Source organism: Kitasatospora sp. NPDC001527 (assembly GCF_040298605.1).
GTDB lineage: Bacteria > Actinomycetota > Actinomycetes > Streptomycetales > Streptomycetaceae > Kitasatospora.
This window is the reverse complement of record NZ_JBEPAM010000006.1, coordinates 109,278-165,471: the sequence shown is the minus strand read 5'-3', so window position 1 is coordinate 165,471 and position 56,194 is coordinate 109,278. Positions and strand designations below refer to the sequence as shown.

The following is a 56,194-nucleotide window of genomic DNA, read 5'->3' as shown; positions in this document are numbered from 1 at the left end:
CGCCGTACCAGAACACGTGCAGCCGGGAGGCCAGCGGGTTGGGCTCGTGGGCCTCCTCCTCCCCGGCCGGGTCGCTGCCGCGCGCCCAGACCGCCAGGGCGACCAGGCCGGCCGTGAGGGCCAGCCCGCAGAGGACGAAGAGCGGCATCATCGGGCGCCACCGCCGATCCGGAGCTGCAGCGGTGCGGCCCAGCTGCCGTACCGGGAGCCGAGCAGCGCGGCGTCGAAGCCGGCCCGGCGCAGGTCGTCCAGGCACTGCGGCGGGGTGTGCGGGACGGCGCGCGGCTCGCCGAGGTCGGGTCGCGGCCCGAACACGGTGTTCAGCGCGGGCCGGCCGCTCTCCCCGAGACCGGCGACCTCCAGGACGTGCGAGACGAAGCGGTGCCGGCGTCCGCCGACGTGCGTCTCGTCGACCATCGCCACGTGCACGATGAGGTCGACCGCGTTGGCGGTGAGCCGGTAGGCGAGCGCGTCGGTCATGTGCGAGCCGTACTCCAGGCAGAGTTCGGCGATGCGGTCGACGACCATGTGCGGGCCGCGCGCGTGCAGGGTGCACATCGAGCCGCCCTCGCCGTTGGTCATGACGCGCAGCATCGGGACGACCTCGCCGGAGCGGACCTCGCCGACGATGATGCGCGAGAGCGTCATCCGCAGCGCGGCCGGGATGAGGTCGCCGATGGTCAGCTCGCCCGCCGAACGGCCGTCCACCCGTTCGCCGTTGCCCTCGCGGGCCTCCATCGGGACGACCTGGCGCAGGTGGCCGAGGGTGTGCAGCCAGAGCTCGAACTCCGACTCCAGGGTGCCGATCCGCTCGTCCGGCGGGATCTCGGCGGCCATCGCGCGCAGCAGGCTGGTCTTGCCGACGCCCTGGGTGCCGGTGATCATCACGTTCTTCCGGGCCCGGATGGCCGAGGCCAGGAAGGCGGCGAGGGTGGTGTCCAGGGTGCCGAGGCGGACCATCTCGGGCAGCGTCGCCGAGGCCACCCGGTGCCGGCGGATCGCCACGTACGGGCGCGGGGTGACCTCGGTGAGCGCCTGGAGGCGCATGCCGCCCTCCAGGCGCAGGGCGAGGGTCGGGCTGGCGGTGGACAGGGTGCGCTCGCCGCCGCCGTGCTGGCGGGCCAGGTCCTGGAGCAGTTCGACGAGTTCGGCGTCGCTGTCGGCGACCGGCGGGACCTGGCGCAGCGGCTGGTGGACCCGGGAGACCCAGACGTCGTCGCAGCCGTTGATCAGGATGTTCTCGATCTCCGGGTCGTCGAGGTAGGGCTGCAGCCGACCGGCCCGGAACAGCAGGTCGAAGACGGCCTCGGCGAGCGCGCGGTCCTGCTCCCTGGTCGGCGGGATGCCGTGGGTCTGGGCGTAGGCGTCGGACCAGCGGGCCACGGCCTCCTCGATCAGCGCGCGGCCGCGCTGGCGACGGGTGGCGCGGTCCGGCTCGGTGCCGGAGCCGGCGGTCAGCCGGGTGATCTGCTGGTGCAGTTCGGCGGCGACCTGGCGCTTGATCTCGCGCGCGACCTGCGGGTCGACGGCCGGGCGGGTGCCGGCGCCGCGCAGGTCGAGCGAGGGCAGCGCGGAGGGGACGGCGGTGGGCGCGACGGTCGGCACGGCGTGGCCGGCCGGGGCCTGGGGCTGGGCGTAGACCTGGGCGGCCTGCGGCTGCGGCTGGTCGGCCGGGGCGACCCGGCCGGGTGCCACCGGATGGACCGGACCGGGCAGCGGCGTCGCCCAGGGCAGCGCCGCCGGGTCGGTCGCGGGCTGCTGGTGCAGCGGGCTACCGCGCACGGAGCACCTCCCCGTCGACGGGCTCGTGGTGGGCTTGGGCCCCCGGGTACGGCTGCCCGGGGTGGGGCGGTCCGGCCTGGGGCTGTCCGGCCTGGGGCTGTCCTGTGTGGGGCTGCCCGGCGTGGGGCTGTCCCGGGTACGGCTGGGCGGCGGTCGCCTCGGCGCCCGGGTAGGGCTGCCCCGGGTACGGCGCCGCCGGCTGCGGCGGGCCGCCGTGCCCGGGGAACGGCGCGGGCGCGGCGGGCTGCGGCGCCAGCCCGGCGAGCGGCGCCACCGGACCGGTGGTGATCACCGGCGGCACCGGGCCGTACGGCTGCTGGTGCTGCTGGTGCTGCGGGTAGTGCGGCTGGGGCTGGTGGTACGCCTGGGACGACCCGTACGGCTGGGCCGACTGCGGCGGCGGGACCTGCTGACCCGGCTGGACCGGCTGGCCCTGCTGCCCCGGCGGCGCGGGCTGCGGGACGGCGCCCGGCGCGGGGCGGGCGTAGTCGTACCCCGCCGCGTCCGGCTGCGGCGCGGACGCGGCGACCGGCCCCGGGGCCGGCACCGGGGTCGGCGGCGTCGGCGCCCCCGCCGCGAGCTGCGCCGGCTGGACCGGGGCGGGCGCGAGCCGCTGGCGCCGCCGGCGGACCGCCAACTGGATCTCGTCCGCAGCCGAGCGCGCGGTGCGCATCAGCTCCGAGCGGACGAACCGCCGGTCGGTGACGTCCCCGCCGTCCGACAGCACCCGGGCGGTGCGCTGCGCGTGCGGCAGCAGCCCGAGCACCGGCAGCCCGAACTCCCGGGACACCTCGGCCCCCGAGTACGGCCCCTCGGCGATCAGCAGCAGGCCCAGCGCGTCCGCGCCGGTGCCGGCCGTGGCGAGGTCCTCGGCCAGCAGGGTCAGCCGGGGCCGCACGGCGCTCAGCCCGCGCAGGGTGGTGCGCACCGTGGCGGCCACCACGTCGGCCCGGCGGGCCAGCACCGCGCTGGTACCGGTCGCGCCGGAGCGGCCGAGGTCGAGGATCACGTCGTAGCCGTGCGGCTCCAGCCCGTGCAGCACCTCCATCAGCGGCTCCCAGGTGTAGGCGAGGCCGGGCGCCTGGGTGGAGTCGGTGAGGCCGGGCAGCAGCAGGCGTTCGCCGTTGCCCTCCGGCGAGATGTCGATCAGCTGCTCCCAGATGGCCTGGGCGAGCAGCCCGCGCCGGTCGGCGACGGCGAGGTTGCGCAGCCCGTAAACCGCCTCCACCCGGCCCTCCAGGGCGCCGGCCAGCACGGCGCCGCCGTCCGGGTCGCACTCGACGAGCAGGATGCGGCGGCCGGGCCGCAGCGGCCAGGCCAGCAGCAGCGCCAGCGCCGTCGTGGTCGCGCCGGGTGCCCCCGGAGCGCCGACCACCGCGATGACGGCCATGTCAGTTCCCACCCGCCCCGGCCGGGGCGCCGGACGCGGCGGGGGCCGCGGGCGCGCCGGACGCGGCGGGGCGCGCGGTGGTGGACTGCGCACCGGAGGCAGGGGCGCCGGCCACCGGGGCGCCGGACGCCGCCGCCCCGGTGGCCGGGGCGCCCGGGGCGGAGGCCCCGGCGGCGGGCGTGCCGGCCGCCGCGCGCGGGGCCACCACCACCTGGATCCGCCCGGTGGACACCCAGGCGGCGAGCTTGCCCGCCTCCGCCTGGTCGACGACGGCGTCGAAGACCTGGCTGCCGTCGGGGTCCACCCGGCCGACCGCGTAGACGGTGGCGGCGAGCGACTCGGACCGCGCGCCGTCCGGGGTGTAGACGACGATCACCGGCTGCCCGGGCTGCAGCCGGGTGGCCGGCAGCTGGGTGCGCCGGGCCGAGACGCCGACCAGCAGCTGACCGGGCTTCAGGACGAGCGACTGCGCGAGGTCCGCCTTGGTCAGCAGCCCGCCCCGGTGGAGGTCGGTGGTGGCCCGCATCCCGACCGCGCTCGCCCGGTCGGCGGCGTCCAGCGGCTTGAGCGCCGGGTCGCTGGCGATCCGGACGACCACCAGGTCGGCCTCGGTCAGCGCCTGGCCCCACGGCACGTCCCGGGCCAGCGCCAGCACCGCGACCCGCTGGCCGGTGCTGTTGTACAGCACCGCGCCGCCCAGCCCGCCGGCGGCTATCAGGGCCACCGCCATCGCCAGCACGGCGGGGCGCCGGCGCCGCGCGCCGAGCGTCCGCCCGGGGGTGCGGGGCGCCCCGCGCCGCTGCTCCGGCACGGCCGCGGGGGCGGACGCGGCGGCGCCCGCGCTCGCCGTGGCGGTCGCGCCGGGGCCGGGCGTGGCAACTGTACGGTTCTCCACCGGGCTTCGGCCTTCCTGCATCGTTCGTCGGGGTTTGCTGTGCGTGCCGCCGTGGTCGGCGGGCGGGCTAGTTGAGGACCTGGACCTCGGCGACCCGGAAGCTGACCTGGTCCACGTGGACCCGGATCTCGATCGGGTCGACCTTCGTGCCGTCGGACACCTTCACGTCGTTCATCCACACGACCTCGACATTGCCGGTGAACAGGCCGTTCTTCTTCGTACCGGAGCCGGTCTTGAAGACGTGGCCGCAGGTGGGCGACGGGGCTGCGCCGTACTTGACGTCATACGGGGTGCCGACCGCGGCCTCTCCCTTGCAGGTCACCTTGGTGCCGTCGCCGAGGTCCCACTTCACCGAGGCCACCCGGGGGGTGACCGTCACCTTGAGAGTGCCCAGGTCCAGCACGTCCGTGGCCGGCTTCTTCGGGTCCTCCAGCCAGAGCCAGACGTTCCCTCCCACCACCGGGTCCTTCTTGGGCGCGAACCCGAGCACCGGGGGCTGGAAGTACATCTTCTGGTGGACGTACCGGTCGGCCTCGGCCCGCGGGTCCGGCGGTGCGGGAACGGGCGCCTGGGCGAGGAACTTCGACTCGGTCGGAGTGATCGAACCGTCCGAGGAACGGCAGGTCACGTTGTAGACCGTCCCGTCCTTGGGGTCATGTCCCTCCCAGCTCCGATCCCCGGCCGGGGGCTGCGGGTTGAGGGCCCGGTAGTAGCAGCCGCTGCTGGCGCTGAACCAGCCCAGCTCCGGGTCGTTGCAGGCGAGGACCTGACCGTTCCAAACACAGAGCTGCGGCCCCGAGGTGCCCCCACCCCCTCCTCCGCCACCGCCGCCGGAAGGAGGTGGCGTGCTCCCGTGCTGGCCCCCGTCGTTGCAGATGACGGTGATCTCGCAGTGCGTCGCGCCCCCCGTGGGGTTGGGAGGATCGGCCGCCGCGGTGCCCGTCGGAGCCAGGAGTAATCCGGCGAACAGCGGCGTGCCGATCACCAATCGCCGTACCGGTTTCAGCATGTGCGTCCCACCTCCCGCTTGAACTCGTTGATCAGCCAGCGCGTCTGGAACAGTCGCAGGGAAACGGTCGCCACGTACCGGTTGAGCCGGTCAGGCGGATCCTTCACCGCGAGCGTGGCGGCGTCCGCCTGGTGCCACCCGGACACGTCCAGGCAGTCCTCGATCACGGCGGTGTGCGGATCGGCGGTCAGGTCGAGGGACTTCACCACCGCGGAATTCCGCGGCTCACCCGTCATCACCAGTTTCGCCTCGTGCAGCTGACGGAGATTCACCAGGGCTTCGGTCAGCGCCTTGCCCGAGGCGAAGATCTCGAATCTGGAACCGTCCGAATCGGCCCTCCCGAACGCCTCCGTCTGCGCCTGCCACCAGTCCTGATAGGCGCTCAGGGCCGCTCTCGCGGCGGCCCCTTCGGGCCCGTCGGTCGGCGCGTTCCCGACGTTTGCGGAACCACCCGAAGGAGGGACCGCCGTCACCCCCGCAACCGTGGGCGCATTCGTCCCCAACCGATCGGTGGAACCACCGGACCCGCTGCCCGCGCAGCCGCCCAGCAGCAACGCCAGAACCAGCCCACCGGCCCCAACGGCCCCAGGGCGCAACACAATTCCGCGCTGCCGCATCGCCCCACCTCGTCGCAGCCGACCCCGGGTGTGGTCCGGGGTCGCCAGAAGAATTCCGCCGTCCCGCCGGCGCTCTCCCGCGAACATCGATTCTTCGCCAAACCGGGCCTTCACGGCAACACCTCGGGCTTCCTGACCTTACGCGGAAGGCGGATCCGTCGGTGTGTTTTCCCGCCACAGAAGGGCCAACAGTTCCTCGGAAAGCGACAATCCGGCCAATGCGCCCCGAACCGCCGCCCGATTGCGCATCAGAAGGCGCCCGCCCTCCGGCGGAACGAGCAGGCGCACACCCGGCGCGTCGTGCTGGTTCGACGGCGCACCGGCGCCGGTGCCGTCGTGCGGGGCGCCGCCGTCGAGCAGGGCGCCGACGGCCGGCTGCAGCTCGTGCGGTCCGACGGCTGCGGGCGCGCCCGGGACGCCCTGACGGAGCACGGTGGTGAGCGCCTGGCTGAACGAGCCGGGGCCGCCCGGCAGGACGGCGTCCCGGCCGCGTCTGCCCGGGGTGTAGCGGCCCGGCGCGTGGCGGCCGATCCGCCCCCAGAGCGGGACCCGCGGGTAGCTGAGCAGTTCGCCCGCGCCGTCCTCGCCGCCGCCGCGCTCCAGCGCCGCCCAGGTGTCCTTGTCGGCCACCGCGTCGACCAGCAGCAGCGCCTCCTCCTGGTCGCCGTGCACCATCGCACTGACCACCCAGTCCCAGGCCAGACCGCGCCGGTAGGCGTTGTCGGCGGTGGAGCCCGCCGTCACCAGGGCGAGCCGGCGCCCGCGCGGGTCGGCCACCAACTGGCCCACCAGGCAGACCAGCAGCCAGCGCCCCGGACGGGCGGCCGCCTCCCGGACGGCGGTGAGCATGGTGTTGGCGTCCGCGCGCGGGTCCACCACGGCGACCCGGCTGCCGGCCGCGCCCGCGTCGAAGCACATCCCCGGCAGCACCTCGGCCAGTAACCGGGCGCCCCCGGCCGCCTGCGCGGACGCCCCGAAGGCGCGGTCCGGCCCGCCGTCCGCCCCGATGACCACCAGATCGACCCCGCTTGCCACCCGCACCGCCCCCTCCTGCCCGGCCCCGGCCTCCCGGAGCCGCCGAACCGTTCCGCCGTCCGCTGCGCCGTCCGCCCCGGCCCTGCCGCGCGCCGTCCGCCTGCTGCGGCGGCGCCGTACGGCCCCCGGCACGCCCGGCGTGCCCCGGTGCCACCGCCGGGCAGGCTACCGTCCCGCCCCGCCGCCACCGGGACTCCGGGTCGGCGTTCCGGGGCCGGATCCCACGTCCGGCCGACCACCCGGGCGCCGTCGGGCACCGTCCGGGCACCGTCGCGGCCTTCCGGCGGGCGCCGGGAGGCGTGCCGCAAGGCCCTGCCGCACCGGGACCATGGGCCCTGTCGGTCCGCTCCCGGGAGGGGGACCATCGGACCCATGGACCGTGACGACCAACTGGAGGAACTCGGCGCGGACACGTGCCTGCGCCTGCTCAGCACCGTGCCCGTCGGACGGGTGGTGTACACCGAGCACGCGCTGCCGGCCGTGTTGCCGGTCTCCTTCGAGGTGGCGCCGGACGGGCGCCTGCTGCTGGCCGTGCGCCGGGGCAGCGCCACCGCGCGCGGGTTGGACGGCACCGTGGTCGCCTTCCAGGCCGACCAGCTGGACCCGGTCACCCGGACCGGCTGGAGCGTGCTGGTGCACGGCCGGGCGGACGTGCTGCGCGATCCGGAGCAGGTCCGCCGCGCGCTGCGCTCCGGCCTGCGGCCCTGGGTCGGCGAGCCGGACCCGATGTTCGTCTCGCTGGTGCCCGAACTGATCAGCGGCCGCCGGCTGAGCCCCTCCGGACGCCCGGTCCCGCACTCCTGACGGCCGCCGCCCGAGCGCGGGCGGGCGGCCTTCCGGGGAACCCCTGACAGGTGACCGGCGAGTAGGCATACTCTGCGGAGTTCGCAGCACCAGCAGCACCCGCACCGCCGACCCTCCCGCCTGCCCCAGGAGCGCCCTGTGACGACCTTCGCCTCCCTCGCCGAGCTGACCGCCGCCGTCGGCACCGAGCTGGGGACCAGCCGGTGGCACACCGTCGAGCAGGCCCGGATCGACCTGTTCGCCGAGGCGACCGGCGACCACCAGTGGATCCACGTCGACCCGCAGCGGGCGAAGGAGAGCCAGTTCGGCTCGACCATCGCGCACGGCTACCTCACGATGTCGATGATCCCGGTGCTGGCCAAGGAGTGCTACGGCGTCGAGGGCGTGCGGATGGCCCTCAACTACGGCTCGGAGAAGGTCCGCTTCCCCGCCCCGCTGCCGGTCGGCACGGCGATCCGGGCCAAGGCCGAGCTGGTCTCCGCCACCGAGGTGCCGGGCGGCGTGCAGGCGGTGGTCCGCTTCACCATCACCAGCGCGGAGAGCGCCAAGCCGCACTGCGTCGCCGAGACGATCACCCGTTTCTACGCCTGATCACGGGGGAAGGCCCCTGGTCGGCGGACGGCGGCCGCCGCTCGCCGGGTCCGGAGAGCCGAGCACGAGTAATCTCCGACGAGATGGTTGTCGTACCGAACCGGCGCGCCGGTCGGCGGTACGCGCCCCGGCATGCCAGGTATCCGTTGCCGTCCTTGGAGGTGCCGTGCCCCGCCCAGCCGCCCCGTGGTACTCCCGCGCCCTCGGCCTGTCCTCGGCCCTGTCCGCCGCCCTCGGCGCGTCCCCCGGCCTGGCGGGACTGCCCCGGGCGGCCTGGCACCGGGTCCGCACGGACGCCTTCGGCGCCGAGCCGCGCGGCGAACGGCTGGCCCGGATCCGCCGCTCGCCGCAGTTCACCGACGGCGCCTTCCGCAACCCCGTTCCGACCCGCCGGCTGGTCTCCGCGCGCAGCCCGCTGGAGATCACCCGGGCCCAGCTGGCGGCCGACCGCGCCCGCCGGCTGCCGGCCGCCGCCGTGCCGCTGCACCGGCTGCTCCCCGCCGACCTCGCCGAGCCGCCCGCCTCCGGCCTGCGGCTCACCTGGCTCGGCCACGCCACGGTGCTCGCCGAGATCGGCGGCCGCCGGGTGCTGTTCGACCCGGTCTGGGGCGAGCGCTGCTCCCCGTTCTCGTGGACCGGACCCAAGCGGCTCCACCCGGTGCCGCTGCCGCTCGCCGAACTCGGCCCCGTCGACCTGGTCGTCGTCTCCCACGACCACTACGACCACCTCGACATGGACACCGTCCGGGCGCTGATCGGCACCGGCGCGGCCTTCGCCGTCCCGCTCGGCGTCGGGGCGCACCTGGAGCACTGGGGGGTGCCGCCCGGCCGGATCGTCGAACTCGACTGGTGGGAGTCGGCCGAGGTGGCCGGCCTCACCCTGACCGCCACCCCCGCCCGGCACTACTGCAGCCGCGGTCCGCGCACCAGCCCGCTGTTCCTCTGGGCGTCCTGGGTGGTGGCCGGCGGCGGGCGCACCGTCTTCCACAGCGGGGACACCGGGTACTTCGCCGGCTTCGCCGAGATCGGCCGCCGGCTCGGCCCGTTCGACGCGACGATGATGCAGGTCGGCGCGTACAGCGACTTCTGGCCCGATGTGCACATGACGCCCGAGGAGGGCGTGCGGGCCCACCTCGACCTGCGCGGCGAGCTGCTGCTGCCGATCCACTGGGCCACCTTCAACCTCGCGCCGCACCCGTGGGAGGAGCCCGCCGAGCGGGTGGTCGCCGCCGCGCGGGCGCAGGGTGCCCGGGTGGCGGTGCCGCGGCCCGGCAAGCCCTTCGAGCCGGCCGCGCCGCCCGCGCTGCGGCGCTGGTGGCGGGCGGTGGCCGCGCCACCCCGGGACGGCGCGGCGCTGGTGGTGCCGGACGGGCCGCCGGCCGCGGCGGACGGCTCGCGGTCCCGGGCGGCGGCCGGGGGCGACGGCGTTCCGGTCTGACCAGGCGGACAGGCGGATCCGGCCGTTCAGGCGGACCGGCGACTCGCGGCGGACCGGCGGCTCTCGGCGGCCCGGGCGCGGATGCGCCGCCAGGCGCCCTGCTGCACCAGCAGGGTGAGCACCCCGGCCAGCACGATCCCCGCCATGTTCAGCAGCAGTTGCAGGCTGGAGCCCCAGAACTGCCGGAAGTCCCCGTAGCCGAGGGCGACCGCCGCGTTGGCGGCGGCGGGCACCGTGGTCACCGAGATCGCCACGCCGACCAGCATGCCGGCCTTGGCCGAGGTCAGCGAGAGCAGCCCGGCGATGCCCGCGAGGAACGCCACCACGAAGGAGGTGGCGTCCGGCTGCCAGATGAACGAGGTGTTCGGCCGGGCCGCGTCGAACCGCTCGTGGCTGAACAGCCCGAGACCGTCCATCAGCAGCGAGAACGCGACGGTCAGCGCCATCGCCACCGCGAAACCGGCGACCAGCGCGTTCAGGGAGCGCAGCGCGGGCCGCGCGCGCCGCTGCACCAGGGCCACGCAGAGACCGGCGAGCGGCCCGAACTCCGGCCCCACCGCCATCGCCCCGACCACCAGGATCGCGCTGTCCAGCACCGCGCCGCAGGCGGCCAGCATGGTCGCCACGGTGAGGAAGGCCAGGTAGACGCCGGTGAGGGTGGACTCCTCGTGGGTGATCTCGGAGACCGACTCCCACACCAGCGCGTCCGCGCCCTCGCCCGGGGCGAGCCGCTCGGCCTCGTCGGCGGCGGCCGAGATCGTCAGTTCGACCTCCTGGACGTCGATCGCGCCGCGGTCGGGCAGCCCCGTCGCGCGCAGCCCGGCCAGCACCTCGTCCGCCGACTCGCGGGCCACGTCGCACAGGACGACGTCCCCGGCGGGCCGGACGGCCGCGTCGGGCAGCAGGACCACGTGGGTCACGCCGACGCAGTCGTCCAGGCAGGTCAGCACGGTGTCGCGCAGGTCGACGGGGACGATCAGACGAAGGTGCAGCACGGGTGCTCCGGTCGGGGGGCGCGGCGGTGGGTCCCGTTCACCCTAGGGGCCGCCCGACGTCCCGGCGCGCCGTCAGGCGGCGGGCCGCTTGGCGTGCTCGACGAGGTCGACGGTGGCACGCGGGTCCTCGACCTCCACGATCAGCCGGCTGTAGCGCTCGTCGGCGAGTTCGATCACCACGGCCTTGGCCGGGTTCTTGACGTCCCAGAAGACCCACTCGCCGCCCGAGCGGAAGGTGCCGGCGGTGATCACCCCCGGGAAGTGCGTGCCACCGACCTTGATCCCCTTGGGCTCGCGGAAGATCCCGGGGTCGACGGTCGCGCCCCGGACGTTGCCGAGCGGTATCTCGATCCGGCTGCGGATCGCCCAGAGCCGGTCGAGGCCGTCGATCTCGACGACGAGGGTGTGCTCGGTGATGCTGACACGGGCCATGGAACTGTTTCCTCCCACTGACTGATGGACTGTGTGAACCGGCAGGTGTCCGGGCCGGCCGGGGGTCAGCCGACGCGGCCGGCGAAGGCGAGGACGGCGTCGGCGGACGGACCGCCGAGACCGGCCCGGGCCCGCAGCCGCAGGCCGAGGACGGTCGCGGCGAGGACTCCGGAGGTCCCGCTCCCGGCGCCGCCGACCGCCTCGACCGCGCCGTCGAGCGCCGCCATCCCCTCGCCGACCAGCGCGCCGACCTCCGGATCGCTCCCGGCCCGCTCCACGGCGGCCGACAGCAGCAACCCGGCGGCCGGTCCGCCGTCGAACGCGGCGACCGCCTGCGCCAGCAGCGTGCCGAGCCCGTCCGCCTCCCGCAGCGCCGCCGCGAGCGGCAGCACCTCCTCGTCGAGGTGCCGGCGCAGCGCGGCGAGGTACAGCCCGCGCTTGCTCCCGAACACCTTGTAGAGGCTCCCCCGGTGCACACCGAGCCCGGTGACGAGATCGTCCACCGAGGTCCCCTCGTACCCGCGCACGGCGAACAACTCCGCCGCCGCCCGAACAGCCTGCTCCTCGTCGAAGGCGCGTGGTCTTCCCATGGCCAGGACTCTACGAGTTAAGGAACGCTCGGTCAAGAACGACCGTTCTCAAACATCGGTCCGCGGGAGCGCGCCCCCGGGGCAGTCCGCCCCGGCGGCCGAGGCGCCGGGGCGGAACACACGAGGCCACCGGGCCGGCCGGTGAGCGCGCCGCGCAGGCCCGCCCGAGGGGGGAGTGTGCGGGGGTGGGTCAGGGGGTGGCGAGGAGGTCCCGGAGGGTGCGGGCTTCCTTCAGGAGGCGGCTGGTGCCGGGGCGGGCGGCGGTGTCGGTGACTTCGGGGATCGGGCCGCGGGCGGCGCTGCGGCGGGCGGCGTCGGCGGCGAGGGCGACGAGGTCGGTGGTGCCGCGCGGGGCCTCGCCGCCGAGGAGGGACGGCAGGGCGGCGGCCAGCACGGACCAGACGGTGGTGTGGGCGCCGGTGTCGGCGGCAGCGGTCAGGGCCTGGGCGAGGCGGGTGGGCTTCACCGCGCCGAGCGCCACCAGCTCCCCCAGCTCGCGGCCGAGCATGGCGCCGTCCAGGTCACCACGGGCGGCGAGCACGAGCAGGGCGTCGACGGCGGCGGCGCGGTCCTCCGGGTAGCGGGCGCCCAGGCCGTAGCCGAGGGCGAGGTGCAGGGCGAGCCCGGCCGGGCCGCCGGCCTCGGCGAGCACCACCAGCATCGGCGCGCCACCGCGCCGCTCACGGTCGGCGCAGTCGGCGATCCGGTCCAGCCAGCGGGCGGCCAGCTCCTCGCGGTGGTGCGGCAGCATCGCGGCCCAGTGCGCGGTGGGCTCCCAGAGCCACTCGTTCACCCGGCGGGCCCGGGCCACGCTCGGCTCGGTGCCCTCCAGCAGCGCCCGGAACTCGGCGGGGAGCCGCTCGCGCGCCGGACCGGCCGGCCCGGCGCTGCCCGGCTGGGCGACCGCGACCCGCTTGACCTCCTCCCACCAGCGCTCCGCGTAGCGGTCGGCGTGCGAGGAGCCGGCGCCGGGCGCGAAGAGCACCCGCTCCGAGGGCTGGTCCGGCAGACCGCCGTCGCGCAGCCAGGCGGCCGCCCACCGCCCGGCCGCAGAGGTCAGCCGCCCGGCCGCCGCCCGCACCGCCGGGTCCGCCGTCGGGGCGACCCTCAGCAGCGCGGCGCCCAGGTCGGCCGGCCCGGCCGTGACACCGGCGGCCTCGTACCCCGCGAGCCGCTCGACCAGCGCGGTCGCGGTGATCGCGCCGGTGGCGTCGGTCGGCGTGGCGAGCAGATACGGCGGGCGGTCGGCGGCGACCCGCTCCGCGGCCTCGAGGATCCGGGCGGCCAGCACCTTGCCGTACTCGGTGTTGTGCGTGCCGTGCAGCGGGTTGCGGCCCTTCCTGCGGAAGAGGCCGCCGCCCCGGTGCGGGTCGGCCCGGCCGGCGATCACCGTGGCGAGGTACAGCGCGTCACCGGGACGGCAGTCCCGCCAGCGGCCGACGTCCTGCCACGGGTTCACCCGCAGCACCGGCTCCAGCGCCACGGCGAGCGCCGCCCGGTCGCGGTGGGCGTGCCGGACCAGGCCGTCCAGGACGCGCTCGAAGACGGCGACGTCCGGCTGTTCGGCGGCCAGCAGCACGGCCAGTTCCTCGGCGACCTCGACCGGCGTGGCGAGCGGTGCGCCGAGCGGGGCGGGCACCGGGACGGGCGGCAGCAGTTCGTCCCACGCGGTGTCGTCGTCCCCCGAGCCGCCCACCGGCGCGCCGAAGAGCTCGCTCGCCCGGGCGTGGTGGGCGGGGTTGAGCGCCTCGGCGGCGAGCAGCAGCTCCGGCAGGACGGCCCCGCCGGCGGCCTTGAGCCGCCGGGCGACCACGTTGAGCGCCCGCTCCTGGACGGCGCTGTCGGGGTGGCCGAAGGCCTCGGCGGCCGCCAGCACCACCGGGCCGGACCGCTCGGGCGAGCGCTTGGCGACCTGCTCCAGCCAGGCCAGCTGGGCACGAACCAGCTTCTTCTCGGTGCGGAACAGCACCACCGCCGAGGCCTCGCCGGCCACCTCCGGCTCGATGAGCCCGGCCTCGTCCAGACCGGCGAGCACCTGCTGGGCGTGGCCGGCCAGCACCGAGGGCCCGTCGAGCAGCGCCAGCAGGTCGCGGACCCGGGCCGCGTACTCCTGCGGGGTGGGCGCCAGCGCGGTCAGCACGGCGAGGAACGCGCGCTGGTCGGCGATCTTGCCGCCGCGCACCAGGCGGCCGAGGCAGAGGTCGATCAGCTCCTCGCGCCCGAAGTGCCCGGACTCGGCGAGTCCGGCGATCGCGTCCGGCCAGTTGTCACCCGAACGGGTGGTGTAGGCGCGGTCCAGTGGCCACGCGACATCGTCGAGTTCGAACACCCGGGGCAGCAGGGCGCGGGTGAAGGTGTCCGTCCGCAGCCGCTCCAGCAGGGTGGTGAAGGTGCCGCGCGGGCCGTTCTCCGCCCCGGCCGCCGAGCGCAGCCACTCGGCGGTGAAGTCGTCGGAGGCCGGCACCGCGCAGCCGGTGCGCCGCACCACCCGCTCGATCAGCGGGTAGAGGTCCCAGCTCCAGCCGCTGCCGCGCTTGGCCGCGAGCCGGCCGACCACCTCGATCTGCCACTCCACCGGCTGCGCCTCGACGACGTCGGCGAGGGCCGGGTGACGGGCCCAGGAGCGGCCGCTGAAGTCCCGGGCGCCGATCCAGGTGGCGGCGCCGGCCGCGCCGGGGTGGCAGCCCGCGCCGGCCACCAGCAGCGCGCCCATCCGCTGCTTGGCCTCCCCGGACCAGTCGCCGCGGTTGGTGCGGCGCAGCTCCTTGAGCGCGGGGACGCAGGAGCGCCGCTCGGCCGGCCCGAGCGCGGCGAGCAGCCCCGGCACCTCCCCGGTCCGGCCCTCGCGGACGGCCGCCAGCAGGGCCTCCACCGCCTCGGCCGGCTCCGCGGTCCCCGCCGGCCCCGTGGTCTTCGTGGTCTTCACCGTTCCGGTGCTCATCGCGCCGCTCCCTCCCGCACTTCGCCGACCGTCCCGTCCTGCGTCCGCGCCTCGCGGACCATGCCGACCGCCAGCACGTGCTTGCACGGCCCGCGCCCGCCCCGGTACTTCGCCCACCACAGGCAGGTGCAGCCGACCGCGCCGGCCGCGTCCGTACGCACCCGCTGGACGTGGTCGTCCACCGTGACGAGGGCCGTCGCGCCGCCCTCCTCCAGCCGGACCGCCCCGGCCCCGACCAGCGCGCGGGCTGCCTTCAGCCGCGGGTTGGCCGCCTCCGCGCGCCCCGCGTCGTACGGGAGCTGCCGGTGGAAGTACGCGGCCTCGGCGGCGTCGTAGCCGATCTGCCCGGCGGTGCCGAGCCGGGTGAGCGCGGCCCGCACCCGGGCGGCGTCGAGCCCGGACTGCTCGGCCAGCTCGGCGATCTCGATCCGCGGCTCCCAGGCGAGCAGCGCCGCGACCAGGTCGGCGTCCTGCTCGGCGGTCCCGGTGGCGAGCGCGCCGAGCACCCCGCCCTCACCGCTGAAGCCCCGGGAGGCGTCCGGCGAGAGGGTGAGGGTCAGCCGCATCCCGGGCAGCTCGACCTCCCAGGCGGAGGCCGCCGGGCCGGTGCCGGCGACCGGCGGGCCGTAGACCCGCAGCGCCCGCGCGTGCCGCAGGACCCGCTGCAGGGCGGCCAGCCGCTCGGGCCCGGGCAGGCAGACCGCGCCGGGCACCGGCCGGGTGGTGGGCCGCAGCGTCCGCCCGGCGGGGACCACCCACTGGGCGACCCGGGCGCCGGCCCGCCCGCCGCCGCGCGGCAGCGAGCGCAGGAAGCGGACCGCCTCGGCGGCGGGCAGCTCGGCGCGCAGGTCGAAGCCGGCGGCGGTGACCTGGGTCTCCGCGAAGCCGCGCAGCCAGCGCTCGGGCAGCGGGACCTTCTTCTCGACGACCGGCCCGTCGAAGGTGGTGACCTCCAGGGCGTCCGGGCCGACGGCGAGGTGCAGCGGCTCGGCGGGGCCGATCCGGGTGAGCGCCTCGCGCAGCGGGTTGTTGACGTCGACGTTGGTGGTGCCGTGGCCGATCTCGTCGCCGTCCAGGCCGGCGGCGAGCACGTCGAGGCGGGCGTAGACGCCGCAGCAGCCGGAGAAGGACTCGAAGCGCAGGCGGTCGCCGTTGGCGGTGACCACCGGGTCGAGCGAGGCGCGCAGCTGGGGCTGGTAGTAGCGGGCGGCGGCGACGTCGGCGACGGCGAGCAGCGCGGCGGCGGCCGGCGCGGGCTCGGCCAGGAAGCCCGCGAAGAAGCGCGGGTGGGCGGCCGCGCCCAGGGGCGTGGTGCCACCGGAGGTCTCCAGGGCGAGGCGCCGGCCGGCCTCGCCGTCGAGGACGGCGGACGGGCGCAGATAGGCGTACGCGTGTGCGGATTGCGACATGCCGAGCACGTTAGGTCGGGGCACTGACAATCACCCCCGGGCCACTCCTCGACCCCCTCCCGGTCTTCGAATTATGGAACACGTTCTAGCAAGAATGTTCGCCTTCCGGGTTACCCAGGTCACACCGGCGTACCGCCCGGGTCTGCCACTATGGGCTTGTGACAGAGCTGACCGAACAGGACAGGCGGGCCACCGGCACGGTCGGCCCGTTCGCCGAGCTGCTGTGGATCGAGCGCCTCGACGAGAACACGTTCCGCGGCCACTGCCACGCCGGTGCGCCGATGCGCGCGTTCGGCGGGCACGTCGCCGCGCAGGCGCTGGTGGCGGCCGGGCGGACGATCGGCGCGGACCGCTCGGTGCACTCGCTGCACGGCTACTTCCTGACGCCGGGCGACCCGACCCGCCCCATCGAGTACCGGGTGGACCGGGTCCGCCAGGGCACTTCCTACGCCACCCGGCGGGTGACGGCGGTCCAGCGGGGCGAGGCCGTCTTCAGCCTCTCCGCCTCCTTCAAGCGCCCCGAGCCCGCCGCCGACCGCCACCGCGAGGTGCCCGGGCTGCCCGGCCCCGAGGACCTGCCGGACGCCTTCTCGTTCTGGGACGAGGAGTCCCGGGCCGCGCTGGCCGACAGCGGCTTCGGCGCCCTGGAGCTGCGGTTCGTCCCGCCGGACGCGCCGGGCGTGCCACCGGCCGTGCCCGGCATGCCGCAGCAGTTCGTCTGGCTGCGCACCGGCTCGCCGCTGCCCGCCGACGACCCGCTGCTGCACGTCTGCGCGCTCACCTACCTCTCGGACCTCACGCTCGCCTCGACGGCCGGGCTGCACGTCCAGCCGAACTTCTTCCAGCGCACCGGGCAGCGCGCCGAGCCGCCCCGGCTGCTGATGGCGTCACTCGACCACGCGATGTGGTTCCACCGGCCGTTCCGGGCCGACGAGTGGCTGCTGTTCGCGCAGCGCAGCCCGTCCTCCTCGGACGGGCGCGGGCTGGCGCTCGGCGAGTTCTACGACCGCGAGGGCCGACTGGTGGCCTCCGCCGTCCAGGAGGCGCTGATCCGCGAACGCCTGGTCGCACCGCGCTGAGCCGCGCCCGCACCGGCCGGCCGCCCGCTCCCGCCCCCGCCACCACCCGGTGGCCGGGGGGCGAACGGCGGGCGGCCGGTCGGCGTCATATTCCTGAGCGGCCCCGGCCCGTATCATGGTGCGGGTGACCAAGGTTGACCTGTCACCACGACCGGTGGAGGCGATGTCTCCGCGTCAGCTCGAACGCCGCGAAAGCCTGATCGCGGCCGCGCTCGCCCTGGTGAACGAGATCGGCGTCGAACGGCTGCAGATGAAACAGGTCTGCGAGCGGTCCGGAGTCGCCCTGGGGACGGCGTACCGCTACTTCTCCTCCAAGGACCACCTGCTGGCGGCGGCGATCGCCGAATGGCACCGGCTCCTGCTGGCCGACCTGGTGGCGGAGCTGCGCGGACCGCGTGCGGGCCTCGGCGCCACCGACCGGGTGGCGCGGTTCGTGCGCGGCGGCATGCGGGCCTACCAGCGCCAGCCCGAGCTGGCCCGGCTGCGGGTCGCCGTCGCCGCCTCCACCGACCCCTTCGCCAGCGAGGCCCTGCAGGGCATGGCCCGGGCCGACAGCACGGCGCTCCAGGCGGTGATGGCCGACGAGGTGCCGGCCGCCGCGAGCGACCTGGTGCGGCACATCGTCGGCCACGCCTGGCAGGGCGAGCTGACCGCCTGGGTGACCGGCCGCACCACGCTCGGCGACGCCCGGCGGCGGCTGGAGGACGTGGTGCGGCTGGTGCTGACCCCCTACGAGCCCGCCTACCCGGCCCCGTACGAGGTCCCGTCCAACGTCTGACGGACGGCGGGACCGCGGGATGGCGGGACGGCGAACGGCGGGACGGCGAACGGGGCGGCCCGAGCGGTCGGGGCTCCGACGGCTCAGGCCGCCGTCACCGGGTGGACCACCACCGCGTCGAACAGGTAGCCCTCGCGGTTGAACACCGCCGTCTCGGGCTGGGTGCCGCCCAGGCGGTCGGTCGCCCGCGCCCGCAGCTCGTACCGGCCGGGCCGCTCCGGGCGCCAGTCGACGTGCCAGCGCGTCCAGTCGCCGTACCGCGGCTCGTCGCGCAGCTCGGCGCGCCGCCAGCGCCGGCCGCCGTCGACCGACACCTCGACCCGGCGCACCGGGGCCGCGCCCGACCACGACCGGCCGTGCAGCCGGTGCGTGCGGCCGGCCGGCAGGACGGCGTCGCGGGCCAGCTCGAAGGCGCTCTTCACCACCTGCGTGGTGAGCGGGGCGCTGCCGCCGGGCGGGTAGTCGGGGCCGAACAGGCGGTAGGAGTCGGTGTTCCACGGCGAGAACAGCGGCCGGTCGGCGACCTCGACGGTACCGACCCACTTGATCGAGGCGATCCCGACCCAGCCCGGCACCACCACCCGGACCGGCGCGCCGTGGTCGGGGGTCAGCGGCTCGCCGTTCATCTCGTAGGCGAGCAGCACGTCGTCGAGCGCCTTGGCGACCGGCAGCGGCCGGCGGACCCGGCCGAGTCCGACCCCGCCGACCACCGGCTCCGGGTCGAGGCCGGCGGGCATCACGTCCACCGCGTCCGCCGTCAGGCCCGCCCGGCGCAGCACCTCCGCCAGCCGCACCCCGCGCCAGCGGGCCGAGCCGATCCCGCCGAGCGTCCACGGGGTGCCGGGCACGCTCTGGTGCTGCTGGCCGGTGAAGAAGCTGCGGCCGTTGCCGGCGCACTCGATCAGCGCCGTCGTCGTGTGGGACGGCAGGGCGCGCAGCTCCGCGAGCGAGAACTCGACCGGGCGCTCGGCGGTCGGGGCGCCGCGCAGGCCACTGCCGAAGAGCCTGAGCCGCCAGGTGCCGGCGTCGATCAGCGGGGTGCTGGTGTGGTTGCGGACGAAGAACCGCTCCACCGGGACATGCCGCCCCACCGGCCGGCCGTCCGCGCCGGCGCGCAGCGCGTCGAACCGCATCTCGGCGTTGGTCCCGCGCGGCACGAACCACTCGGCGGGCAGCGGCTTGACGATCCCGGGCACCGGCCCGGCCGTCGGCCCGGCCGCCGGGGGCGGGGCGGCGGCGGGACCGGCCGGGGCGGCGGCGGCGCGCCGCGCCCCGGTCAGTACGCCCGCGGCCGGGGCGGCGGCCCCGACGGCGAGGAGTCGCAGCAGCTCACGGCGTTCCCAGCCGTCTCGGCGGCCGGCCGTCGGCTGGTGGGCGGCTTCCGAGGGGATGTCTGCGGACATCGGCACACTCCCGTTCGCGTCATGGTGATGATGGGGACGACGGTCGCTGTCGGAGCCGTGGTCACGGCCCGGGTCTGCCGCACGGGCGGCCGCGGACGCCCGGCGGCGAGCGCGGGCTCAGCGACAGCGGCGACAGCTGAGGCAACAGCCGCGACAGCGGCCGCGACGGGACCGGACGGGCGCGCCCGCGGCGCCGGCGGCGGCCGAGGGCCGCCCGGCGGGTATCACGGCGCGGCATCCCCCGGTCACGCTCGGATCATAGGCGCGCCACCGACGCCGCGTCAGGCGATCCCGGGGCTTGACCCTGACACCGGTGTGAACTCCTACCGTGCGGAGCGGGCCGACCGGCCCGAACCGCCCAACCGAACAGGAGCACCGCCATGGCCGCCTCCCCCGCCCCCGCCGCGCCCCTCGCCGCCGTCGTCCGGGGCACCGGCCCCGGACTGCTGCTCGCCCACGGCGCCGGCGGCAGCGCCCGCGACAACTGGGGCCCACTGCTCGACGACCTCGCCGCCCACCGCACCGTCGTCGCCCCCGACTACCCCGGCTCCGGCGACAGCCCCGACGAGCCGGGCACGCGGCACTCGCTCGACGAACTGGCCGACCGCCTGGTGGCCGCCGCCGACGCGGCCGGTCTCGCCGACTTCGACCTCGCCGGCTACTCCCTCGGCGCCGCCGTCGCCGTCCGGATCGCCACCCGCCACCCCGGCCGGGTCCGCTCCCTGCTGCTGCTCGCCGGCCTGGCCGGCGGCTCGCGGCGGTTCCGGCTGCTCGCCGACCAGACCGTCGCCCTGAGCGCGCACCCCGCGCTGTTCGCCGACCACTCGCTGACCGTGGGCTTCGGCCGCAGCTGGGTGGACGCGCTGCCCGCCGCCCGGCTCGCCGAGCTGCGCGCCGCCCTGACCGCCGCGCCGGTCCCGGCGGGCATCGGCTGGCAGTTCGGGCTCGGCGCGGACGCCGACGTCCGCGCCGAGCTGGCCGGCGTCGGCGTGCCGACCCTGGTCGTCTCCACCACCGAGGACGACCTGGTGGCGCCGCAGCAGCACCGCGCCCTGGCCCAGGGCATCCCCGGCGCCCGGCTGGCCGAGCTGACGTCCGGCCACCTGCCGATGGTGGAGCGGCTTCCCGAGCTGCGGAAGCTGGTGCTGGACTTCCTCACGGACACCGCCGCCCGGGGCTGACGGGCCCGCGGAGGGGAACACCCGGCGGGGGCGGCGGCGTTCACCGACCATGCGCATCGGAGAACTCGCCCGCCTGACCGGGGTGTCCACCCGTCTGCTGCGGTACTACGAGGAGCAGGGCCTGATCGAACCCACCCGTTCGGCGGCCGGCTACCGCGAGTACGGCGCGGGCGACACCGTCCGGGTCCGCCAGATCCGCAGCCTGCTCGCGGCGGGCCTGTCCACCCGGGTGATCGCGCAGATCCTCCCCTGCGCGACCGGACCGGTCCCCGCCCTGGAGGCCTGCCCCGAACTGCTCGGCACCCTCCGCGGCGAACTGGCCGAGCTCGACGCGCGCATCGACGAGCTGAGCCGCAGCCGGGACGCCCTGGCCGGGTACCTGGACGCCGCCCTGCCGCCGTCCCGCCCGTACGCGGTCGCCTGACGTCCGGCGTACGACGTCCGGCGTACGACGTCCGACATCTGACGTCCGACATCTGACGCCTGTTCAGGTCACACCTCTTCGGCGTGCCCTGCCCGCCCTCCCGGCGAGAACTGGACATAGTACGACATGTATCCCCTTTCCGATCATGTCGTCGCCGTATTGCCGTCGGCCTGCCAGTTCGCCGCGAGAGGTACCCCATGACCAGTCAGCCGCCCGAGCCGCCCGACGAACCCGCCGCCACCCTCCCCGTCGACCGGGTCGTGTTCGGGGTCGGCGCCGTCGCCGTGCTCGGGGTCGTCGCCTGGGGCGTCTTCGCCGAGGACTCCCTCGGCCGGACCTCCGGGACCGCCCTCGGCTGGGTCCTGCACAACTTCGGATGGCTCTTCGTCGTCGCCGCCGACGTCTTCCTCGCCCTGACCGTCCTGCTCGCCTTCAGCCGGTTCGGCCGGATCCGGCTCGGGCGCGACGACGACGAGCCGGAGTTCTCCACCACCGCCTGGGTCGCCATGATGTTCAGCGCGGGCATGGGCATCGGCCTGATGTTCTACGGCGTCGGCGAACCGCTCCAGCTGTTCGCCGCCCCGCAGCCCGGCTCCGGCCTCGAACCCGAGTCGGCGGCCGCCGCCCAGCAGGCACTGGAGTTCTCGCTCTTCCACTGGACCCTGCACCCCTGGGCGATCTACGCCGTCGGCGGCCTCGCGCTCGCCTACACCACCTTCCGCAAGGGCCGGGGCAACCGGATCTCCGCCGCGTTCGTCCCGCTGATCGGCGAGCGCGGCGCCAACGGCTGGAAGGGCCGGGCGATCGACCTGCTCGCCGTGTTCGCGACCGTCTTCGGCTCCGCCACCAGCCTCGGCCTCGGCGCCCTCCAGGTGGCCGACGGCCTCGGCTACATCTCCGACGTCAACAACAGCGAGCGCACCCAGCTGGTGATCATCGGCGCGCTCACCGCCGCCTTCGTGCTCTCCGCCTTCTCCGGCGTGCACCGGGGCGTCAAGTGGCTCTCCACCGCCAACGTCGTGCTGGCCTCGCTGATCATGGTCTTCGTCTTCCTCGTCGGCCCGACCGTGTTCGTGCTGGACACCGTCCCCTCGACCGTCGGCGGCTACCTCTCCGACCTGCTCGTCATGTCCTCCCAGACCGGTGCCTTCACCGACGAGGAGTGGCTCGGCACCTGGACCATCTTCTACTGGGCCTGGTGGCTGTCCTGGGCACCGTTCGTCGGCACCTTCATCGCCCGGATCTCGCGCGGCCGCACCGTGCGGCAGTTCCTGCTCGGCGTGCTGCTGGTGCCCAGCGGGGCCACCGTCTTCTGGTTCTGCGTGATGGGCGGCACCGCGATCCGGCTGGACAGCACCGGCGCCGCCGACCTCGTGGCGACCATCCCGCGCGGCGCCGAGGCCTCGCTGTTCGAGATGCTGCGGGCCCTTCCGGGAGGCGCGGTCACCAGCGTGATCGCGGTGCTGCTGGTGATGACCTTCTTCATCACCAGCGCCGACTCCGCCTCGCTGGTGCTCGGCTCGCTCTCCAGCCGCGGCTCGCTGCACCCGCGCACCTGGCTGGTGGTCGTCTGGGGCGTGCTGATGGGCGGCGTCGCGGCCGCGCTGCTGCTGGCCGGCGGGCTCACCGCGCTGCAGAACGCCACCATCCTGGTCGCGCTGCCGTTCGTCGCGGTGATGCTGCTGCTGTGCGTGGCCCTGGTGAAGGAACTGCGCGCCGATCCGTCCGCCGGCCCCTCCCGCTTCCACCCCGCGCACGGCCTGCGGGACGCCGTCCGGGTCGCGGTCGGCGAGGCCCTGGCCGATGTCCGCCGGGGCAACCGGCATCCCCCGAACGGGTGAAAAACCGCTCCCCGGGAGGATCGGCCCGTCACCTCCCGGGGGGCTTGACCTGCGACGTTGCACATGGCGCCCAAGCCGACGCCCACCTCCCATCCGGACTTCACCCGCATGTAGCGACCGTTCACACCGCCCTGGAAGCCTCCGTGTCATGAACGCCAACCCTCCGGCGACCCTCCAGGAACCGCGCTTCCCCCTGCCCAAGCGCCACCGCCGCTTCCTGGCCAGCGCCGCCGTCCTCGCCTCCGTCGCCCTCGGCACCCTCGGCGTCGGCGCCACCGTCGAAGCCGTCCAGCACGGCACCGTCGCCACGGCCACCGCCACCGTGCGGAGGTAGACGGCCGGCACCCGCCGACAGACCGGCGCGCGGGGATGCCCCCTCGCCCACGGCCTCCGGCACCCCGGCCCGCCCGGCGCGGCGGCCCCCGAGCAAGCCGCCCCACACAGCGGCGCCACCCGACCGGCCGACGCCACCACATCCGGCCCACCGGTGTGCTCCCTCGGCCCCACGTCCAAGGCATCGGCCGATCCCGGCCCCGGCGAACCCGATCCGCCAGGAACCGACTCGATCCGGTGATCCGTCAGCGAGCTCATCGGTGTCCGCCTTGATCGGGGTGTCCACCGAGTTCACGACACTCCCGCGATGGTCGTCCGATGCGAAGGCGAGCACCCGGCTCGGGGCAGCGAACCCGAGCGGGCGGCCCCCCGGGCGGCGGTGAGGTCCGGGGTGGCCAGGACAGGCGGGCAGCCGAGGTCGGGCAGGGGCGGGATTGTGAAGCCCCGGGCCGGCAAACCGGGGCTCCTCGGGCGGCCGTGGTACCCGCGACACGGCGCGCCCGTCCGGCCGGCTGACCGGCCCGGGGCGGAAGGTCCGCAGCAGGAGCGGCCACCGACGCCGAGGCGGGGCCAGTCGCCGTCGGGCAGGGTGCATCAGGGATCGGCGCCGACCGGTGGCCGGGCAGTCGTGATGCCCGGGTCGCACGGGAAAGGCGCGGGGCGGGACGCAGCCGCCGTCAGCCGGAGCAGCTTCCCCGGGGCGGGCCGGCGGCGCGGCTGCGCGCCCGGCCGGGGGAGGCGCACCGGGCCCGGGGAGGTGGTGGCAGTCAGGCCGGGAGGCCGGCGTGGGGGGTGGCGGGGGCGGGGATGGTGAGGTCGGGGTCGCGGCGGGAGTGGCGGCCGGTCCCCGGGGCGGGGAGGAGGTCGGGGGCCGGGGCGTAGCGGGCGGCGGGGGCGCGCAGGAGCCAGCCCGAGGGACGGGTGGTGATCAGGCCCATCCGGTGGAGCAGGTCGAGGGCGTCGCGGCGCAGGGCGGTGCGGTCGGCGAGGTAGTCGCGGCGCCAGCCGGACGGGAGGCCGTACTCGTCGGCGATGTCGCCGAGCACGCCGTCTATCAGCGCGTCCGGGACGGGCACGTCGGCGCCGGTGGTCTCGCCGGGCAGCGGGCGGACCTCCTCGACCAGCCGCTCGACCAGCAGCAGGGCGGCCTGGGCGGCCGTCCCGGCGCCGGACAGGGCGAGGTCGGTGAGTTCCTCCGCCGGGTCGAGGAGGGCGACGCCCTCGGCCCGCTGCTCCGCCTCCAGGCCGAGGAACTCGGCGAGCGCGGCGGGGCCGGAGTACCGGTGGTCGCGCAGCCAGGCGCGCTGGTCCTCGGGCAGGTCGGCGGTCAGGACGGCCGGGGTCTCGGCGAGGCGGCGGCGGACGGCGGTGCCGGGCTCGGCCTCGGCGGCGTGGCGGATCAGGTCGGCGGCGTCGTCGGCGAGCGCGGGCGGGCCGGCCGGGACGGCGCGGGCCAGCTCCCGGTCGACCGTCAGGACGGCGGACGCGTCGGTGAGGTCGGCCGGGACGTCGGCGAGCACCTGCCAGTCGGCGAGCACGGCGAGCGCCATGGCGAGGTCGGAGGGGTCGGAGAGGTCGCCGGTCCCCGTGGCCGGGCCGGGGTCGGCGTTGTCCATCGCGGCCAGCAGGCGGCCGAGCGGGAGCTGTTCGGGGGCGTCGACGAGCAGGGCCAGCGCGAGGGCGAGCCGGGTGTAGCCGCCGGGGGTGAACGGGGCTCCGGTGGCGGGGTGTTCGAGGCGGCGGACGGCGCCGGGGCCGGGGCCGGCCTTGTGCAGCCGGGCGTGCCAGGGGCCGACCACCAGGGGGTAGCCGAGCAGGGTGTCGAAGCGCTCGGCGAGCCAGTCGCGGTGACGGCGGATCAGCGGGAAGCCGTCCGCGTGCGGTCCGGAGGCGGTGACCAGCGGGTGGGCGAGGAGCAGCCGGGCGGCGATCCGGCGTTCGGCGGCGGTGGTCGCGGCGGAACGATCCTGCGGTACGAGGGGGACGGCGCCCCGGGAACGCTCGGGCCTTCGGTGCCGCCCGGGCTTGCCCTGCTTGACGCCCGACAGGACGACGGGCAGGGCGGCGGCGTCGCGGCGGGCGCGGCGCAGACCGGGGGCGGTGCGCGGTTCGCGGGCGCGCGGCGGCGCGGGCGTGTGCGCGGTGGGGCCGTGCCACCAGCTGACCTCGTCGCCGGACGCTCCGCCGGACGTTCCGCCGGACGGCTCGGCGGCGGCGCCGAAGTGACGGGCCGGGTAGAGGCCGAAGGCGGCGGCGCAGAGGTCGTCGGCGGTGCCGGGGGCGGCTTCGGCGAACCAGCGCGCGAGCCGCAGCAGCCCGGGGTCGGGCGACAGCTCCCCGGGCAGGAGTCCCTCGGGCGACAGCTCCCCGGGTGGCACGGCCGCGGCGTCGGCGTCCTGCGGGGCGTCAGCACCGGCCGCGCCACCCGGTACGGGGCCGGCCCCGGGACCGCGAGCGGGTTCGCGTACGACGACGACGGCGTCGGTGGTGCTCCGCCCCGCCCCGCCCGTGCGCCCGTCCGACGTGCCACCGGCCGTCCGTGCGGCGCCGGTCGCGTACTCCTGCTGCTTCATGTCGGGGACCAGACTAGACGCTGGGCGCGGCCCTCGCTGGCAGCCGCCCGGCGCGCGGCGACATCCGGCCGGACGGCGCGCCGGCCCCGACCGGGCCCCTGCCGATCCCCCACTGATCCCCTACCGATCCCCGACCGGGTCACCACCGGACGGCGGGTCGTCACCCCGGTGACCCCACCGGACCTACGCACCGGTAACAATCTCTTCCGAACCCCCGTTCCGGTCCCCTATCGTGCCCGGCACGGGCCGACCGCCCCGCAGCCCACTCCCCCACCCACCCGGAGGACACCGCCGTATGAGCATCCGTACGACCACCCGCGCCGTTCTCGGCGGCCGGCTGCGCTCGGCCTCCGGGCTGCTCGCCGGCTTCGCCACCACCTCGGCGGCCCACCTGGGGGCGCTGCTGACCGACACCCAGGTGCTGCGGCACGCCACCAAGCCGGCGCTGATGCCGCTGCTGGCCGCGCAGAGCCTCGCCAGTGCCGCCGCGGCCGGCCGGCAGGCGCCCAGGCTGCTCGCGCCGGCGCTGCTGCTGAGCGCGGGCGGCGACGTGCTGCTGCAGCTGGGCCAGGACCCGGCGTTCCTGGCCGGAATGGGCTCGTTCGCGGCGGCGCACGTCTGCTACGTGACGATGTTCGTCGGCCAGGGCGCGCTGACCGACCGGCGCCGGACGCTGGTGGTCGCGGCGGCGTACGCGACGGCCTGGGCGTCGATGGTGAGCCTGCTCTGGCCGGATCTCGGGGACCTGCGGATCCCGGTGGCCGGGTACAGCCTGCTGCTCGCCTCGACGGCGGTGACCTCGGCCGGGCTGAACCTCCGGACCGGGCTCGGCGGGGCGCTGTTCCTGCTCTCCGACACCCTGATCGCCACCAAGCTCGCCAAGTGGCGGGAGCTGCCGGGCCACGAGGTCTGGATCATGGCCACCTACATCCTGGCGCAGTACCTGCTGGCGACCGGCGCACTGCGCGCGGCCGAGGCGCAGGAGGAGCGGGAGGCCCAGGAGTTCGGCTCGGCCCTCCGGGCCCGCGGCGCGGTCTGACGGGACGGCCGCACGGCACGGCCGCACGGCACCGCCCCATCGCGCGCGGGTGCCGCCGGACGGCGTGTCCGGCGGCACCCGCGCGCTCAGGCGCGTCACTCAGGCGCGTGGCTCAGGCGCGTGGCTCAGGCGGAGCCCGCGCCGGCCCGCCGCCGCAGCAGCCAGAAGCCGCCGACGCCGCCCGCGACCAGCAGCGCGCCGCCCGCCAGCTCCGCCGGGTCGGCCGCGATCGAGCCGCCCAGGCCCGTGTTCGCCGCGCCGTGCGGGCCGACCTGCTGGCTGCCGGCTCCGGACTGCCCGAGCGAGCCCGCCCACTCGCCGGCCGCCTCGCTCCACCCGCCGATGCCGGAGGGCGCGGACCCGCCCGAGGTACCGCTGTGGGCGCCGCCGACGGCACCGCCGGAGGAGCCCCCGGAGGTGGAGACCGACACCGTGGTCACCGTGACGCTGGTGGCGAAGGCGGCGCCGTTCGGGCACGTCCCGTCGACCTTGTTGTCACCGCCGTACTTGTCGGCGAGCCGGGCGGAGCCGGTGTGCTTGCCGTCCGAGCCGAGCGTGAGGGTGGCCGGGCCGCCCTCGAAGGCGGGCGAGTTGGCGGTGATCGTCTTGGCCTCGGGCTTCTCGGACTTCTCACAGGCGACCGTGACCGTCACGGTCTGGCCCGGTGCGGCCTGGGACGGGCTGACCGAGGCCGCGCCGTCCTTGGCCGACGCGAGCGGGGCCGTCAGGCCGGTCAGCAGCGTCGCGCCGATCAGGGCGGTGGCGGCCGTACGCGTGGGGCGCATACCGGAACCTCCGGGATTCTCTCGGGCGCGGCCGGGGACTCCGACGTCCACGTGCTCGAACAACCGCACCCGGTCACTCACCGACGGTAGGCACCCGTTCCACGCCCGGCCACCGCTCTCGCCCGTTCGGGCGAGAGCCGGCCACCGCGGGTGACGGGAGGGACGCCCGTCAGAGGTCCAGGTCCACGACGACGGGCGCGTGGTCCGAGGTGCCCTTGCCCTTGCGCGCCTCGCGGTCGACGTAACTGTCCGTAACGGCGTCCACGAAGGGCTTGTTGGCGTAGGTGAGGTCGATCCGCATGCCGCGGTTCTTCGGGAAGGCCAGCTGGCGGTAGTCCCAGTAGGTGTAGGGGCGGTCGTACTTCAGCGGGCGCGGCATGACGTCGTGCAGCCCGGAGGCCTCCAGGGCGGCGAGGGCGGCCCGCTCGGCGGGGGTGACGTGGGTGAGGCCCTCGAAGGCGGCCACGTCGAAGACGTCCTCGTCGGTCGGGGCGATGTTGAAGTCGCCGAGGACGGCGAACGGGCGCTCGCCGGCCGCGTCCGCCACCGAGGCGCGGCGCAGCGCCTCCAGCCACTCCAGCTTGTAGCGGTAGTGGGCGTGGTCGACCTCGCGGCCGTTGGGCACGTAGACCGACCAGACCCGGACCGGGCCGCAGGTGGCGGCGACGGCGCGCGGCTCGACGTCGGGCAGCAGGGCGTCGTCGGCGAGGTAGCCGGGCTGCTCGGGCAGGTCGCGGACGACGTCGTCGAGGCCGATCCGGGAGACGATCGCCACGCCGTTCCAGCGGCCGGTGCCGTGCGCGGCGGTCTCGTAGCCGAGCTCGCGCACCGGCTCGTAGGGGAAGGCGTCGGCGGCGCACTTGAGCTCCTGGAGGCAGAGCACGTCGGGCTTGGCGCTCTCCAGCCATTCGAGGAGCTTGGGCAGCCGCGCGGTGACGGAGTTGATGTTCCAGGTGGCGATGCGGACGGTCACGGCGGGCGGCCTTCCCGGTGGCGGTTCGGTACGGACGGTCGGTACGGACGGTAAGGGGTGGGCGCCACGTGGACGCCCACCCCGAATCTACCGAACGGCACCGACAGCGCCGCCCGCCCGCACGCTCACGGCGCGGGCCGCACCACCGCCGCCGAGCCGCCGCCGCGGCGCACCGGTTCGGCGGCGGCGACCCAGCGGCCGTCCGGCAGCCGCTCGACGCCGGTCGCCGCGCCGATCTCCGGCGTGGCGGTGAACACGTGGCCGAGCGCCTCCAGCCGGGCCCGTTCGGGCAGCGACAGGAAGGCCGGCTCGGCCTGGGTGGCGGCGGTGTTGCGCTGGCTGGCGCGCGGCGCGGCGATCGCCTGCTCCAGGCTCAGCCCCCGGTCGAGGCGGCCGAGCAGCACCTGGAGGGTGGTGGTGATGATGGTGGCGCCGCCGGGCGAGCCGGCCGCCAGCAGGGGCTCGCCGTCGCGCAGCACGATGGTCGGCGAGAGCGAGGAGCGCGGCCGCTTGCCGGGGCCGGGCAGGTTGGGGTCGGGCACCCCGGGGAAGAGCGGGGTGAAGTTGAAGTCGGTCAGCTCGTTGTTGAGCAGGAAGCCGCGGCCGGGGACGGTGATGCCGCTGCCGCCGGTCTGCTCCAGGGTCAGGGTGTAGGAGACGACGTTGCCCCAGCGGTCGGCCACGGTGAGGTGGCTGGTGCTCAGGCCCTCGTAGGGCTCGGCGGCGGGCGCCGGGGCGGCGTCCGGGCAGCCGGCCGGGTGGCGCGGGTCACCGGGGGCGACCGGGCTGGTGAGCGCGCGGTCCGGGCTGATCAGGCAGGCGCGGGAGGCCGCGTAGCGCGCGGACAGCAGTTCCTTGACCGGGACGTCGTTGAACGCAGGGTCGCCGACCCAGCGGTTGCGGTCGGCGAAGGAGAGCCGCGAGGCCTCCAGGAAGTGGTGGTAGTACTGCGTGGCGTCGTAGTCGGCGACCTCGCCGTCCTCCAGGATGCCGAACGCCTCGCCGACGGTGGTGCCGCCGGAGCTGGAGGGGGCGATCGAGTAGACGTCGTAGTCCCGGTAGGCGACGTGGGTGGGCTGCTGGCGGCGGACCCGGTAGCCGGCCAGGTCGGCGGCGTCCACCTGGCCGGGGCGGGCGATCCGGCCGGAGGCGGGGTCGACCGGCGGGTGCTGGATGGTGCGCACGACGTCCTCGCCGATCGCGCCCCGGTACAGCGCCGCGGTGCCCTCCTTGCCGAGCTGGCGGTAGGTGGCGGCCAGGTCGGGGTTGCGGAAGGTGGAGCCGACGACCGGGAGCGCGCCGCCGGGCAGGAAGAGCTCGGCGGTGTCGGGGAAGTCCTTGAACCGGGCCTGGTTGAGCGCGGTCTGGTCCTGGAAGGTCTGGTCGACGGTGAAGCCCTGCTCGGCGATCCGCTGGGCGGGCTTCAGCACCTCGGCGAAGTCGCGCCGGCCCCAGAGCCCGACCGCGGTCTCCCAGGTGGCCGGTGAGCCCGGGACGCCGACCGACAGGCCGCTGGTGACGGCGTCGGCGAACGGCAGCGGCTTGCCGTCCTCCAGGAAGAGCGAGGTGTCGGCCTTGCGGGAGGCGGTCTCCCGGCCGTCGATGGTGTGCACCCGGCCGGTGGCGTGGTCGTAGTAGACGAAGTACCCGCCGCCGCCGATCCCGGCCGAGTAGGGCTCGGTGACACCGAGCGCCGCCGCGACCGCGACCGCCGCGTCCACGGCGTTGCCGCCCTTGCGCAGGACCTCGATGCCGGCCGCCGTGGCGTCGGCGTCCACGCTGGCCACCGCCCCGCCCCAGCCGACCGCCTCGGGCACCTTGGCCGGCGGCGGCGCCGCCCCGGCGGGTCCGGCGGTGGACCACACCAGGGCGGTGGCGAGCAGGAGCGGCGGGGCGATCCGGGCCAGTGCTCTCATCCGATACTCCTCTGAGTCGACGTCAACTCCGTTGTTTCACAGGAGCCATGACCCCGACAACAGTGCCGCGTCGCTACCAACGGGTAGTTGACGGCGGGCAACCGTTCGGCCGACGGCCGCACCGTCACGGCACGGCGCGCTCCACGCGGCGGCGCTTGATGGTGCGGAAGCGGCGGGCGACCTGGCGGGCGAGGTCGGCGGCGCCGACCAGGCCGGCCTCGTTGCCGAGGGCGGCGTGCACGATGCTCGCCTCCGGGCGGAAGCCGCGGCCGGTGAGGGTGCGGCGGAAGGTGTCGCGGGCCGGGCCGAGCAGCAGGTCGCCGGCCTCGGAGACGCCGCCGCCGACGACGAAGCGTCCCGGGTCCAGGGCGGCGGCCAGGTTGGCGATGCCGACGCCGAGCCAGGTGCCGACCTCGTAGAGCAGCTCGGTGGCGGTCGGGTCGCCGGCCCGGGCGGCCTCGGTGACCAGCGGGCCGGTGATGCCCTCGACGCTGCCGCCGGCCCGGGCCAGCAGCGGCTGGACCACCGGGGACTCCTCGGCGACCAGCTCGCGGGCGTCGCGCACCAGCGCGTTGCCGGAGGAGTACTGCTCCCAGCAGCCGCGGTTGCCGCACGGGCAGCGGTGGCCGCCGGGCACCACCTGCATGTGCCCGAACTCGCCGGCCAGCCCGTACTTGCCCCGGTCCACGAAGCCGTCGCGCACCACGGCGCCGCCGATGCCGGTGCCGAGGGTGAGCATCACCATGTGCTCCTCGCCCCGCCCGGCGCCGAAGCGCCACTCGGCCCAGGCGGCGGCGTTGGCGTCGTTCTCGACGATCACCGGGAACCGCAGCCGGGCGCTGAGCGCCTCCCGCAGCGGTTCGCCGCGCCAGTTGAGGTGCGGGGCGAAGAGCACGGTGGAGCGCTCGGCGTCGACCCAGCCGGCCGCGCCGATGCCGACCGCGTGCACGTCGTGCCGGTCGGCGAGCTCCAGCACCAGCTCGACGATGACGTCCTCGACCACCTTGGGGCTCTTGGACTTGTGGGGCGTGTCGGTGCGCAGCTTCTCCAGCACCTTGCCCTCGCCGTCGACCACGCCGGCGACGACCTTGGTGCCGCCGATGTCGACGCCGATGGTCGGCAGCCGCAGCAGGCCGGCGGGCAGCGCCCGGCGGCGGCGCTCGGCCCGCGGCCCGAGGCCGAGCAGGGTGGGCAGGACGGGCGGACGGGTGCCGCCGTGGGGGCTGGTCACGGCTGCGGACGCTCCTTGCCTGGGTCGAGGGGTTCGGGGGCGGAGGGACCGGCGTCGGGCCCGGGTCCGGAGCCGGGGGCCTGCGGCCGGGCCAGCTCGTGCGAGAGCTCGGCGAGGTCGGAGCCGCCCGCCATCTCGGTGGTGAGCTCCTCCAGGCCGATCTCCGAGCGGGCGTGACTGCCGGCCATCCGGCCCCGCTTGAGCAGGGTGAAGTGGTCCCCGACCAGGTACGCGTGGTGCGGGTTGTGGGTGATCAGCACCACGCCGAGTCCGGCGTCCCGGGCGGCGGTGACGTACTTGAGCACCACCCCGGACTGCTTGACGCCGAGCGCGGCGGTCGGCTCGTCCAGGATGAGCACCCTGGCGCCGAAGTGCACGGCGCGGGCGATCGCCACGCACTGGCGCTGGCCGCCGGACAGGGTGCCGATCGGGCGGTCGACGTCGGGCAGGTCGATGCCCATGTCGGCGAGCGCCCGGCGGGTGGTGGCGCGCATGCCGTCGGCGTCGATCCGCAGCCCGCCCCAGCGCTTGTACCCCTGCTCGGAGCCGAGGAAGAAGTTGCGCCAGACGGGCATCAGCGGCACCACGGCGAGGTCCTGGTAGACGGTGGCGATGCCGCGGTCCAGGGCCTTGCGCGGGGAGTCGAAGCGGACCTCCTCGCCGCCCACCGTGAAGGTGCCCTCGTCGTGCCGGTGCAGCCCGGCGATGATCTTGATCAGGGTGGACTTGCCGGCGCCGTTGTCGCCGAGCACGCAGCTGATCTCGCCGGCCCGCAGGGTCAGCGAGACGTCCTCCAGGGCGCGCACGGTGCCGTAGGTCTTGCCGACACCCCGCAGGGAGAGGAGCTCGGTCATCGGGGCCCCCGTTCGGCGCGGCGCTTGACCAGGGAGTTCAGCAGGGCGGCGAGCAGCAGCATCGCACCCAGGAAGAACTTGAACCAGTCGGGGTTCCACTGGGCGTAGATGATGCCCTTGCTGACCATGCCGAAGATCAGCGCGCCGAGCGCGGAGCCGACCACCGAGCCGTAGCCGCCGGTGATCAGGCAGCCGCCGATGACGGCCGCGACGATGTAGATCAGCTCGTTGCCGACGCCCTCGCCGGACTGCACCGTGTCGAAGGAGAACAGCAGGTGCTGGCCGAGCACCCAGGCGCCGAAGCCGACGAACAGGTAGAGCACGGTCTTCGTCCGGGCGACCGGCACCCCGACCGCGCGGGCCGCGGCCGCGTCCCCGCCGACCGCGAAGATCCAGTTGCCGAACCGGGTGCGCAGCAGCACCCAGCTGCCCACCAGCAGCAGGCCCAGCCACCACCAGACGGTGGCCTTGATCGTCAGCCCGCCGACGGTGACCTCGGAGGCGAACAGCCAGCGGCAGGAGGCGAAGCCCTCCATGTCGGAGATCGGCTTGGTGGAGACGGTGCCGGAGACCAGCTTGGTGACGCCGAGGTTGGCACCGGTCAGCATCAGGAAGGTGCCGAGGGTGACGATGAAGCTCGGCAGCTTGGTGCGCGAGAGCATCCAGCCGTTGAACAGGCCGACCGCCAGCGTGACGGCCAGCGAGACCAGCACGCCCACCCAGGTCACCGCGGTGAGCTGGTAGGAGACCATCGACGAGGTCAGCGCGGCGGTGGTGACCAGGACGCCGGCCGAGAGGTCGAACTCGCCGCCGATCATCAGCAGCGCGACCGGGACGGCCATGATCCCGATGGTGGAGGCCGCGTACAGCACGGTGCCCAGCGAGGAGACCCGCAGGAAGGGCTCGGCGACGGCGGCGAAGACCAGGAAGACCGCGGCGGCGGCGATCAGCGCGCCCAGCTCGGGCCGGGCGGCCAGCCGGCGCAGCGCGGCCGGGCGCTCCCCGCGATCGGCCGCCAGGACGTCGGAGGTGCTCACCTGGTCCCCCTCGCGACGTACTCGGCGAGGGCGTCCGCGTTGTCCTTGGTGAGGATCTGCGGGCCGGTGGCCACCGGCTTGCCGCCGCCGAGCATGTTGAGGTTGTACCGGTAGAGCCAGATCAGGTCGACGCCCTGGTAGCCCTGGAGGTAGGGCTGCTGGTCGACGGCGAAGCCGACGGTGCCCGCCTTGAGGCCGGACACCACCTGGGTGCCCAGGTCGAAGGTGTCGAGCTCGACCGGGCGGCGGGCGTCCTGGATCGCCTGCAGGCCGGTGGCCGCCATCGGGCCGGAGAGGGTGAGCACGGTGTCGATCGCCGGGTCGGCCTGCAGCTTGGCGGAGAGGGCCGCGCGGGCGTCGGGCATGTTGACGCCGTCGACGTACAGCACCTGGAAGGCGCCGCCGGCGGTGCTCCGGGCGCCGGAGCAGCGCTGCTCCTGGCCGACGTTGCCCTGCTCGTGGATCACGCACAGGACGTTCTTGCGGCCGCGGTGGGCCAGCTCGGTGCCGGCGGCCTGGCCGGCGGTGGCCTCGTCCTGGCCGATGTGGGTGAGGGCGCCGAACCTGGCGGAGTACTCCTGGCCGGAGTTGATGGTGATCACGGGGATGCCGGCGGCCTTGGCCTTGCCGAGCACGTCGGCCATCGCGTCGCCCTTGGCGAGGGTGACCAGCAGGCCGTCGACCTTCTGGTCGATGGCGGCCTGGACGAGCTGGACCTGGTTCTGGGTCTGCGCGTCGTTGGAGTACAGGAAGGTGATGTTGTCCTTCGCGGCGGCCTGCTCGGCGCCCTTGCGCACGGTGTCCCAGAAGGCGTCGCCGGCGCCCGCGTGGGTCACCATGGCGACCTTCCAGCGCGGGGTGGTGACGGCGCCGCCGGCGGCGGCCGCGGCCTTGGCGCGGGCCTCCTCGGCGCGTCTTCCTCCGGTGCTGCTGCAGCCGGCGACGGCGACCGTGAGGGCCAGGACGGCCAGCGCGGCGGCGGCGGGCCTCAGCCGGCGGACGGGACTCATGCGGGTTGTGCTCATCCCCATAGTCTCGCTTCCCCGCGGACGCGCCTTCGCACCGCCTCGCCCGGAGGGGCGATCCGTCCGGACGGTATCGTGCCCGGTGGGGCGATTCCTGGGAGTCCGCTGGGTGCGACGTCCGGAGGGGGTCCGCCGGGGTGGCAGACTAGGGCGGACCCGAAAAGGGGGAACCTCGCGCGAGCGTGATGTTCCTCTCAGGTTCCGCACAGATTCCGACGGCAACCGATCCCCGTTCCTGGCCGTCTGATGCCATTGAGGTGGCGGTCCGGGCGAGTGGGGCCCGGGCGGCTTCGAACCCGGATACGAGAACTTCATGCAACTGACAGGTACGCCATTCTTCATCTGCACGGTCGTTCTCGTGCCGATCTCCATCGCGGTGGCGATGTGGTTCTGGGGCCGGGTCAAGGGCCCCAAGCCGGTGCGCGTCCTGTCCAGGCTCGCCATGATCGTGTTCTGCCAGGTCACCGCGGTGGTCATGGTCTTCGTCATGGTCAACAACGCCAACCTGATCTACGGCAGCTGGGACGACCTGCTCGGCACCGGCAACCACGTGCGGGCGGTGCCGCCCGTCCCGCCGCAGGAGGCGGCCGCGGGCGGCGGCCAGGGCGCGGCCCCGGCGGGCGGCGGGGGCGGCGCGCCGGCGAGCGACGCGGCGCACACCCCGGCCAACCCGCCGGCCAACAAGGTGCAGCAGTCCTTCCGCGGCGTGGACGACCCGAAGGTGCCGGGCGACGTCCAGAAGACCGACCTCAAGGGCCAGCTGTCCGGCGTCGACGGCGAGGTGCTGGTCTGGCTGCCGCCGCAGTACCACGACCCGGCGTTCAAGGACAGGAAGTTCCCGGTGGTCGAGCTGATCCCCGGCTACCCGGGCTCCTCCTCCACCTGGTACGGCACGCTCAAGGTCTCCGAGCAGCTCAAGCCGCTGATGCAGCAGGGCAAGGTGGCGCCGTTCATCCTGGTCTCGCCGCGCACCCTGCTGCTGGGCAACCGCACCGACGCCGGCTGCACCGACGTGCCGGGCAAGGTCAACGCCGACACCTGGCTGACCCGGGACGTGCCGCAGATGATCCTGGACAACTTCCGGGCCGACCCCTCCGCCGACCGCTGGGCGATCGCCGGCTACTCGGCGGGCGCGCACTGCGCCGCCAAGCTCTCGCTGGCCCACCCGAACCGCTACCGGGCGGGCGTCAGCCTCTCGGGCTACAACGACCCGGCGACCGAGAAGGACTCGCTGGTCGGCAAGGACCCCGCGCTGCGCGAGGCCAACAACCCGGTCACCATCGTGAAGGGCGCCGCCCAGCCGCCGAAGGTCGCGCTGTACGTCTCGGGCAACAAGGGCGACGGCTACGAGGACGGCCAGGCGATCGCCGCCGCCGCCAAGGCGCCCACCACCGTGCAGGTGGTGGAGACCACCGGTCCGCACTCCAGCGACGTGTGGAAGGACATGGTGCCGGGCGTCTTCGAGTGGCTGACCGGCATCATCCCGGCCCAGTAGCCCGTTCGTGCGCAGCGGCCCCCGGGAGCGTGCTCCCGGGGGCCGCTCTCCGTCACGCGGCTCAGGCCAGTTCGAGGGCCAGGTAGAAGTCCACCCGGTCCTCCAGGCGGGACAGGTCGCGGCCGGTCAGCTCCTCGACGCGGCCGATCCGGTAGCGCAGGGTGTTGACGTGGACGTGCAGCTGGGCGGCGCACCTGGTCCAGGAGCCGTCCGAGCGCAGGAACGCCTCCAGGGTGCGCACCAGGTCCGCCTGGTGTTCGAGGTCGTAGGCGATCACGGTGTCCAGCAGCCGGCTGCGGAAGGCCCGGCGGACCTCGTCCGGGACGGCGGCCAGCAGCAGCACGTGCGAGGCCAGCTCCTCCGGCCCGGCCACGCGGACCCCGCCGGCCCGGGAAGCGGCGATCCGGCGGGCGTGCCGGGCCTCCTCCAGCGCCCCGCGCAGGCCGACGGCCTCCCGGGCGGGCGCCGAGACGCCGAGGGTGATCCGGCCCTCCGGGCCGAGCCCGGCCTCCAGCGGGGCCAGCAGCCCGCGCAGTTCCTCGGCGGGCAGCGGGCCCTCGGCCGCGGGCATCACCACCACCGCGCCGGTGCCGTCCCCGGCGACCAGCGCGCGGTCGCCGGCGCCGCCCAGCGCCTCCTCCAGGACGGCCCGCACCACGCCCTCGGGCAGTGCGGTGCCCTCGGCGCTGAGCACCAGCCAGGCGTCGTCCTCCTCGCGCGGCCCGGGGCCCTCGTCGCGGGCGGCCATCGCCGCGGAGGCGTAGAGGGTGCGGCTGATCTCGGCCGGGTCGGCGTCGCGCCGCAGCAGGGCGAGCACCTCGTCGGCGAGGCGGCGGCGCAGCCGGCGGCCCTCGTCGCGGCGGTGGCGCTCGGCGGCGACCAGCCGGGCGAGGTTCTCGGCGAGCTGCTGGCGCTTGCCGGTCCACTCGGTGACGTCACCGGCCACCACGAGCACCCAGTCGGCCAGCGGGGACGGCGCCTGCGGGTCGACGGGCGCGGGCAGCAGCGAGTAGGCGCCGGCCGCCAGGCGGGCCCGGTGCGGGGGGCGGCGGCGCTGGCGCTGGGCGGCCAGGTGGGCGCGGACCAGCTGGTCGCGGTCCTCGGCGGGCAGCCGGTCGGCGGGGCCGGCGATCACCGCGGCGGTCGGGGTGAGCACCCAGCAGTCGAGGTCGAGGTCGCCGCCGAGCAGGTCGAGGACGGCGTCCAGTCCGCCGCCGCCGGCCGCCGAGACCAGCAGCCGGTGCCGGTCGACGAGGGCGGCGAGGTCGGCGGCCCGGTCGGCGGAGACCTGGCGGCCGACGAACTCGGTGACGGTGCCGAAGGCGATGTCGTCGGGCACCGCGAGCAGCGGCATCCGGTGCCGGCGGCAGGCCTCGACGAGGTCCTCGGGCACCGGGCCGACCTCGGCCTCCCCGGCCGCCAGGGCGACCGCCCCGCCCGCCGCGAGGGTGCGCACGAACCGCTCGGAGTCGGCCGGGGAGCTGCGCCAGAGCATGCCGGTGAGGACCAGCTCGCCGCCGTGCAGGTACCGGCCGGGGTCGTGCAGGTCGGTCGTCATCACCCCGCTGACCTGCCGGTCCAGCTCCTCCTCGGCCGCGAGCAGACGCAGGCGCGGGGCGCCGGGGGCGAGCAGGTCACGGACACGCATCCGCGGGCTCCTTCGGGGGCTGGTGGCTGGGGTCGGGGGGCGGGGCGGCAGGAGGGGTGGGGCGGGGCGGGGATCGCGGGGCCGTGACTCGGGGACGACGGCCGGACTACGGTCGTAGGTGGGACCGCGCGGCCGGCCCGCGGCGCCGTCCCCGGCGCCGTCCCCGGCGCGGGCCCCTTGGAGGAACGTACAGGATGCCGGGCGACCGCGCGGCCGGGGCTTCATGCCATCGGTGACTGCCCGCGGCCCGGTCGCGGCGGTTCACTGTCCACACGCCCCCGACCCGCCCCGTGACCGGGACGGCGACGACGTGAGGAGGCCCGCATGGAGTTCCTTCGCCCCGCCACCTGGGACGAGGCGCTCGCGGCGAAGGCCGAACACCCGGCCGCGCTGCCCCTCGCCGGCGGCACGGACGTCATGGTCGAGCTGAACTTCGACGTGCGCCGCCCGCCCGCGGTCCTCGACCTGAACCGCGTCACCGAGCTCACCGAGTGGTCGGACGACGGCGCGGTGGTCCGGCTCGGCGCCGCCGTCCCCTACAGCCGGATCATCGCCGAGCTGTCCGGTCCGCTGCCCGGCCTGGCGCTGGCCGCCCGCACCGTCGGCTCCCCGCAGATCCGCAACCGCGGCAGCGTCGGCGGCAACCTGGGCGCGGCCTCCCCCGCCGGCGACGCGCACCCGCCGCTGCTGGCGGCCGGCCGCGACGTGTTCGTCGAGGCGGCCTCGGTGCGCGGCACCCGGCTGATCCCCATCGACGACTTCTACACCGGGGTGAAGCGCAACAGCCTGGCGGCCGACGAGCTGATCCGCGCCGTGCGGATCCCGGTCGCCGACGGCCCGCAGCAGTTCTCCAAGATCGGCACCCGCAACGCCATGGTGATCGCGGTCTGCGCGTTCGGCCTCGCGCTGCACCCGCGCACCGGCACCGTCGGCACCGGCATCGGCTCGGCCGCCCCCACCCCGCGCCGCGCCGCCGAGGCCGAGGAGTACCTGCGCGAGACGCTCGCCGGGCGCGGCCTGTGGCGAAGCGGCGAACCGCTCGGCACCGAGGTGGTCCGGCGGTTCGGCGAGCTGGTCACGGCCGCCGCCGCCCCGATCGACGACGTCCGGGGCACCGCCGACTACCGGCGGCACGCGCTCGCCGTGATGGCCCGGCGCACGCTCACCTGGGCCTGGAACGACTACCGCGAGCAGATCAGGAGCGCGGCATGAGGGTCACCTTCACCGCCAACGGCAGGCCAGTCGAGGCCGACGACGTGTGGGAGGGCGAGAGCCTGCTGCACGTGCTGCGCGAGCGCGTCGGCCTGCCCGGCTCGAAGAACGCCTGCGAACAGGGCGAATGCGGATCCTGCACGGTCTACCTGGACGGCGTGCCGGTCTGCGCCTGCCTGGTCGCGGCCGGCCAGGTGCAGGACCGCGAAGTGCGCACCGTCGAGGGCCTGGGCACCGAGGACGGCGGGCTCGGCCCGGTCCAGCAGGCCTTCCTGGACGCCGGCGCCGTCCAGTGCGGCTTCTGCACGCCCGGCCTGCTGGTGCAGACCGACGCGCTGCTGGCCCGCGACCCGCAGCCCTCCGACGCGGACATCCGCGAGGCGCTCTCGGGCAACCTGTGCCGGTGCACCGGCTACGAGAAGATCATGGACGCGGTGCGGCTGGCGTCCGCCCGGGCGTGTGCCGGCAGGGCGGTGACCGAATGAACGCGCGGACCCCCCGGGAGCGGCGGACCCCCCGGGCGCAGCGGACCGTCCAGGGGCAGAAGAACCTCCAGGCGATCCGGCAGAGCAACCGGCACGGCGTCGGCGGCTCGCCGCTGCGCCCGGACGGCGTCCTCAAGGTGCGCGGCGAGTTCGCCTACTCCTCCGACCTGTGGCACGAGGACATGCTGTGGGGCACGGCGCTGCGCTCGCCGCACCCCCGGGCGAACATCCTGTCCGTCGACGTCTCCGGCGCGCTCGCCGTGCCCGGGGTCTTCGCTGTGCTCACCCACGAGGACATCCCCGGCAGCAAGTACTACGGACTGGACGTCCCCGACCAGCCGGCCCTGGCGATCGACAAGGTCCGCTACCAGGGCGAGCCGGTCGCGCTGGTCGCCGCCGACCACCCGGAGACCGCCCGGCGCGCGGCGCGGCGGATCGAGGTCGAGTACGAGGTGCTGACCCCGATCGTCACCGAGGAGCAGTGCCTCGACCCGCGGACGTACGGGTACGTGCACGAGCCTCACGAGTACCGGTCGCACGCGCACGGCAACATCTGCCACGAGCAGCGGGTGGTCTGCGGCCTCGGCGTCACCGACGAGGTGCGGGCGCGGGCGGACGTGGTGGTCCGCGGCACCTACGAGGTGGGCATGCAGGACCAGGCCTTCCTCGGCCCGGAGTCCGGGCTGGCGGTGCCGGCCGAGGACGGCGGCGTCGACCTCTACATCGCCACCCAGTGGCTGCACGCGGACCGCCGGCAGATGGCGCCGGTGCTCGGGCTGCCGGAGGAGAAGGTCCGGCTCACCCTGGCCGGGGTCGGCGGCGCGTTCGGCGGCCGCGAGGACCTCTCGATGCAGATCCACGCCTGCCTGCTGGCGCTGCGCACCGGCCGGCCGGTCAAGATCGTCTACTCCCGGGACGAGTCCTTCTTCGGCCACGTCCACCGCCACCCGGCGCGGATGACCTACGAGCACGGCGCCACCCGGGACGGCAGGCTGGTCTACGCCGACGCCCGGATCGTGCTGGACGGCGGCGCGTACGCCTCCACCTCGCCCGCCGTGGTCGGCAACGCGGCCTCGCTCGGCCACGGCCCGTACGCGATCCCGAACGTGCGGATGCACGCCCTCGCGCTGTACAGCAACAACCCGTCCTGCGGGGCGATGCGCGGCTTCGGCGCGGTGCAGGCGGCGTTCGGCTACGAGAGCCAGATGGACCGGCTGGCCGCCGAACTGGGCATGGACCCGGTCGAGTTCCGCCGGATCAACGCGGTGCGGCAGGGCGACCGGATGCCCACCGGCCAGGAGATCGACGCGCCCGCACCGGTCGCCGAACTGCTGCGGCGGGTCAAGGACATGCCGCTGCCGCCGCCGCTGGACCCCGATGACCCCGACGTGCGGCGGCTGCCCGGCGCGCTGTCCAACACCTCGCACGGCGAGGGCATCGTGCGCGGCGTCGGCTACTCGGTCGGCATCAAGAACGTCGGCTTCTCCGAGGGCTTCGACGACTACTCCACCGCGCGGGTGCGGCTGGAGGTGATCGGCGGCGAGCCGGTCGCCCTGGTGCACACCGCGATGGCCGAGGTCGGCCAGGGCGGCGTCACCGTGCACGCCCAGATCGCCCGCACCGAGCTGGGCGTCGAGCAGGTGACCATCCAGCCCGCCGACACCGGGATCGGCTCGGCCGGTTCGACCTCCGCCTCCCGGCAGACCTACATGACGGGCGGCGCGGTCAAGCTGGCCGCCGAGGCGGTCCGGCGGGCGCTGATCGAACGGGGCCGGCGCCGCTACGGCTGGACCGGGCAGGACCTCACGCTGGCCGGCGGCAAGGTCGTCTCCGCCGCGGCCGGCCCGCTGGTCGCCGTCGCCGACCTGCTCGGCGACGACGCCATCGAGGTGACCCGCGAGTTCCGCCACCGCCCCACCACCCCCTTCGACCGGGAGACCGGGCAGGGCGTCGGCCACGTCCAGTACAGCTTCTGCGCCAACCGCGCGGTGGTCGACGTGGACGTCGAACTCGGCCTGGTCAAGGTGGTCGAGCTGAGCGCCGTCCAGGACGTCGGCAAGGCGCTCAACCCGCTCGCGGTGGTCGGCCAGATCCAGGGCGGCTGCACCCAGGCGCTGGGGCTCGCGGTGATGGAGGAGATCGTCCTGCGGGACGGGAAGGTGCGCAACGCCTCCTTCACCGACTACCTCATCCCGACCATCCTGGACACCCCGCCGATCCCGGTCGAGCTGCTCGAACTGCCGGACCCGCACGCCCCGTACGGGCTGCGCGGGGTGGGCGAGGCGCCGACCGTCTCGGCCACGCCGTCCATCGTGGCGGCCATCCGTGCCGCCACCGGCCTGGCGCTGAACCGCATCCCGGTGCGGCCCGAGCACCTGACCACCGAGCGGCCCGGGGGCCGGTAGGGGTCCGGCCGTCCTCCCGGGAGTCCGTTCCCCTTCCCGCGCCCCCTCGTTGACCGGCTGTCAGGTGCCGGCCGGGCGCGTACCGGACGCGTGCGGGCGCATACCGGGCGCGTGCCGGGCGCGTGCCGGGCCCGCCGCCGCGGGGACCGCCGCCGTGCGGGATCGTTCTCCCGTACGGCGGCGGATCACGGGCGGCACGGATCACGGGCGGCGCGGATCACCGGCAGCGCGGATCACCGGCAGCGCGGATCACGGGCAGTGCCCCGGCCCGCCCGGTTCGCCTACCCTCGAAGGCACGAAGGAGCTCCCGTCATGCAGGACATCGCCCAGCAGCTGCTGGCCTGGCACGCGTCCGGCCGCTCCTTCGCCGTGGCCACCGTGGTCGGCGTCACCGGCAGCGCCCCGCGCGACCCGGGCGCCGCGCTCGCCGTCGACGCGGACGGCGAGGCCGTCGGCAGCGTCTCCGGCGGCTGCGTCGAGGGGGCCGTCTACGAGCTGTGCCGGGCCGCCATCGCCTCCGGCGAGCCGGTGCTGGAACGGTTCGGTTACAGCGACGAGGACGCCTTCGCCGTCGGCCTGACCTGCGGCGGCGCCCTGGACGTCTTCGTCCAGCCGGTCGTCCCCGGCGCCGATCCCGCGCTCGACGCCGGCATCGCGCTGGTCGCCGCCGGCACCCCCGTGGCACTCGCCCGCGTCGTCGCCGGCCCCTCCGGGCTGCTCGGCGCCACCCTCGCCGTCACCGCCGGGACCCACCACGGCGCCCTCTCCCCCGCCCCCACGGTGTCGGCCGCGCTGGAGCGGGCCGCCGTCACCGAGGCGCGCGCCCTGCTCGACGCCGGCCGCACCGGCCGGCTCGTCCTCGGCCTCGACGGACGCCCCTGCGACGAGCACGGGCGCGGCACCGTCACCCTGTTCGTCGAGTCGTACGTGCCCGCGCCCCGGATGCTGGTGTTCGGCGCGATCGACTTCGCCGCGGCCGTCGTGCGGATCGGCAAGTTCCTCGGCTACGACGTCACCGTCTGCGACGCCCGGCCCGTCTTCGCCACCGAACGGCGCTTCCCCGACGCGGACCGGGTGGTCGTCGACTGGCCGCACCGCTACCTGGACTCCCAGCTGGACCGGCTGGACGGCCGCACGGTGCTCTGCGTGCTCACCCACGACGCCAAGTTCGACCTGCCGCTGCTGGAACGCGCGCTGCGGCTGCCGCTCGGCTACGTCGGCGCGATGGGCTCGCGCCGCACCCACCGCGAACGGGTGGCCGGGCTGCGCGAGGCCGGGCTGACCGATGCCGAACTCGCCCGGCTGCGCTCCCCGATCGGCCTGGACCTCGGCGCCCGCACGCCCGAGGAGACCGCCGTCTCGGTCGCCGCCGAGATCGTCGCCCACCGGCGGGGCGGCGGCTGCCTGCCGCTCAGCGCCGGGGACGGGCCGATCCACCACGCCCTCACGGCCGGGGGTGCGGAGGAGCGGGCGACCGGCGGGGCGGCGGGCGAGCCGCACGCGGCCTGAGCGGGGCCCGGCCGGTGCGGGACCTCAGCGCACCACGTTGTAGGCCTCGCAGACCAGCGGCGGGGCGGTCGCCATCCCCACCTCGCGCAGGATCGGCAGCAGCACCGCCGCGAAGTGGTCGAAGGCCTCCCGGGACTCCCAGACGTCCGTGACGTGCCAGCCCGCGCCGTCCGGCAGCGGACCGGCCGCGTGCGTCAGCAGCCCGCGCACCGGCCAGTCCTCGGGCCGGTTCAGCCCGGTGCCGCCGGTGAGCCGGTCCACCGACTCCTCGTACTGCTCCCGGGTCACCCCGGGAAGGTCGAACACCACGATGATCGCCATGGGACGGGCTCCTGTTCCGCCGGCCGTCGTCCGGTCGTCGTCCGGACGCCTCCCAGTGCAGCCCGCGGGACGGCGCAGCGGCCAATCCGGTACCGCCGACCGGGTGAATTGCGGGCCCCGCGCGGCGGCGGGAGGCTGGAACGGAGGACTCGCCCGAGCCCGGAAAAGGGGCACCGCCATGCGCGCGCTGCTGGAGATCGAACTCGACACCCAGACGACCAACCGGGCCATCACGGACGGCGCCCTCGCGGCGAAGTTCAACCAGATCATGGCCGGCCTCAAGCCCGAGGCCGCCTACGCCTTCCCCCGGCACGGCCGGCGCTGCCAGATCGTCGTGGTCGACGTGCCCGACGAGGCGTCCATCGTCAGGATCTGCGAGCCGTTCTGGTTGGAGTTCAACGCCCACATCGACATGCACATCTGCATGGACCCGGACGATCTCCGCGAGGGCCTGAGCCGCCTGGGCCGCTGATCCCCCGGGCTCCGGTCAGTCGGAGACCGCCAGCTTCACGCCGAAGCCGACCACCACCACACCCGTCACCCGGTCCATCGCCCGGCGCGCCACCGGACGGCGCAGCCAGCCGCGCAGCGCCCGGGCGAAGGCGACCAGCACCAGCGACCAGAGCAGGCCCTCCAGCACGTGGACGCCGGTCAGGGCCACCCCGGCGGCGAAGTGCGGGGCACTCGCCGGGATGAACTGCGGCAGCATCGCGACGTAGAAGACGCCCACCTTCGGGTTGAGCAGGTTGGTCAGCAGGCCGCGCCGCCAGCCGGACGCCAGACCGCCCACCGGGGCCTTCTCCTCGTCCGGCCCTGACTCCTGCTCCCGCCCGTCCCCGGCTGCCGTTCCGTCCCCGCCCGCCGCGCCGGCCCGGGCGCGGAGCATCCCGATCCCCATCCACACCAGGTAGGCGGCGCCCGCCCAGCGCAACACCTCGTAGCCGACCTTCGAGGCGGTGAGCAGCACCGTCACGCCGGCCGAGGTGAGCGTCCCCCAGAGCAGCGTGCCGGTCTGGATCCCGAGCACCACGCCCCACGCCTGCCGCCGATGGCCCAGCGCCGAGGTGCGCAGGATGAGGGCGGTGTCCAGCCCCGGGGTGAGCGTGAGCAGGCCCACGACGAGGGCGAAGGACCAGAGGGCGGTCGTCATCTCCATGGCCCTGATCGTACGGGGGCGCGGACCGCCCGCCGGACGGGTTCTCCACCTGCGGTTCTGCGCCCGCGGCCGAGGGCCTCAGGCCGCGCGCCGCACCCGCTCGGCGACCGGGCGGCCCTCCTGCTCGGTCGGGTCGTACTCGACCCGCTCGCCCTCGGCCAGCCTCCGGTCACCGCCGGCGGACGTCAGGATCGAGTCGTAGTACACGTACAGCGGCGGGCCGTCGTCATCGGGGGTGATCAGGCCGTACCCGTGGTCGGCGTGGTAGGACTGCACGGTGCCGGTGGCCATCGGGGACTCCTCGGGTCCGTGGGGCGTGCGGGTGCGGGAACGTGCGGGGCACGGGGGCGCGAGGCCGAAACCTCCCCCGGCCACCCATGATCGGTGCTGGACCGGCCGGGCGCGCCCCGGCCCCGAGAGGGAGGACGGTCGGCGGATGCGCACGGCCCGGGCGATCTCGCTGCTCCTGCTGCTCCAGGCGCGCCGCGCCATGACCGGCGCCGAACTGGCCGCCGAGCTGGAGGTCTCCGAGCGCACGGTGCAGCGCGACGTGCTGGCACTGGCCGAGGCCGGCGTCCCCGTGTACGCCGACCGGGGGCGGGCCGGCGGCTACCGGCTGCTCGACGGCTACCGCACCCGGCTGACCGGTCTCGACCGGGCCGAGGCGGAGGTGCTGCTGCTGGCCGGCCTGCCCGGGCCGCTCGGGGCGATGGGCCTCGCCGATCCGGCCCTGGCCGCCCGGCTCAAGGTGGCCGGCGAACTCGGCGAGGCCCCCGCCGCCGGGGCCCGGCGGTTCCACCTGGACGCGCCCGGGTGGTTCCGCGACGCGCCCGTGCCGCCGCTGCTGGCCGAGGTCGCGCGGGCGGTGTGGGGCGGGTGGCTGCTGCGGGTGCGCTACCGGCGGCGCCCCGGCGCGGAGCAGGGCGGCGTCGAGCGGCTGCTGCGGCCGTACGGGCTGGTGCTGAAGGCGGGCGCCTGGTACCTGGTCGCCCGGCCGGACGGCGACGCCCGGCCGGACGGCGGTGATGGTGACGGTGACGGCGGCGGTGACGGCGGCGGTGACGGTGACGGCAGCGGTGACGGCGGCCACCGGGTGTACCGGGTCGACCGGCTGGCCGTCGCCGAACCGCTCGCCGACCGGCCGTTCGAACGCGACGAGGCCTTCGACCTCGCCGCGTTCTGGGACGCCAAGGCCGCCGGGTTCGCCCGCTCGCTGCTGCGCGAGCGCGTCACCGTCCGGATCAGCCGCACGGCCTCGACCGGCTGCCGCACCTGCTCGAACCGGTCGCCGTCCAGGAGGCGCTCGCCGCCGCCGGGGAGCCGGACGGACACGGGTGGGTGACCATCCGGCTGCCAGTGGAGTCCCTGGACGTCGGCTACGAGGAACTGCTGCGGCTCGGACCGGAGGCCGAGGTGCTCGAACCGCCGGCCCTGCGCCGACGGCTGGCCGAGGCGGCGGCCCGCGCCGCCGCGCTCTACGGCCCGCCGCAGCGGTAGCCGGCCCCAGCGCTGGCCCGGCGGTGCTCAGCGGTAGCCGGCCGGGTCCAGCGGGCCGTCCGCCGCCTCCACGTCGACCAGGTAGCGGAAGGCGTCCGGGCGGCTGCCGTCCAGGTCGGTGAAGCCGTACTCGCCGGCCAGGGCGCCGCTGGAGAACGAACCGCCGTTGAACCGCGCCACCCGCGGATCCGCGGCCAGCGCCACCACCGCCCGGCCCACGTACGCCGGCGACTCCGAGATGCCGAACTGCGGCTCGGCCGCCGTCGCCTCGCGCCAGGTCTCCTCGGTGACGCCGAAGTGCTCCAGCATCATCTCCGAACGCATCCACCCCGGCGTCAGCGCCACCGCCGTCGCCCCGCGCGGGGCCAGCTCGTGCCCCAGCGCGAAGGCCATCCGCAGCACGGCGGCCTTCGCGACGTCGTAGAAGAAGGAGTTCCGGTACCGGGTGGCGTTGTACTCGGCCGTGCCGTCGGTCATCTCCACCACCAGCCCGCCGGGGCGGCGCAGCAGCAGGGGCAGCAGGTGGTGGCTGGTGATCGCGTGCGTCTCGACGGCCAGCCGCAACAGCCGCAGACCCTTGTCCAGGTCGTGCTCCCAGACCGGGCTGTCCCAGGCGAACAGCTGCTCACCGCCCCAGATGTCGTTCACCAGGATGTCCAGCCCACCCTGCTCGGCCTCGATCCGCGCGGCCACCGCCGCCACCTCGGCGGGCACCAGGTGGTCGGCGCGCACCGCGATGCCGCGCCCGCCGGCCGCCGTCACCAGCTCCGCCGTCTCCTCCAGCGTCTCCGCGCGCCCGTACTCGCCCCGGTGGCCCTCGGCGCTGCGCCCCGTCCCGTACACCGTCGCCCCCGCGGCCCCCAACTGCACCGCGATCCCCCTCCCGGCCCCCCGGGTGGCCCCCGCCACCAGTGCGACCTTGCCCTTCAGCGGCTGCTCCGTCATTCCCTCGCCCTTCCTCGGTGCCCATGGTGTCTCCACCCGTCACCACCGATGCTCCCCCGGAATCCCGACACCTCCTGTCGGGATTGCGGGCCGATCGAGGCCGAGGAACGTATGGCAGCGGCACCCTACGCAGATGGCTCTCAAGCGCACGACCGTCTACGTCGACGCCGAAGACCTCGCCGTGATCAAGGAGGCGGCAGCCCGGGAGGGGATGGCGGAGGCGGAGATCATCCGGGAAGGGATCCATCTCGCCGCCATGTCCCCCCGGCGCACCTGGGACGAACCGTTCTTCAGCCGGACCCACAAGCCGATCGGCGAGGCCACTGAGGACGACCTCTGGGCCGACAGGGCAGCGGCCTACGAGCGAACGAAGCGGGCCGCCGCCCTGCCCGAGCGAGAGCAGGGCCCTGCGTGATGTCAACGAGACTTCCGGGCGGTCCGCCCTCTGACGGCCGAGCACAAAGCCTTCCGGATCCTGCCCTTCGATCTGTGAGCCGTCCTCATCGGTCCGGGGCGCGCGGTGCCACCGCGTGCCCCGGGCCTCGGCGCCCCCGTTCAGGTGACGTCGAGGCGGGCCGCGAGGCGCAGGAGACCGGGGGCGAGGCGGCTGAGGAGCCGGGCGGCCTTGGCCTCGGGGGTGACGGGGACGACGGGCTTGTTGGTGCGGACGGCGGTCAGGATCGCGGTGGCGACCTTCTCCGGCGGGAAGCCGCGCCGGGCGTAGAGGCGGGCGGCGCGGGCCCGCTTGGCGGCCTGTTCGTCGGCGGTGGTGGCGGAGAAGGTGGAGGTGCGGGTGATGTTGGTGTTGACGATGCCGGGGCAGATGGTGGAGACGCCGATGCCGTGGCCGGCGAGTTCGGCGCGCAGGCAGTCGGAGAGCATGAAGACGGCGGCCTTGCTGGTCGCGTAGGCGGTGAGCGCCTTGGACGGCAGATAGGCGGCGGCGGAGGAGAGGTTGACGATGTGGCCGCCCTCGCCGCGCTCGGCCATCAGGGCGCCGAAGGCGCGGCAACCGTGGATGACGCCCCAGAGGTTGACGTCCAGGACCCGCTGCCACTCCTTCTCGGTGGTCTCCAGGAAGGAGCCGGAGTGGCCGATGCCGGCGTTGTTGACGACCACGTCGGGCACACCGTGCTCGGCGGCGATCTGCTGGGCGAAGGCGTCGACGGCGGCGCCGTCCGCGACGTCGACCCGGTAGGCGTACGCGGTCGGGCCGATCAGGCCGGCGAGGTCGGCGGTGCGGCGGGCCGCGTCGAGGTCGACGTCGCAGACCACCACCCGGGCGCCCTCCTCGGCGAAGGCGAGGGCGGTGGCCCGGCCGATGCCGCTGCCGCCTCCGGTGACGACGACCAGCCGGCCGTCGTGGGGCGTGCCCGCGCCGGCCGCGGGGCGGGCGGCCTCGCCGGCCTCGGTGCGGGCGACGTGTCGGCGGACGAGTCCGGCCACGGTGGTTCCCTTCTCCAGCAGCGCGGACCAGTGGGTGGCGCGCAGGGTACGGCGGGTCAGTCGGGGCACCCAGCGCTCCAGGCCCTCGGAGAGGTAGCCGCCGACGTAGTGGTCCTCGGTGAGGGTGATCAGCTGGACCGGCACCTCGGTGCGGCGTTCGCGCGGGTGGCGCAGGGTGGGGCGCATGTTGGCCCGGTAGAGCTCTATGCCGCGCACCGCGTCGCGGCGCAGGCTGGGCTGCGGGTGGCCGGGGCGCGGGGTGACGCCCTCCAGGTCGCGCAGCACCCGGGGCCAGGCGCGGGCGAGGCCCAGGCGCCAGACGCCGGGGGCGAGGTAGGGCAGGTGGAAGGCGGTGATGTACCAGGAGTGGGCGCCCTGGGAGAGCAGTTGCCGCAGGTGGCGGGGGGTGGGGCGGCGCAGCCGCTCGCGCAGCCAGTGGCCCATGTGGTCCAGGCAGGGCCCGGACATGGTGGTGTAGGAGGCGAGGCGGCGTTCGGCGCCGGGGGTGGTGACGGCCTCCCAGGACTGCAGCGAGCCCCAGTCGTGGGCGACGACGTGCACCGGGCGGTCGGGGCTGACGGCGTCGGCGACGGCGAACAGGTCGGCGGCGAGCTGTTCGAGGCGGTAGCCGGCGCGGTCGGCGGGGACGCCGGAGGCGCCGGCGCCGCGCACGTCGTAGCGGACCACGTGGTGGTCGCGGGCGAGGTCGGCGGCGACGTCGTCCCAGACGGCGTGGGTGTCGGGGTAGCCGTGGACCAGCAGGACGGTGGGGGCGGAGGGGTCGCCCTGCTCGTGGACGGCGAGCGGCAGGCCTCCGGAGTGGACCGTGCGGCGGCGGGTGGGGGTGCTCATCGGGCGGCTCCCTCGGTGGCGGTCGCGGTGGTCTTGGCGGTGGTCTTGGCGGTGGGCGCGCTGGGCTCGGTGGTCGTGGTGGTGGTCTTGATGGCGGCAGTATTCCAGCGGCGGACGTGCGGGAGGTCGTCGTCCAGCCAGTAGGCGTCGTCCTCGGTGACCACCAGCAGTTCCTCGAACTTGATGCCGACCTCGCGGAACCCGATGTGCGGTTCCACCGCCCACAGGCCCGGGGTGGGCGCGTGCCGGGAGGAGCGGCCGTCCGCCCAGAGCGGGGAGCGGCCGTGCAGGCGCTCGCTGACGAGTTCGCGGCCGAGCGTCTGGAGGGTTCGCACGCCGAAGCCGAAGACGTTCACCCCGGCCGGGCCGCGGGCCGTCATCCGGGTGACCTGGTGGCCGATCACCCGGCCCGGGTAGACCCGGTGGCGGTTGTCGTAGCCGTGCGCCTCGATCTGGGCGTCGACGGCCGCGTACACCTCGGCGAGCGGCTTGCGGGCGCGGACCTCGGCGAGGATCAGCTCGCGGTAGACCCGCAGGTCGGCGGCCAGGCGGTCCCAGACGCGGTTCTCGCCGACCTTGCCGCCGTAGCCGATGTCGGCGGTGTAGCCGTCGACGACGGGCGCGCAGTCCAGCACGTACGGCATGCCCTCCTGGAGGCGGCGGTTGCCGGCGAAGAACTGCAGCGGGGTGTGGAAGTGGCGGAAGGCCGTCCGGTCGCCGAACCAGGCGAAGGGGACGTGGAAGAAGTCCTGCACGCCGGCGGCGACCAGGCGGCGGCGCAGCTCCGCGGTGGCCTGGCGCTCGGTGACGCCGGGTTCGATCCAGGCGGCCACCTGCTCGGCGCAGTCGTAGGCGAGCTGCTGGGTCTCCCGGAAGCGGGCGAGGTCGCGCTCGGTGAACGGGAAGGCGGGGGTGCGCGGCACGGCGGGGCTCTCCTTCTAGAGGTCCAGCACGAGGGTCTCGCCCTCGGCGGCGCGGGAGACGCAGGGCAGCAGGGCGCCGGCGGCGCGCTGGTCGGGGGTGAGGCGGCGGTCGCGGTGGTCGGCGGTGCCGGCCAGCAGGCGGACCTCGCAGGTGCCGCAGAAGCCCTGCCGGCAGGAGTAGGCGAGGTCGGGGCGGGCCTCGCGCAGCACGTCCAGGGCGGAGCGGTCGGCGGGGACGGCCAGTTCGGGGCCCCCGGCGCCGAGGCGGACGGTGAACGGTTCGCCGTCGGTGACCGGGGCGGCGCCGAAGCGTTCGAAGTGCAGGGCGGCGGCGGGCGAGCCGTCGAGGGCCCGCCGCACGGCGGCGAGCATCGGCGCCGGGCCGCAGCAGTAGACGGCGGCGCCGCGCGGGGCGTGGGCGAGCAGGTCGGCGCCGGTGGGCGGGCCGCCGTGCTCGTCGTCGGTGCGCAGGTGGACCCGGCCCGGGTCGAGGGCGCGCAGTTCGGCGGCGAACGGGAGGGTGTCGGCGCTGCGGCCGGTGTGGACCAACTGCCAGTCCAGGCCGTGCCGCTGGGCCTCGCGGGCCATCGGCAGCAGCGGAGTGACGCCGATGCCGCCGGCCAGCAGCAGCACGGCCGGCTCGGCGCAGAAGGCGAAGCCGTTGCGCGGGCGGCGGGCGGTGAGCCGGGTGCCGGGGTGGACGGTGTCGTGGAGCTCGACGGAGCCGCCGCCCCCGTCGGGCAGGCGGCGCACGGCGACCCGGTAGGCGGCGCGGTCGGCGGGGTCGCCGCAGAGCGAGTAGTGGCGCTCACGGCCGGAGGGGAGGGTCAGGCGCAGGTGGGCGCCGGGCTGCCAGGCCGGGAGGGGGCTGCCGGAGGGGTCGGCGAGGGTCAGCTCGACGGCGTCGGCGGCGACGGCGCGGCGGGCGGTGACCACCAGGGCGAGCGCCGGGGCGGGGCGGCTGACGGGGCGCCGGGGGTTGCGGCGCAGCAGCGGGCCGCCGAGGGCCGGGCTGTAGCGGTCGCCGAACGCGGTGAGGAAGCGGAAGAAGGTGTCGGCGCGGGGGCGGCCGTAAAGGTCGGGGGGTGGGGTGCGCAGGTCCATCCGGCGGGGTCCTTGGGGGATCGGGCTCGAACGCGGGCGGGGGGACGGGCTCGGGTCCTCGGGGGCGGCTGACAACTGACAACTGACAGCTGACAGATTTCAGATGACAGATAACAGATAACGTCATCTGTCAGTTGTCAGCTGTCAGTGGCCTCCGGAGGCGGCGCGGGCGGCCGGGGAGGTCGCGAGGTAGCCGAGGGCCTGACTGGAGGAGCCCTCCTGGGTGGGGTGGTAGCCCGGGCGCAGGTAGCGCAGCCCGGAGCGGAGCGACCTGACCGGATCGGGCAGCAGACCGCGCCGGGCGATCCGGCCGGCCTCGCGCCAGGTGGGCCTGAGCCGGCCGTCCAGGGTGGGATCGGCGGCGAGCAGGAAGCGGGCGCCGCGCACCCAGAGGTGCACCAGCAGCGGACCGGAGACCAGCATGCCGCGGATCCGGCGGGCGTAGCCGGGGTCGAGGTGGACCATCAGGTCGAAGGCGACGCTGCGGTGCTCGACCTCCTCGGCGCCGTGCCAGCGCAGCAGATCGAGCATCGTCGGGTCGGCCTTGGCGCGGTCCAGGCCCGGGGAGTTGAGCGCCCAGTCGCCGAGGAAGGCGGTGAAGTGCTCGATCGCCGCGATGAAGGCGACGCGTTCGATGAGGTTCTCGCGGCGGCGGGCGGCGGACAGCCCGGGCTTGTCGCCGAGGACGCGCTGGAACAGCCAGGCGATCTGGCGCACGTACGGGCGCGGGTCGAGGCCCTGGCCGAGCAGGTGGTCGAGGACCTCCTGGTGCGCCTCGGCGTGGATGGCCTCCTGACCGATGAACCCCAGCACCTCCTCACGGAGTTGCTCGTCGCGGATCAGCGGCAGGGCCTCCTTGAAGACCTTGACGAACCAGCGCTCGCCCTCCGGCAGCAGCAGGTGCAGGACATTGATGACGTGGGTGGCCATCGGCTCGTCGGGGATCCAGTGCAGCGGCAGAGCCGCCCAGTCGAAGCGGACGTCGCGGGGCTCCAGGACGAGGCCCTCGTGCACCCGGGCGGCGGGCGCGGCGAGGGCGGGGACGGGGGTGGGGCTGGGCATGGAAGGGCCCTCCTGACCTGCGGGCGGCGGCTCGACCCGGCTCAACGTACTCGCGGGTAGCCCGCGCCACAAGGGTTTCGGCGGCCCCTATCGACATCGAGTCTAATAAGTGCCGCGCACCCCTCGCCCGCCCGACGAACCCCGCTGGACCCCTCCGCGCCCCTCCGCGCCCCTCCGGAAAACGCGAGGACCCCGCCGGAGCGGGGTCCCTGGGCGCATGCGGCGCGGTCAGACCGCCATCGCGAGCATCAACGGCGCCGCGCGGGCCGCGAGCAGTTCTGCCGCCGCCTTCAGCCGGTGCACGCTGTCGACCGGCAACGAGGTCGCCAGACAGCCGACCGTGCTGCCGGCGGTCACCGGCACGGCCGCGCACACCGTGCCGAGGGCATACTCCTGGATGTCCAGCACCGGCACGGTGGCCGGCTGGCGCTCCAGGCGGTGCATCAACTGGTCGGCGTCGGTGACCGTCCGCGAGGTCAGGCGGGCCACCGGGTGGCGGGACAGGTGGTCCCGGCGGGCGTCGTGGTCGAGCTGGCTGAGCAGGCACTTGCCGATCGCGCTGGCGTGCGCGGTGGCCCGGAAGTCCACCCACTCCTGCACCGCCGGCGCGTACTCGGAGGCCGAGACCGCCTCGACCGACAACTCCCCTTCGTGGTAGCGGCCGAAGTACACCGCGGCGCCCAACTCGTCGCGCAGCTCGGCGAGTTTGCTGTCCAGCCGGGCTCGGACCAGCTGCTCCCGGTTGTGCTGGCCGAGCAGCGCGAAGGTTCCGCCGAGCACCCAGCCGCCGTCCTGACAGGTGAGGTAGCCCTCGATCTCCAGGATCTCCGCGAGCCGGCGAACCGTCGGCAGCCCCAGGGACGTCTCCCTCGCCAGGGCGACCAGAGTGACGCCGCCGGGGTGCCGGTCGACGGCTTCCAGCAGTCTGAGGGCGTGCTGCAAGGAGGCGAACGAACCGGGCACGCCCTGCTCCGGTACGGCGTGGCGGCCCGGGGCTGGTGTCGACATGTCGTCCCCTTCCGATGTCCCCCCGCGGCGTGACCGGCGGGTAGCTCCAGCCTATAGACCGCCGGACTCCGTCAACGCCCGCTTCGCCGGATATCCGTCCGGACGCGGTGGAACACTTGACTGGCATATGCCCCACCGCGCCCCCTCATACCCCCTTGCGGCCGGCGGCGGTCAGCAGTGCGGGACCACCGGGTCGTTGCTGCCGGTGTAGACCCAGGCGTCCGGGACGGCCAGGGTGCGGAAGGTGAAGCCCGACGCGCCCGCGCCCGGCCACTCGTACAACTCCACCTTGTCCCAGACCGTGCTGGTGCCCCACGGTCCCTGGACCGCCGGGCCGCTGAGCCAGCAGCTGATCGACAGCCCGGTGTTGTACGGGAACGCCGTGAACAGTTCGTCGGACCAGGCGACCTGCGGGCGCCCGTCGTAGAAGCGGGACCACAGGCCGTCGGTGGCCGCCACGCAGCCGTTCCACCCGATCCAGGGACGGTCGCTGGCGTGTCCCCCGATCGCGTCGCACCCGTCGGCCGCCCGGGCCGTTCCCGCTCCGCTCGCGATACCGCCGGCCATCAGGCCGGCCGACATGGCCACGGCGGCCAGTGCCTTCCTCACCCGCATGTCAACTCCTCCGTTCCGTCACGACGTTCGCCGCGTCCGGTGGCACTCAGTGCAACACCGTCCGACCCCACCGGACCAGGCCCCGCCGAACCCGGCGACCACCGGTGGACAGTCGCGCGGAGGCGGAGCCACCCGGCCGACCCGCCGCAGGCGTGGGCGCGGATCACCCGGTCCGGACGGGGCCCGCGCCGGGGCCGACGAGTCGGACACCGAAGGGCTCGCCGGCGACGTCCACCACCCGGCCGCGCAGCCAGGTGGTGCGCACCGCGCCGGTGAGCGTGCGGCCCGCGTACGGGGTGACCGGGTTGCGGTGGTGCAACTCGCCGGGGTGCACGGTGAACCGGGCGTCCGGGTCGAAGGCGACCAGGTCGGCGTCACGGCCGACCGCGATCGCGCCCTTCCGTCCGTCGAGGCCGACCAGCCGGGCCGGCCCCGCCGACATCCAGCCGGCCACGTCGGCGAGGGTGTGGCCGCGCCGCCGGGCCTCGGTCCAGACCGCCGACAGGCCGAGCTGGAGGGAGGCGATGCCGCCCCAGGCCACCGCGAAGTCCCCGCTGCCACCCTGCGCGGGCAGCAGCTTGAGGTCGGGGGTGCACGGCGAGTGGTCGGAGACCACGGCCGCGAACTCCCCCGCTGCCAGGGCCGTCCAGAGCGCTTCGCGGTTGGCCTCCTCGCGGATCGGCGGGCAGCACTTGAACGCCGTGTCGCCGTCCGGGACCTGCTCGGCGGCCAGGGTCAGGTAGTGCGGGCAGGTCTCGGCGGTGACCTCGACGCCCTCCGCCCGGGCCCGGCGCAGCAGCGGCAGCACCGCGGCCGAGGAGACGTGCAGGACGTGCACCCGGGCGCCGGTCCGGCGGGCCGCCGCCAGCAGCCGGGCAACGGCGGCGGTCTCCGCGCCTGCGGGGCGGGAGGCAAGGAAGTCCCGGTAGTGGACGCCGGGTTGCCGCGGTGCGGCGGCCAGCACGGCCGGGTCCTCGGCGTGGATGACGGCCAGCGCCCCGAGCCCGGCCTGCTCGGCGAGCGCGGCCTCCAGGGCGGTCGGCTCCAGGTGCGGGAACTCGTCCACGCCGCTCGGCGCGAGGAAGGACTTGAAGCCGAACACGCCCGCGCGGTGCAGGGGTTCGAGGTCGGCGAGGTTGCCGGGGACGGCTCCGCCCCAGAAGCCGAGGTCCACCCAGGTCTGCCCCTCGGCGGCCTTCCGCTTGGCCTCCAGGCCGGGGAGCGTGGTGGTGGGGGGCACCGAGTTGAGCGGCATGTCGACGATGGTGGTGACACCACCGGCTGCGGCCGCCCGGGTGGCGGTGGCGAAACCCTCCCACGCGGTGCGGCCGGGCTCGTTGACGTGCACGTGGGTGTCGACCAGGCCGGGCAGCAGGGCGGTGTCACCGAGGTCGGTCGGCCCGGCGCCGTCGGCCGCCAGGGAGCCGTGCGCGGCGATCCGCGCGATCCTGCCGTCCCGGACCAGCACGTCCGCGGGGCCTTCGCCGTCCGGCAGCACCACCCGGCGGGAGCGGATCACCACGGTCTCGCTGAGGGACATGGGGCCTCCGGAGCCTGGCCGAGGGGTGGGGTGGGTCGAAGGTCGGCCCGGAGCCTAGGCGGCCTTCAACAAAGCGTCAATGGAGCCATCGGGATCGAACGGCCGCTAGCGGCGCAGGAGTTCCACCGCCAGCCGCTCCCCCGCGACCTCGGCCAGCTCTCCGGCCCTGGTCAGGCTCTCGGCGGGGCTCCGGCCCAACTCGCTGAGCGCGTACGCGGCGACGAAGCCGGCCTCCCGCCACTCGCGTTCGGACAGCTCGACCCGCCCCGCCACGGCGGCCACCCGGACCCCCGCCCTGGCGGCCGCCGCGGCGACGCCGGCGGGGGCCTTGCCGTGGAGCGTCTGCGCGTCCAGGCAGCCCTCGCCGGTGACGACCAGGCGCGCCCCGCGCACCGCCTCCTCGAAGCCCAGCAGGTCGAGCAGGAACTCGATGCCGGGTCGCATGGTGGCGCCCAGCAGGGCCAGCGCGGCGAAGCCGACGCCGCCCGCGGCCCCGGCCCCGGGGGCCGCGCGGAGGTCCCGGCCGACGGCGGCGCCGACGACGTCGGCGAACCGGGTCAGCCCCTCTTCC

General features: G+C 75.5%; 51 protein-coding genes and 1 pseudogene (2 of these 52 only partly in view). 18 read left to right on the top strand and 34 right to left on the bottom strand.

Annotated elements, in window-relative coordinates; genetic code table 11:
- The 7 genes from ABT238_RS08770 to ABT238_RS08740 all read right to left on the bottom strand — a co-directional run.
- A protein-coding gene (locus ABT238_RS08770; RefSeq protein ID WP_350756228.1) for a type II secretion system F family protein crosses the window boundary here: on the bottom strand, positions 1-151 show its beginning. Its footprint begins 878 nt before the window's first position; only the first 151 of its 1,029 coding nucleotides appear in the window; the start codon lies at positions 149-151; its stop codon lies off the left edge, out of view.
- Positions 148-1,782 (bottom strand): TadA family conjugal transfer-associated ATPase, encoded by a 1,635-nt coding sequence (locus tag ABT238_RS08765; RefSeq protein ID WP_350756226.1) that lies wholly within the window; start codon positions 1,780-1,782, stop codon positions 148-150. Before ABT238_RS08765 ends, ABT238_RS08770 begins: the two co-directional genes overlap by 4 nt.
- Positions 1,772-3,172 carry a hypothetical protein gene (locus tag ABT238_RS08760; protein WP_350756224.1) on the bottom strand — a complete coding sequence of 467 codons (1,401 nt, stop codon included), beginning with the start codon at positions 3,170-3,172 and terminating at the stop codon, positions 1,772-1,774. Before ABT238_RS08760 ends, ABT238_RS08765 begins: the two co-directional genes overlap by 11 nt.
- A 1-nt stretch (position 3,173) precedes the next feature.
- A complete protein-coding gene (locus ABT238_RS08755) occupies positions 3,174-4,067 on the bottom strand; it encodes an SAF domain-containing protein (protein WP_350756222.1) in 894 nt (297 codons plus the stop codon).
- A 67-nt stretch (positions 4,068-4,134) separates the two neighbouring features.
- Entirely contained in the window at positions 4,135-5,076 is a 942-nt protein-coding gene (locus tag ABT238_RS08750; RefSeq protein WP_350756220.1) for a hypothetical protein, read from the bottom strand.
- Positions 5,070-5,807: a hypothetical protein gene (locus tag ABT238_RS08745; protein ID WP_350564013.1), complete on the bottom strand. Its 738-nt coding sequence runs from the start codon at positions 5,805-5,807 to the stop codon at positions 5,070-5,072. The genes ABT238_RS08750 and ABT238_RS08745 overlap by 7 nt, the downstream gene beginning before the upstream one ends.
- A 24-nt stretch (positions 5,808-5,831) precedes the next feature.
- Positions 5,832-6,728, bottom strand: a complete 897-nt coding sequence (locus ABT238_RS08740) for a hypothetical protein (RefSeq protein WP_350564014.1) — start codon at positions 6,726-6,728, stop codon at positions 5,832-5,834.
- 372 nt (positions 6,729-7,100) lie between these two features.
- Between ABT238_RS08740 and ABT238_RS08735 the strand changes: the two genes are divergently transcribed.
- From ABT238_RS08735 to ABT238_RS08725, 3 genes are all read left to right on the top strand, one after another.
- On the top strand, positions 7,101-7,532 hold the full coding sequence (locus tag ABT238_RS08735) for a pyridoxamine 5'-phosphate oxidase family protein (RefSeq protein ID WP_350564016.1): 432 nt from the start codon (positions 7,101-7,103) through the stop codon (positions 7,530-7,532).
- Between the two features lie 138 nt (positions 7,533-7,670).
- The gene (locus ABT238_RS08730) at positions 7,671-8,123 is read left to right on the top strand and encodes a MaoC family dehydratase (protein ID WP_350564017.1); all 453 of its coding nucleotides are present in this window, start codon (positions 7,671-7,673) and stop codon (positions 8,121-8,123) included.
- 250 nt (positions 8,124-8,373) lie between these two features.
- A complete protein-coding gene (locus ABT238_RS08725; protein ID WP_350564055.1) occupies positions 8,374-9,561 on the top strand; it encodes an MBL fold metallo-hydrolase in 1,188 nt (395 codons plus the stop codon).
- Positions 9,562-9,587: 26 nt separating this feature from the next.
- Here the strand turns inward: ABT238_RS08725 and ABT238_RS08720 are convergent, their stop codons facing one another.
- From ABT238_RS08720 to ABT238_RS08700, 5 genes are all read right to left on the bottom strand, one after another.
- Complete coding sequence (locus ABT238_RS08720; protein WP_350564019.1) at positions 9,588-10,556, bottom strand: DUF389 domain-containing protein; 969 nt, start codon at positions 10,554-10,556, stop codon at positions 9,588-9,590.
- Between the two features lie 72 nt (positions 10,557-10,628).
- On the bottom strand, positions 10,629-10,988 hold the full coding sequence (locus tag ABT238_RS08715; RefSeq protein ID WP_350564020.1) for a hypothetical protein: 360 nt from the start codon (positions 10,986-10,988) through the stop codon (positions 10,629-10,631).
- Positions 10,989-11,053: 65 nt separating this feature from the next.
- Positions 11,054-11,578: a TetR/AcrR family transcriptional regulator gene (locus ABT238_RS08710; protein WP_350564022.1), complete on the bottom strand. Its 525-nt coding sequence runs from the start codon at positions 11,576-11,578 to the stop codon at positions 11,054-11,056.
- 190 nt (positions 11,579-11,768) lie between these two features.
- The gene (locus tag ABT238_RS08705; RefSeq protein WP_350756218.1) at positions 11,769-14,519 is read right to left on the bottom strand and encodes a DUF6493 family protein; all 2,751 of its coding nucleotides are present in this window, start codon (positions 14,517-14,519) and stop codon (positions 11,769-11,771) included.
- Positions 14,516-15,928, bottom strand: coding sequence for an SWIM zinc finger family protein (locus tag ABT238_RS08700; protein WP_350564025.1), 1,413 nt, complete (start codon positions 15,926-15,928; stop codon positions 14,516-14,518). The genes ABT238_RS08705 and ABT238_RS08700 overlap by 4 nt, the downstream gene beginning before the upstream one ends.
- A gap of 158 nt (positions 15,929-16,086) precedes the next feature.
- On the opposite strand from ABT238_RS08700, the gene ABT238_RS08695 reads away from it, so the two are divergent.
- Positions 16,087-17,007, top strand: a complete 921-nt coding sequence (locus ABT238_RS08695; RefSeq protein ID WP_350564027.1) for an acyl-CoA thioesterase — start codon at positions 16,087-16,089, stop codon at positions 17,005-17,007.
- A 124-nt stretch (positions 17,008-17,131) separates the two neighbouring features.
- The gene (locus ABT238_RS08690; protein WP_350564029.1) at positions 17,132-17,785 is read left to right on the top strand and encodes a TetR/AcrR family transcriptional regulator; all 654 of its coding nucleotides are present in this window, start codon (positions 17,132-17,134) and stop codon (positions 17,783-17,785) included.
- 83 nt (positions 17,786-17,868) lie between these two features.
- On the opposite strand, the gene ABT238_RS08685 is transcribed toward ABT238_RS08690, so the two are convergent.
- Positions 17,869-19,188: a sulfite oxidase gene (locus tag ABT238_RS08685; protein WP_350756216.1), complete on the bottom strand. Its 1,320-nt coding sequence runs from the start codon at positions 19,186-19,188 to the stop codon at positions 17,869-17,871.
- A gap of 380 nt (positions 19,189-19,568) precedes the next feature.
- Between ABT238_RS08685 and ABT238_RS08680 the strand changes: the two genes are divergently transcribed.
- The 4 genes from ABT238_RS08680 to ABT238_RS08665 all read left to right on the top strand — a co-directional run bounded on the left by ABT238_RS08680 (position 19,569) and on the right by ABT238_RS08665 (position 22,968).
- Complete coding sequence (locus ABT238_RS08680) at positions 19,569-20,369, top strand: alpha/beta fold hydrolase (RefSeq protein ID WP_350756214.1); 801 nt, start codon at positions 19,569-19,571, stop codon at positions 20,367-20,369.
- Positions 20,370-20,418: 49 nt separating this feature from the next.
- A complete protein-coding gene (locus ABT238_RS08675) occupies positions 20,419-20,793 on the top strand; it encodes a MerR family transcriptional regulator (protein WP_350564034.1) in 375 nt (124 codons plus the stop codon).
- Between the two features lie 197 nt (positions 20,794-20,990).
- Complete coding sequence (locus ABT238_RS08670; protein ID WP_350564035.1) at positions 20,991-22,634, top strand: BCCT family transporter; 1,644 nt, start codon at positions 20,991-20,993, stop codon at positions 22,632-22,634.
- Between the two features lie 148 nt (positions 22,635-22,782).
- Positions 22,783-22,968 (top strand): hypothetical protein, encoded by a 186-nt coding sequence (locus ABT238_RS08665; RefSeq protein WP_350564036.1) that lies wholly within the window; start codon positions 22,783-22,785, stop codon positions 22,966-22,968.
- A gap of 766 nt (positions 22,969-23,734) precedes the next feature.
- On the opposite strand, the gene ABT238_RS08660 is transcribed toward ABT238_RS08665, so the two are convergent.
- The gene (locus ABT238_RS08660) at positions 23,735-25,540 is read right to left on the bottom strand and encodes a DUF2398 family protein (protein WP_350756212.1); all 1,806 of its coding nucleotides are present in this window, start codon (positions 25,538-25,540) and stop codon (positions 23,735-23,737) included.
- A 295-nt stretch (positions 25,541-25,835) separates the two neighbouring features.
- Between ABT238_RS08660 and ABT238_RS08655 the strand changes: the two genes are divergently transcribed.
- Positions 25,836-26,579: a lysoplasmalogenase gene (locus ABT238_RS08655; RefSeq protein WP_350756210.1), complete on the top strand. Its 744-nt coding sequence runs from the start codon at positions 25,836-25,838 to the stop codon at positions 26,577-26,579.
- Between the two features lie 125 nt (positions 26,580-26,704).
- On the opposite strand, the gene ABT238_RS08650 is transcribed toward ABT238_RS08655, so the two are convergent.
- From ABT238_RS08650 to ABT238_RS08620, 7 genes are all read right to left on the bottom strand, one after another.
- Positions 26,705-27,364, bottom strand: a complete 660-nt coding sequence (locus ABT238_RS08650; RefSeq protein WP_350560640.1) for a hypothetical protein — start codon at positions 27,362-27,364, stop codon at positions 26,705-26,707.
- Between the two features lie 169 nt (positions 27,365-27,533).
- Positions 27,534-28,337 carry an exodeoxyribonuclease III gene (locus ABT238_RS08645; RefSeq protein WP_350560642.1) on the bottom strand — a complete coding sequence of 268 codons (804 nt, stop codon included), beginning with the start codon at positions 28,335-28,337 and terminating at the stop codon, positions 27,534-27,536.
- Positions 28,338-28,462: 125 nt separating this feature from the next.
- A complete protein-coding gene (gene ggt / locus ABT238_RS08640; protein WP_350560644.1) occupies positions 28,463-30,253 on the bottom strand; it encodes a gamma-glutamyltransferase in 1,791 nt (596 codons plus the stop codon).
- Between the two features lie 124 nt (positions 30,254-30,377).
- Complete coding sequence (locus tag ABT238_RS08635) at positions 30,378-31,484, bottom strand: ROK family glucokinase (protein ID WP_502891413.1); 1,107 nt, start codon at positions 31,482-31,484, stop codon at positions 30,378-30,380.
- Positions 31,481-32,338 (bottom strand): ATP-binding cassette domain-containing protein, encoded by an 858-nt coding sequence (locus ABT238_RS08630; RefSeq protein WP_350756208.1) that lies wholly within the window; start codon positions 32,336-32,338, stop codon positions 31,481-31,483. The genes ABT238_RS08635 and ABT238_RS08630 overlap by 4 nt, the downstream gene beginning before the upstream one ends.
- On the bottom strand, positions 32,335-33,375 hold the full coding sequence (locus ABT238_RS08625) for an ABC transporter permease (RefSeq protein WP_350560648.1): 1,041 nt from the start codon (positions 33,373-33,375) through the stop codon (positions 32,335-32,337). The genes ABT238_RS08630 and ABT238_RS08625 overlap by 4 nt, the downstream gene beginning before the upstream one ends.
- The gene (locus ABT238_RS08620) at positions 33,372-34,385 is read right to left on the bottom strand and encodes a substrate-binding domain-containing protein (RefSeq protein ID WP_502884140.1); all 1,014 of its coding nucleotides are present in this window, start codon (positions 34,383-34,385) and stop codon (positions 33,372-33,374) included. The genes ABT238_RS08625 and ABT238_RS08620 overlap by 4 nt, the downstream gene beginning before the upstream one ends.
- Positions 34,386-34,758: 373 nt before the next feature.
- Here ABT238_RS08620 and ABT238_RS08615 point away from each other — a divergent pair, with 373 nt between their 5' ends.
- On the top strand, positions 34,759-35,895 hold the full coding sequence (locus ABT238_RS08615) for an alpha/beta hydrolase (RefSeq protein ID WP_350560652.1): 1,137 nt from the start codon (positions 34,759-34,761) through the stop codon (positions 35,893-35,895).
- A 61-nt stretch (positions 35,896-35,956) separates the two neighbouring features.
- Here ABT238_RS08615 and ABT238_RS08610 read toward each other — a convergent pair whose 3' ends face one another.
- Positions 35,957-37,543: a PucR family transcriptional regulator gene (locus ABT238_RS08610; protein ID WP_350560654.1), complete on the bottom strand. Its 1,587-nt coding sequence runs from the start codon at positions 37,541-37,543 to the stop codon at positions 35,957-35,959.
- Between the two features lie 324 nt (positions 37,544-37,867).
- Between ABT238_RS08610 and ABT238_RS08605 the strand changes: the two genes are divergently transcribed.
- From ABT238_RS08605 to ABT238_RS08590, 4 genes are all read left to right on the top strand, one after another.
- Complete coding sequence (locus ABT238_RS08605; protein ID WP_350756206.1) at positions 37,868-38,755, top strand: FAD binding domain-containing protein; 888 nt, start codon at positions 37,868-37,870, stop codon at positions 38,753-38,755.
- Entirely contained in the window at positions 38,752-39,240 is a 489-nt protein-coding gene (locus ABT238_RS08600) for a (2Fe-2S)-binding protein (RefSeq protein WP_350560658.1), read from the top strand. The genes ABT238_RS08605 and ABT238_RS08600 overlap by 4 nt, the downstream gene beginning before the upstream one ends.
- The gene (gene pucD / locus ABT238_RS08595) at positions 39,237-41,645 is read left to right on the top strand and encodes a xanthine dehydrogenase subunit D (RefSeq protein ID WP_350756204.1); all 2,409 of its coding nucleotides are present in this window, start codon (positions 39,237-39,239) and stop codon (positions 41,643-41,645) included. Before ABT238_RS08600 ends, pucD begins: the two co-directional genes overlap by 4 nt.
- A 312-nt stretch (positions 41,646-41,957) precedes the next feature.
- Positions 41,958-43,154 carry an XdhC family protein gene (locus ABT238_RS08590; protein WP_350560662.1) on the top strand — a complete coding sequence of 399 codons (1,197 nt, stop codon included), beginning with the start codon at positions 41,958-41,960 and terminating at the stop codon, positions 43,152-43,154.
- Between the two features lie 24 nt (positions 43,155-43,178).
- Here the strand turns inward: ABT238_RS08590 and ABT238_RS08585 are convergent, their stop codons facing one another.
- Complete coding sequence (locus tag ABT238_RS08585) at positions 43,179-43,475, bottom strand: hypothetical protein (protein WP_350560664.1); 297 nt, start codon at positions 43,473-43,475, stop codon at positions 43,179-43,181.
- Positions 43,476-43,653: 178 nt separating this feature from the next.
- Between ABT238_RS08585 and ABT238_RS08580 the strand changes: the two genes are divergently transcribed.
- The gene (locus ABT238_RS08580) at positions 43,654-43,947 is read left to right on the top strand and encodes a hypothetical protein (protein WP_350560666.1); all 294 of its coding nucleotides are present in this window, start codon (positions 43,654-43,656) and stop codon (positions 43,945-43,947) included.
- Between the two features lie 15 nt (positions 43,948-43,962).
- Here ABT238_RS08580 and ABT238_RS08575 read toward each other — a convergent pair whose 3' ends face one another.
- Together ABT238_RS08575 and ABT238_RS08570 are read right to left on the bottom strand one after the other, a co-directional pair.
- Positions 43,963-44,631, bottom strand: a complete 669-nt coding sequence (locus ABT238_RS08575; RefSeq protein ID WP_350756202.1) for a LysE family translocator — start codon at positions 44,629-44,631, stop codon at positions 43,963-43,965.
- A 78-nt stretch (positions 44,632-44,709) separates the two neighbouring features.
- Positions 44,710-44,922 (bottom strand): cold-shock protein, encoded by a 213-nt coding sequence (locus ABT238_RS08570; RefSeq protein ID WP_350560670.1) that lies wholly within the window; start codon positions 44,920-44,922, stop codon positions 44,710-44,712.
- A 145-nt stretch (positions 44,923-45,067) separates the two neighbouring features.
- Here ABT238_RS08570 and ABT238_RS08565 point away from each other — a divergent pair.
- Positions 45,068-46,128: pseudogene (locus ABT238_RS08565) on the top strand (helix-turn-helix transcriptional regulator).
- 27 nt (positions 46,129-46,155) lie between these two features.
- On the opposite strand, the gene ABT238_RS08560 reads toward ABT238_RS08565, so the two are convergent.
- Positions 46,156-47,073: an SDR family oxidoreductase gene (locus tag ABT238_RS08560; protein WP_350560674.1), complete on the bottom strand. Its 918-nt coding sequence runs from the start codon at positions 47,071-47,073 to the stop codon at positions 46,156-46,158.
- Positions 47,074-47,206: 133 nt separating this feature from the next.
- Between ABT238_RS08560 and ABT238_RS08555 the strand changes: the two genes are divergently transcribed.
- A complete protein-coding gene (locus ABT238_RS08555; RefSeq protein WP_350756200.1) occupies positions 47,207-47,488 on the top strand; it encodes a ribbon-helix-helix domain-containing protein in 282 nt (93 codons plus the stop codon).
- A gap of 140 nt (positions 47,489-47,628) precedes the next feature.
- On the opposite strand, the gene ABT238_RS08550 is transcribed toward ABT238_RS08555, so the two are convergent.
- The 8 genes from ABT238_RS08550 to ABT238_RS08515 form a co-directional block, all read right to left on the bottom strand.
- On the bottom strand, positions 47,629-49,371 hold the full coding sequence (locus ABT238_RS08550) for an SDR family oxidoreductase (protein ID WP_350756198.1): 1,743 nt from the start codon (positions 49,369-49,371) through the stop codon (positions 47,629-47,631).
- Positions 49,368-50,294, bottom strand: coding sequence for a M24 family metallopeptidase (locus ABT238_RS08545; RefSeq protein ID WP_350560680.1), 927 nt, complete (start codon positions 50,292-50,294; stop codon positions 49,368-49,370). The genes ABT238_RS08550 and ABT238_RS08545 overlap by 4 nt, the downstream gene beginning before the upstream one ends.
- 15 nt (positions 50,295-50,309) lie before the next feature.
- The gene (locus ABT238_RS08540; RefSeq protein WP_350560682.1) at positions 50,310-51,398 is read right to left on the bottom strand and encodes a PDR/VanB family oxidoreductase; all 1,089 of its coding nucleotides are present in this window, start codon (positions 51,396-51,398) and stop codon (positions 50,310-50,312) included.
- A gap of 144 nt (positions 51,399-51,542) precedes the next feature.
- On the bottom strand, positions 51,543-52,460 hold the full coding sequence (locus ABT238_RS08535; RefSeq protein WP_350756196.1) for a metal-dependent hydrolase: 918 nt from the start codon (positions 52,458-52,460) through the stop codon (positions 51,543-51,545).
- Positions 52,461-52,688: 228 nt separating this feature from the next.
- Positions 52,689-53,468, bottom strand: a complete 780-nt coding sequence (locus ABT238_RS08530) for an IclR family transcriptional regulator (protein WP_350560686.1) — start codon at positions 53,466-53,468, stop codon at positions 52,689-52,691.
- Positions 53,469-53,639: 171 nt separating this feature from the next.
- Positions 53,640-54,083: a hypothetical protein gene (locus tag ABT238_RS08525; protein WP_350756194.1), complete on the bottom strand. Its 444-nt coding sequence runs from the start codon at positions 54,081-54,083 to the stop codon at positions 53,640-53,642.
- Positions 54,084-54,246: 163 nt separating this feature from the next.
- Positions 54,247-55,623, bottom strand: coding sequence for an allantoinase AllB (allB, locus tag ABT238_RS08520; RefSeq protein WP_350756192.1), 1,377 nt, complete (start codon positions 55,621-55,623; stop codon positions 54,247-54,249).
- Between the two features lie 105 nt (positions 55,624-55,728).
- Positions 55,729-56,194, bottom strand: partial view of a glycerate kinase gene (locus ABT238_RS08515; protein ID WP_350756190.1) — the final stretch only. It continues 677 nt past the right edge of the window; only the last 466 of its 1,143 coding nucleotides appear in the window; the start codon falls outside the window, past its right edge; its stop codon occupies positions 55,729-55,731.

Bases quoted from the DNA above. Each gene is read 5' to 3' on its own strand.
- ABT238_RS08760 (WP_350756224.1), bottom strand. From the start codon at position 3,172: ATGGCCGTCATCGCGGTGGTCGGCGCTCCGGGGGCACCCGGCGCGACC.
- ABT238_RS08750 (WP_350756220.1), bottom strand. From the start codon at position 5,076: ATGCTGAAACCGGTACGGCGATTGGTGATCGGCACGCCGCTGTTCGCC.
- ABT238_RS08735 (WP_350564016.1), top strand. From the start codon at position 7,101: ATGGACCGTGACGACCAACTGGAGGAACTCGGCGCGGACACGTGCCTG.
- ABT238_RS08715 (WP_350564020.1), bottom strand. From the start codon at position 10,988: ATGGCCCGTGTCAGCATCACCGAGCACACCCTCGTCGTCGAGATCGAC.
- ABT238_RS08710 (WP_350564022.1), bottom strand. From the start codon at position 11,578: ATGGGAAGACCACGCGCCTTCGACGAGGAGCAGGCTGTTCGGGCGGCG.
- ABT238_RS08705 (WP_350756218.1), bottom strand. From the start codon at position 14,519: ATGAGCACCGGAACGGTGAAGACCACGAAGACCACGGGGCCGGCGGGG.
- ABT238_RS08700 (WP_350564025.1), bottom strand. From the start codon at position 15,928: ATGTCGCAATCCGCACACGCGTACGCCTATCTGCGCCCGTCCGCCGTC.
- ABT238_RS08685 (WP_350756216.1), bottom strand. From the start codon at position 19,188: ATGTCCGCAGACATCCCCTCGGAAGCCGCCCACCAGCCGACGGCCGGC.
- ABT238_RS08680 (WP_350756214.1), top strand. From the start codon at position 19,569: ATGGCCGCCTCCCCCGCCCCCGCCGCGCCCCTCGCCGCCGTCGTCCGG.
- ABT238_RS08675 (WP_350564034.1), top strand. From the start codon at position 20,419: ATGCGCATCGGAGAACTCGCCCGCCTGACCGGGGTGTCCACCCGTCTG.
- ABT238_RS08670 (WP_350564035.1), top strand. From the start codon at position 20,991: ATGACCAGTCAGCCGCCCGAGCCGCCCGACGAACCCGCCGCCACCCTC.
- ABT238_RS08665 (WP_350564036.1), top strand. From the start codon at position 22,783: ATGAACGCCAACCCTCCGGCGACCCTCCAGGAACCGCGCTTCCCCCTG.
- ABT238_RS08660 (WP_350756212.1), bottom strand. From the start codon at position 25,540: ATGAAGCAGCAGGAGTACGCGACCGGCGCCGCACGGACGGCCGGTGGC.
- ABT238_RS08655 (WP_350756210.1), top strand. From the start codon at position 25,836: ATGAGCATCCGTACGACCACCCGCGCCGTTCTCGGCGGCCGGCTGCGC.
- ABT238_RS08650 (WP_350560640.1), bottom strand. From the start codon at position 27,364: ATGCGCCCCACGCGTACGGCCGCCACCGCCCTGATCGGCGCGACGCTG.
- ggt (WP_350560644.1), bottom strand. From the start codon at position 30,253: ATGAGAGCACTGGCCCGGATCGCCCCGCCGCTCCTGCTCGCCACCGCC.
- ABT238_RS08630 (WP_350756208.1), bottom strand. From the start codon at position 32,338: ATGACCGAGCTCCTCTCCCTGCGGGGTGTCGGCAAGACCTACGGCACC.
- ABT238_RS08620 (WP_502884140.1), bottom strand. From the start codon at position 34,385: ATGAGTCCCGTCCGCCGGCTGAGGCCCGCCGCCGCCGCGCTGGCCGTC.
- ABT238_RS08610 (WP_350560654.1), bottom strand. From the start codon at position 37,543: ATGCGTGTCCGTGACCTGCTCGCCCCCGGCGCCCCGCGCCTGCGTCTG.
- ABT238_RS08605 (WP_350756206.1), top strand. From the start codon at position 37,868: ATGGAGTTCCTTCGCCCCGCCACCTGGGACGAGGCGCTCGCGGCGAAG.
- ABT238_RS08600 (WP_350560658.1), top strand. From the start codon at position 38,752: ATGAGGGTCACCTTCACCGCCAACGGCAGGCCAGTCGAGGCCGACGAC.
- pucD (WP_350756204.1), top strand. From the start codon at position 39,237: ATGAACGCGCGGACCCCCCGGGAGCGGCGGACCCCCCGGGCGCAGCGG.
- ABT238_RS08590 (WP_350560662.1), top strand. From the start codon at position 41,958: ATGCAGGACATCGCCCAGCAGCTGCTGGCCTGGCACGCGTCCGGCCGC.
- ABT238_RS08585 (WP_350560664.1), bottom strand. From the start codon at position 43,475: ATGGCGATCATCGTGGTGTTCGACCTTCCCGGGGTGACCCGGGAGCAG.
- ABT238_RS08580 (WP_350560666.1), top strand. From the start codon at position 43,654: ATGCGCGCGCTGCTGGAGATCGAACTCGACACCCAGACGACCAACCGG.
- ABT238_RS08575 (WP_350756202.1), bottom strand. From the start codon at position 44,631: ATGGAGATGACGACCGCCCTCTGGTCCTTCGCCCTCGTCGTGGGCCTG.
- ABT238_RS08570 (WP_350560670.1), bottom strand. From the start codon at position 44,922: ATGGCCACCGGCACCGTGCAGTCCTACCACGCCGACCACGGGTACGGC.
- ABT238_RS08560 (WP_350560674.1), bottom strand. From the start codon at position 47,073: ATGACGGAGCAGCCGCTGAAGGGCAAGGTCGCACTGGTGGCGGGGGCC.
- ABT238_RS08555 (WP_350756200.1), top strand. From the start codon at position 47,207: ATGGCTCTCAAGCGCACGACCGTCTACGTCGACGCCGAAGACCTCGCC.
- ABT238_RS08550 (WP_350756198.1), bottom strand. From the start codon at position 49,371: ATGAGCACCCCCACCCGCCGCCGCACGGTCCACTCCGGAGGCCTGCCG.
- ABT238_RS08540 (WP_350560682.1), bottom strand. From the start codon at position 51,398: ATGGACCTGCGCACCCCACCCCCCGACCTTTACGGCCGCCCCCGCGCC.
- ABT238_RS08535 (WP_350756196.1), bottom strand. From the start codon at position 52,460: ATGCCCAGCCCCACCCCCGTCCCCGCCCTCGCCGCGCCCGCCGCCCGG.
- ABT238_RS08530 (WP_350560686.1), bottom strand. From the start codon at position 53,468: ATGTCGACACCAGCCCCGGGCCGCCACGCCGTACCGGAGCAGGGCGTG.
- ABT238_RS08525 (WP_350756194.1), bottom strand. From the start codon at position 54,083: ATGCGGGTGAGGAAGGCACTGGCCGCCGTGGCCATGTCGGCCGGCCTG.
- allB (WP_350756192.1), bottom strand. From the start codon at position 55,623: ATGTCCCTCAGCGAGACCGTGGTGATCCGCTCCCGCCGGGTGGTGCTG.